The sequence below is a fragment of the Pseudoalteromonas sp. S3785 genome, assembly GCF_005887365.1.
In the GTDB taxonomy this organism is placed as follows: Bacteria; Pseudomonadota; Gammaproteobacteria; order Enterobacterales; family Alteromonadaceae; genus Pseudoalteromonas.
Window position 1 is genome coordinate 1 of the sequence record NZ_PNCT01000024.1, and the last position, 57,671, is coordinate 57,671.

At 38.3% G+C, this 57,671-nt stretch carries 45 protein-coding genes (1 of these 45 running past the window's edge); 14 read left to right on the top strand and 31 right to left on the bottom strand.

What is annotated here, in order from left to right; translation table 11 throughout:
• Window positions 1-126: 126 nt before the first annotated feature.
• The 3 genes from CWC17_RS06745 to CWC17_RS06755 all read right to left on the bottom strand — a co-directional run bounded on the left by CWC17_RS06745 (window position 127) and on the right by CWC17_RS06755 (window position 5,923).
• Entirely contained in the window at window positions 127-3,270 is a 3,144-nt protein-coding gene (locus CWC17_RS06745) for a DEAD/DEAH box helicase (RefSeq protein WP_138612422.1), read from the bottom strand.
• Window positions 3,271-3,706: 436 nt separating this feature from the next.
• Window positions 3,707-4,669, bottom strand: coding sequence for a transcriptional regulator (locus CWC17_RS06750; protein ID WP_138612423.1), 963 nt, complete (start codon window positions 4,667-4,669; stop codon window positions 3,707-3,709).
• 15 nt (window positions 4,670-4,684) lie between these two features.
• Window positions 4,685-5,923, bottom strand: a complete 1,239-nt coding sequence (locus CWC17_RS06755; RefSeq protein WP_138612424.1) for an AAA family ATPase — start codon at window positions 5,921-5,923, stop codon at window positions 4,685-4,687.
• 774 nt (window positions 5,924-6,697) lie between these two features.
• Here CWC17_RS06755 and CWC17_RS06760 point away from each other — a divergent pair.
• Complete coding sequence (locus CWC17_RS06760; protein ID WP_055013583.1) at window positions 6,698-7,912, top strand: hypothetical protein; 1,215 nt, start codon at window positions 6,698-6,700, stop codon at window positions 7,910-7,912.
• A 62-nt stretch (window positions 7,913-7,974) separates the two neighbouring features.
• Here CWC17_RS06760 and CWC17_RS06765 read toward each other — a convergent pair whose 3' ends face one another.
• The gene (locus tag CWC17_RS06765) at window positions 7,975-8,850 is read right to left on the bottom strand and encodes a DNA replication terminus site-binding protein (protein ID WP_138540071.1); all 876 of its coding nucleotides are present in this window, start codon (window positions 8,848-8,850) and stop codon (window positions 7,975-7,977) included.
• A gap of 951 nt (window positions 8,851-9,801) precedes the next feature.
• On the opposite strand from CWC17_RS06765, the gene CWC17_RS06770 reads away from it, so the two are divergent.
• Window positions 9,802-11,151, top strand: a complete 1,350-nt coding sequence (locus CWC17_RS06770; protein WP_138540070.1) for a class II 3-deoxy-7-phosphoheptulonate synthase — start codon at window positions 9,802-9,804, stop codon at window positions 11,149-11,151.
• Window positions 11,152-11,211: 60 nt separating this feature from the next.
• Here the strand turns inward: CWC17_RS06770 and ppsR are convergent, their stop codons facing one another.
• Window positions 11,212-12,021 carry a posphoenolpyruvate synthetase regulatory kinase/phosphorylase PpsR gene (gene ppsR / locus CWC17_RS06775; protein WP_004586305.1) on the bottom strand — a complete coding sequence of 270 codons (810 nt, stop codon included), beginning with the start codon at window positions 12,019-12,021 and terminating at the stop codon, window positions 11,212-11,214.
• 155 nt (window positions 12,022-12,176) lie between these two features.
• On the opposite strand from ppsR, the gene ppsA reads away from it, so the two are divergent.
• Window positions 12,177-14,552, top strand: coding sequence for a phosphoenolpyruvate synthase (gene ppsA, locus CWC17_RS06780; protein ID WP_138612425.1), 2,376 nt, complete (start codon window positions 12,177-12,179; stop codon window positions 14,550-14,552).
• A gap of 65 nt (window positions 14,553-14,617) precedes the next feature.
• Here ppsA and CWC17_RS06785 read toward each other — a convergent pair whose 3' ends face one another.
• Window positions 14,618-14,827: a PGPGW domain-containing protein gene (locus tag CWC17_RS06785; protein WP_089349815.1), complete on the bottom strand. Its 210-nt coding sequence runs from the start codon at window positions 14,825-14,827 to the stop codon at window positions 14,618-14,620.
• Between the two features lie 145 nt (window positions 14,828-14,972).
• Here CWC17_RS06785 and ydiJ point away from each other — a divergent pair, with 145 nt between their 5' ends.
• A complete protein-coding gene (gene ydiJ, locus CWC17_RS06790; RefSeq protein ID WP_138612426.1) occupies window positions 14,973-18,020 on the top strand; it encodes a D-2-hydroxyglutarate dehydrogenase YdiJ in 3,048 nt (1,015 codons plus the stop codon).
• Between the two features lie 146 nt (window positions 18,021-18,166).
• Here ydiJ and CWC17_RS06795 read toward each other — a convergent pair whose 3' ends face one another.
• Window positions 18,167-19,366 (bottom strand): cation:proton antiporter, encoded by a 1,200-nt coding sequence (locus CWC17_RS06795; RefSeq protein WP_138612427.1) that lies wholly within the window; start codon window positions 19,364-19,366, stop codon window positions 18,167-18,169.
• Entirely contained in the window at window positions 19,366-20,577 is a 1,212-nt protein-coding gene (locus CWC17_RS06800; RefSeq protein WP_055017063.1) for a tyrosine-type recombinase/integrase, read from the bottom strand. The genes CWC17_RS06795 and CWC17_RS06800 overlap by 1 nt, the downstream gene beginning before the upstream one ends.
• Before the next feature lie 137 nt (window positions 20,578-20,714).
• On the opposite strand from CWC17_RS06800, the gene CWC17_RS06805 reads away from it, so the two are divergent.
• Window positions 20,715-21,278 carry a lipid-binding SYLF domain-containing protein gene (locus CWC17_RS06805; RefSeq protein WP_055019010.1) on the top strand — a complete coding sequence of 188 codons (564 nt, stop codon included), beginning with the start codon at window positions 20,715-20,717 and terminating at the stop codon, window positions 21,276-21,278.
• Between the two features lie 389 nt (window positions 21,279-21,667).
• On the opposite strand, the gene CWC17_RS06810 is transcribed toward CWC17_RS06805, so the two are convergent.
• From CWC17_RS06810 to ocd, 6 genes are all read right to left on the bottom strand, one after another.
• Complete coding sequence (locus tag CWC17_RS06810) at window positions 21,668-22,360, bottom strand: hypothetical protein (RefSeq protein WP_138540064.1); 693 nt, start codon at window positions 22,358-22,360, stop codon at window positions 21,668-21,670.
• A 563-nt stretch (window positions 22,361-22,923) separates the two neighbouring features.
• Entirely contained in the window at window positions 22,924-23,637 is a 714-nt protein-coding gene (locus CWC17_RS06815) for a hypothetical protein (protein ID WP_138540063.1), read from the bottom strand.
• Between the two features lie 26 nt (window positions 23,638-23,663).
• Entirely contained in the window at window positions 23,664-24,695 is a 1,032-nt protein-coding gene (locus CWC17_RS06820) for a patatin-like phospholipase family protein (protein ID WP_138612428.1), read from the bottom strand.
• Window positions 24,696-24,834: 139 nt separating this feature from the next.
• On the bottom strand, window positions 24,835-26,241 hold the full coding sequence (locus CWC17_RS06825; protein WP_138612429.1) for an alanine/glycine:cation symporter family protein: 1,407 nt from the start codon (window positions 26,239-26,241) through the stop codon (window positions 24,835-24,837).
• A gap of 125 nt (window positions 26,242-26,366) precedes the next feature.
• Entirely contained in the window at window positions 26,367-27,278 is a 912-nt protein-coding gene (ctlX, locus tag CWC17_RS06830) for a citrulline utilization hydrolase CtlX (protein ID WP_138612430.1), read from the bottom strand.
• The gene (gene ocd, locus CWC17_RS06835; protein ID WP_138612431.1) at window positions 27,275-28,357 is read right to left on the bottom strand and encodes an ornithine cyclodeaminase; all 1,083 of its coding nucleotides are present in this window, start codon (window positions 28,355-28,357) and stop codon (window positions 27,275-27,277) included. Before ocd ends, ctlX begins: the two co-directional genes overlap by 4 nt.
• 167 nt (window positions 28,358-28,524) lie before the next feature.
• Between ocd and CWC17_RS06840 the strand changes: the two genes are divergently transcribed.
• The 3 genes from CWC17_RS06840 (at window position 28,525) to CWC17_RS06850 (ending at window position 30,694) form a co-directional block, all read left to right on the top strand.
• On the top strand, window positions 28,525-28,956 hold the full coding sequence (locus CWC17_RS06840) for an Lrp/AsnC family transcriptional regulator (RefSeq protein WP_004586320.1): 432 nt from the start codon (window positions 28,525-28,527) through the stop codon (window positions 28,954-28,956).
• A 74-nt stretch (window positions 28,957-29,030) separates the two neighbouring features.
• A complete protein-coding gene (locus tag CWC17_RS06845; protein ID WP_138612432.1) occupies window positions 29,031-29,741 on the top strand; it encodes an AraC family transcriptional regulator in 711 nt (236 codons plus the stop codon).
• A 95-nt stretch (window positions 29,742-29,836) separates the two neighbouring features.
• Entirely contained in the window at window positions 29,837-30,694 is an 858-nt protein-coding gene (locus CWC17_RS06850; RefSeq protein WP_138612433.1) for a DMT family transporter, read from the top strand.
• A 66-nt stretch (window positions 30,695-30,760) separates the two neighbouring features.
• On the opposite strand, the gene CWC17_RS06855 is transcribed toward CWC17_RS06850, so the two are convergent.
• The 3 genes from CWC17_RS06855 to CWC17_RS06865 all read right to left on the bottom strand — a co-directional run bounded on the left by CWC17_RS06855 (window position 30,761) and on the right by CWC17_RS06865 (window position 33,913).
• A complete protein-coding gene (locus tag CWC17_RS06855) occupies window positions 30,761-31,756 on the bottom strand; it encodes a patatin-like phospholipase family protein (RefSeq protein ID WP_138540057.1) in 996 nt (331 codons plus the stop codon).
• A gap of 282 nt (window positions 31,757-32,038) precedes the next feature.
• A complete protein-coding gene (locus CWC17_RS06860) occupies window positions 32,039-33,028 on the bottom strand; it encodes an LLM class flavin-dependent oxidoreductase (protein ID WP_138540056.1) in 990 nt (329 codons plus the stop codon).
• Between the two features lie 141 nt (window positions 33,029-33,169).
• The gene (locus CWC17_RS06865; RefSeq protein ID WP_138612434.1) at window positions 33,170-33,913 is read right to left on the bottom strand and encodes a siderophore-interacting protein; all 744 of its coding nucleotides are present in this window, start codon (window positions 33,911-33,913) and stop codon (window positions 33,170-33,172) included.
• A gap of 123 nt (window positions 33,914-34,036) precedes the next feature.
• Between CWC17_RS06865 and CWC17_RS06870 the strand changes: the two genes are divergently transcribed.
• From CWC17_RS06870 to CWC17_RS06880, 3 genes are all read left to right on the top strand, one after another.
• Window positions 34,037-34,456 carry a MarR family winged helix-turn-helix transcriptional regulator gene (locus CWC17_RS06870; protein ID WP_055013600.1) on the top strand — a complete coding sequence of 140 codons (420 nt, stop codon included), beginning with the start codon at window positions 34,037-34,039 and terminating at the stop codon, window positions 34,454-34,456.
• Between the two features lie 81 nt (window positions 34,457-34,537).
• Entirely contained in the window at window positions 34,538-34,951 is a 414-nt protein-coding gene (locus CWC17_RS06875; protein ID WP_055017071.1) for a LexA family protein, read from the top strand.
• Window positions 34,939-36,198 carry a Y-family DNA polymerase gene (locus tag CWC17_RS06880; protein WP_138612435.1) on the top strand — a complete coding sequence of 420 codons (1,260 nt, stop codon included), beginning with the start codon at window positions 34,939-34,941 and terminating at the stop codon, window positions 36,196-36,198. Before CWC17_RS06875 ends, CWC17_RS06880 begins: the two co-directional genes overlap by 13 nt.
• 1 nt (window position 36,199) lies before the next feature.
• Here CWC17_RS06880 and CWC17_RS06885 read toward each other — a convergent pair whose 3' ends face one another.
• The 6 genes from CWC17_RS06885 to CWC17_RS06910 all read right to left on the bottom strand — a co-directional run bounded on the left by CWC17_RS06885 (window position 36,200) and on the right by CWC17_RS06910 (window position 44,562).
• Window positions 36,200-36,640, bottom strand: a complete 441-nt coding sequence (locus CWC17_RS06885) for a hypothetical protein (RefSeq protein WP_138612485.1) — start codon at window positions 36,638-36,640, stop codon at window positions 36,200-36,202.
• A gap of 172 nt (window positions 36,641-36,812) precedes the next feature.
• Entirely contained in the window at window positions 36,813-43,109 is a 6,297-nt protein-coding gene (locus CWC17_RS06890) for a M4 family metallopeptidase (protein ID WP_138612436.1), read from the bottom strand.
• A 189-nt stretch (window positions 43,110-43,298) separates the two neighbouring features.
• On the bottom strand, window positions 43,299-43,814 hold the full coding sequence (locus CWC17_RS06895) for a DUF4240 domain-containing protein (protein ID WP_138612437.1): 516 nt from the start codon (window positions 43,812-43,814) through the stop codon (window positions 43,299-43,301).
• Window positions 43,811-44,005, bottom strand: a complete 195-nt coding sequence (locus CWC17_RS06900) for a YwbE family protein (protein ID WP_138612438.1) — start codon at window positions 44,003-44,005, stop codon at window positions 43,811-43,813. Before CWC17_RS06900 ends, CWC17_RS06895 begins: the two co-directional genes overlap by 4 nt.
• 59 nt (window positions 44,006-44,064) lie before the next feature.
• Window positions 44,065-44,346, bottom strand: a complete 282-nt coding sequence (locus CWC17_RS06905) for a hypothetical protein (protein ID WP_055019016.1) — start codon at window positions 44,344-44,346, stop codon at window positions 44,065-44,067.
• 3 nt (window positions 44,347-44,349) lie between these two features.
• Window positions 44,350-44,562: a hypothetical protein gene (locus CWC17_RS06910; RefSeq protein WP_138612439.1), complete on the bottom strand. Its 213-nt coding sequence runs from the start codon at window positions 44,560-44,562 to the stop codon at window positions 44,350-44,352.
• A gap of 100 nt (window positions 44,563-44,662) precedes the next feature.
• Here CWC17_RS06910 and CWC17_RS06915 point away from each other — a divergent pair, with 100 nt between their 5' ends.
• Entirely contained in the window at window positions 44,663-45,490 is an 828-nt protein-coding gene (locus CWC17_RS06915; RefSeq protein ID WP_138540047.1) for an ion transporter, read from the top strand.
• A gap of 206 nt (window positions 45,491-45,696) precedes the next feature.
• Here CWC17_RS06915 and CWC17_RS06920 read toward each other — a convergent pair whose 3' ends face one another.
• Window positions 45,697-46,812 (bottom strand): DUF748 domain-containing protein, encoded by a 1,116-nt coding sequence (locus CWC17_RS06920; RefSeq protein WP_138612440.1) that lies wholly within the window; start codon window positions 46,810-46,812, stop codon window positions 45,697-45,699.
• A gap of 435 nt (window positions 46,813-47,247) precedes the next feature.
• Here CWC17_RS06920 and CWC17_RS06925 point away from each other — a divergent pair, with 435 nt between their 5' ends.
• Entirely contained in the window at window positions 47,248-48,408 is a 1,161-nt protein-coding gene (locus tag CWC17_RS06925) for a GGDEF domain-containing protein (protein ID WP_138612441.1), read from the top strand.
• 56 nt (window positions 48,409-48,464) lie between these two features.
• On the opposite strand, the gene asd is transcribed toward CWC17_RS06925, so the two are convergent.
• On the bottom strand, window positions 48,465-49,604 hold the full coding sequence (asd, locus tag CWC17_RS06930) for an aspartate-semialdehyde dehydrogenase (protein ID WP_138612442.1): 1,140 nt from the start codon (window positions 49,602-49,604) through the stop codon (window positions 48,465-48,467).
• Window positions 49,605-49,868: 264 nt separating this feature from the next.
• On the opposite strand from asd, the gene CWC17_RS06935 reads away from it, so the two are divergent.
• On the top strand, window positions 49,869-50,288 hold the full coding sequence (locus CWC17_RS06935; RefSeq protein ID WP_138612443.1) for a hypothetical protein: 420 nt from the start codon (window positions 49,869-49,871) through the stop codon (window positions 50,286-50,288).
• Between the two features lie 53 nt (window positions 50,289-50,341).
• Here the strand turns inward: CWC17_RS06935 and CWC17_RS06940 are convergent, their stop codons facing one another.
• The 6 genes from CWC17_RS06940 to CWC17_RS06965 all read right to left on the bottom strand — a co-directional run.
• Window positions 50,342-50,689 carry a hypothetical protein gene (locus CWC17_RS06940; RefSeq protein WP_138612444.1) on the bottom strand — a complete coding sequence of 116 codons (348 nt, stop codon included), beginning with the start codon at window positions 50,687-50,689 and terminating at the stop codon, window positions 50,342-50,344.
• A 274-nt stretch (window positions 50,690-50,963) separates the two neighbouring features.
• Window positions 50,964-53,687, bottom strand: a complete 2,724-nt coding sequence (locus CWC17_RS06945; protein WP_138612445.1) for a TonB-dependent receptor domain-containing protein — start codon at window positions 53,685-53,687, stop codon at window positions 50,964-50,966.
• Window positions 53,688-53,759: 72 nt separating this feature from the next.
• The gene (locus tag CWC17_RS06950; RefSeq protein ID WP_138612446.1) at window positions 53,760-55,367 is read right to left on the bottom strand and encodes a beta-helix domain-containing protein; all 1,608 of its coding nucleotides are present in this window, start codon (window positions 55,365-55,367) and stop codon (window positions 53,760-53,762) included.
• 299 nt (window positions 55,368-55,666) lie between these two features.
• Window positions 55,667-56,989, bottom strand: coding sequence for a tetratricopeptide repeat protein (locus CWC17_RS06955; protein WP_138612447.1), 1,323 nt, complete (start codon window positions 56,987-56,989; stop codon window positions 55,667-55,669).
• Between the two features lie 33 nt (window positions 56,990-57,022).
• Window positions 57,023-57,628, bottom strand: a complete 606-nt coding sequence (locus tag CWC17_RS06960; RefSeq protein ID WP_171042071.1) for an energy transducer TonB — start codon at window positions 57,626-57,628, stop codon at window positions 57,023-57,025.
• A gap of 12 nt (window positions 57,629-57,640) precedes the next feature.
• Window positions 57,641-57,671 carry the end of an ExbD/TolR family protein gene (locus tag CWC17_RS06965; protein WP_138612486.1) on the bottom strand. It continues 383 nt past the right edge of the window, so 31 of the gene's 414 nt are visible here — the last part of the coding sequence; its start codon lies beyond the right edge, outside the window — the gene reads right to left on this strand; it ends in the stop codon at window positions 57,641-57,643.

Here is a 57,671-nt window from a genome sequence, read left to right on the forward strand (position 1 = left end):
AAATCATTACTAAAATTAGTAACCAATCAGGGAAATCAACATGAAGCTTGTAATAACTGCAATTATTCAACAAGCATAATAGTAGACGCCCTCGTATTAAATTAGTTCAACTGTTTATTTAAAAATTTAACTTTTTATAAGTGATAACATTTGCTGCTCATCAAACGATGTGAAGCTCATTGATTTATCGGTAAATAATGCATCAACAAGCGCTTGCTTATCTTGCTGCATTTTAAATACCTTTTGTTCAATTGAATTACTCATAATTAATTTATAAACAAACACTGGATTTGTTTGGCCAATGCGATAAGCGCGATCGGTGGCTTGTTTTTCAACAGCAGGGTTCCACCATGGATCAAAATGAATAACAGTATCGGCCTGGGTCAAGTTAAGCCCAGTACCGCCTGCTTTTAAACTGATTAAAAATACCGAGGTTTTGCCACTAGTAAACTCGTCAATAACTTTGTCACGATGACGCGTTTGCCCAGTTAGCATACTAAAATTAATATGTATGTCGTTTAAACGCTCTGCAATTAAATCGAGCGCAGAGGTAAATTGGCTAAAAATAATTACTTTACGACCAAGTCTGAGCATTAACGGTAAATGCGTAGTTAGCCATTCTAATTTTGCTGAACCTGCTTGTGTTTCTGGCTCTATTAATTTTGGATGACAACAAATTTGCCTAAGCTTTAATAGCGCTTCTAAAAATGCGAGCTTACTTTTTTGTGCGCCTTGCTCAGCAAATAAGTCTATAAGCTTTTCTTCTAATGCGCGCGTAATACCTTGGTACATATCTTTTTGTTTGGGCTCAAACTCAAACTCTTTTAGCAGCTCTGTTTTTTGTGGGAGCTCTTGCGCTACCTGCGCTTTTGTCCGGCGTAATATAAACGGCATAATAAGCGACTTTAGTTGCTCAGCGCGTTCTGAATCGGCTTCGCGCTCAATAGGAGTTTGAAAATGCTGTTTAAAGTGAGCTTGCGAGCCAAGTAATGAAGGCATTGCAAAGTCGAGTAACGACTTAAGCTCAAACAAATTATTTTCGATAGGCGTACCGCTTAAACACAACTTAAAATCGGCATTTAAACGCTTAACTAAGCGCGAGACTTGTGCAGTATCGTTTTTAATATATTGCGCTTCATCTAAAATAATATTTTCAAAATAAAGTGGCGAGTAATAAGCAATATCACGTTTTAGTAATGGGTAAGTCGTTAAAATACATTGCGCTTGCGCTAAATGTTGTAAAGGCTCATTACGTTGCGAGCCAAAAATAGTGGTTACTTTAAGACTTTTGGCAAATTTGGTTATTTCGTTTTGCCAATTACTTACCAAGCTAGTAGGGCACACTATAAGAGTCGGCCCCGCTTGCGGGCGATTAAAACTGCTGGCTAAAAAGGCAATAACTTGTAGCGTTTTACCAAGTCCCATGTCATCAGCAAGTATGCCGCCCAATTGGTGGCGTTTTAAAAAGCTAAGCCAATCAACACCTTGTTGCTGGTATTCACGTAGTGTTACCGAGTCATTTAAACCGTGTAAGGGCACCACTGGCATTGCTTGCTCGGTGTTATTTAACTCATCAAGATAACGCTCAAGAGAGTCATCATGAAGGTCTATAGTGACTGCGGTATGCTTTACCAGCTCGGGCAAATAAGAAAGTGGGATATTAAATTCTTCGCGTGTTTTTACAAACTCAAAGCGTTGTTTAAATTCTGTTAGTAAATTAATCGCATCTTTACTAATAACACCAAATTGACGCCCAACAGGGTAGTAATAAAACAGCTCACTTTGACGATTTAACGATTGATATGTGGCATCATCAGTATTAAAAAGTACACCGGCTTTGGCATCGCTTAATTGCACTTTGCAGTGCATTTGGTGCCCTGCAGCACGGCTTACATCAAGTGTAACGTGTCCTTGAGGGTCGGCTACATTTACTTTGGTTTGAGTTACTTGCCAACCACGCTTTTTGAAGCCAGGGAATACTTCGTAAACAAGCCAATGTAAATGTATAGGTGATTGTTTATTAAATATAAACTCACTTTGTAAACCCCCTTTACAAAACTCAAAGCCTAAATTTACTAACTCATTTGTTACTGTGTTTTCAAATGCACTATTTATTAAACTCGATGGCGCTGTTCCCGCTGGATAATTTTTGTTTTTATATTTAAACAGTAGCGAGACTTTAAGGGCCTGCTCATCCATAGTGGCTTTTAAAACAGCATTACCAAGTTGCTTAACGTTGACTTGTTCGTTATTCGGATGCGGTATAACACCGGCTCCAAAATTGTCTGCAAGTTGTTTATAAATACGATCAAAATTTGCATCATGTAGTGCAGGAATTGATTGTAAATGTGCTATTTCATCAGCACTAAGCTGCGTTCTGATCCGGCCAACTTTAAAGTGATCAAGATCTAAATAAGCAGGCGGCGTGGTTTTGAGCAGTGCCCAATTTTTACTGTGTTCAAGCTCAGTAATTAATTGCGATAACTCGTTTTTTTGCTGCCATTTAAAATTCAGCGACTGGCCTGTTTGGGCTTTAATAGCCACACGCGAACGCTGTAAAAACAATCGCTCAGTTGCAATTAATTGTTGTAAAGCGCTAAAGCCCCATTGTCCTTTTAGCTCTAAATTACCCACTGCATTTTGTGAGCGAATCCAACTAAATAGTCTAAAGTCACTTTCGAGCAAATCGTTAGGCGTTACAAAACTATTTAATTGTTGCTCCGTAAGATTACGGCCCAGCGTGTAGTTATTATTTTTGTCGTAATTAGCAATTTTTGGCGTTAAAAATACTTTATTACTTTCAATGTCTAATACAAATAGAAGAACTTGCGAAGGAGTTTTAGTATTTAAACTTTTAAGTGCTGACAGCTCACTAAACCAATCATTAATAAAGTAGTCTTCTCCGTATTCACCTGAGTGCTCTATTTTGAGTTTAAATAATACAGCAGCTAAGTGCCTACATTTAGTTTTAGCATTACAAGAGCAATGCGTATCTACAGAGTAACCAGTCGGTACTTTACTGATTTCAATACGTTGGTTAAATGCTGATCCGGTAGCGCTTTGTACAGTTGAGTCAATAACAGCAAAATCACTACTGAATTCTAGCCAACTAATTTGGCCGTTTTTATAATACTCTTTGCCTTTATCGAGCACGTTAGGCCTAAATAGCTTTTTTATAAAGCGCTCAGAAAGAGGAAACAAGGTTGCCTGCTCATTTTTTATTTCTTCAAAAATAGCCAGTAAATCATTTTTTGATAAGTTAGCAGACATGTCACTCTAAGTATTAAATTTTTAAAATAATTCTGCCAGTATATTCTTTAACTGCGCACAGCAAAAGCAATATTAACGTTATATAAACTGGTTGGAGCTGCTAGGTTAGTAAAAAATCGGTTTATACGTAGTTTGAGGTAATTTATCTGCCAAAATAAGAATAGGTAAACAGCAATATCACATGTTACAAACAACTTATTAACAATGCAGGAGCTTTACAGATCAGCTTTTTACTAACAAACTAAAATCCAGCATCAAATAGTCGTAAAAACTAAATCCAGTTAGTAAAAATGTGATCTTAAGAGCAAAAATGAGGGATTTATGGATTATAAATAGCAAAAAAGATCAGGATTTTACTAAGTAAAAGGCCCATTAGATCAGAATTTAACTAACCTAACAGGCTTTGAAGATCACTATTTTACTAAGTAGTAAGGTACTAATTAAACGCGCTTAAAAGCTTAGTAAGCTGTTCTAAGCGTTTGTCAGTCAATACTTTATTATCTATTTTAATAGATACGTCACCACTTTTTAAATTGCGCTGTATGTTTATAAAGTTGTTTTCAAACACAGCCTCACGTTTAGCAACCGCGCTAGGCTCGGTCGTTAAACGTTTAGTAATAGCCATTGCGCGTTTGTCGTCGCTTGTAATGGCGTTAATCTCATCATCGTTGTGCAATTCACTAACTAACGCGTTAAAAGCCTGCTCATCTCGCTCCTTTGCACTAACAAGCTTTTTAGCTACTTCTCTGCCTACATGGTTAGCCGTTGGGTAAAGTGAAATTACATCAGCCGGTATTTGCTCGTACGCTTTAATGGCATCTGCAATTGCGGTGTGCGATACACCTTCAATGGCAGCAATTTCACGATAAGAGCCTTTTTTACCTTGCTCAATAAGATCGGTTTTAGTTTGTTGGTAAGCTTGTCCGAGCTCCCAAAGGCTCGGAGCTATGTACTGATCTGAAGATACTGCTAAAATTTTAGCGTCTTGCTCAGTAAAATCTGGAGAGCTTAATACTAAGTAGTCGGCATTACCCAAAATACAGGCTTTACGACGACGAGAACCTGCAAGTACTAAGTTAGTATTTCCCTGATCCCAAAGTAAAGCAGGATGCTGGTTTCGCCCATCTTCAGTAATTGCAGGTAAAATGTCAGAAACCGATTTTTCGTTTAAAAGTGCTTGAACACGGCGGTTTTTACCGTAAACCGTGGTGCTAGATTCTATATCTGCATGGGCTATAACTTTACACACTAAAGTAATTTCGCGTGTAGGGTCACTAGGCGCAGGCATTCTAATTACATCGCCAGCGTTTGCTTGCTCAAGTAATGCATCGAGACTGCTATTGCCTACAGCAGTTGCAAATGGATCTAAGCGGGTGTCGTTTTTACGTTTTTTAGCCATTTTTATTTAACATCCTTACTTAGTGTTGTTAAGTGATGATTGGGTTGACTCCCAATTAGAACGAATAAGCATTTCTAATTCGTCTACAACATCTTTAATATTTTCTTGCGCGCGTAATAAAGACTCGCGACTTGCTAAACTATCCGATGCTTTTTGATCAAATATGGTATTAAAAGATGATGAACTAGCCGTAATTGCTGAGCTGTGGTTAATAGGGTAGCTCATTACTTGGCGGCCAAACGCACTGCGTACATCTTTAACAATATCGCGCTGTGAATGATTACCCTTAACGTAGTTGGTTACTAAAAACTGCATAAAATCCCAACCTTCATGACCTAGAGCTGCAACAGTGTGGTAAATCTCGCCTAAACGCTTTAAATATTTGTTGTTAGCATCAAAATCTACAGCTTCTGGATGAACTGGAATAAGCATTGCAGTAGAGGCCATTAAGGCGTTATAAAACATAAAGTTAAGAGTAGGAGCAGTATCAATTAAAATAATATCGAATTCATCTTTAACCGGCTCAATAACTTTCTCTAACAGTTTATGATAATGACGTGTTTGTTCATAATTAGAGGTATCTTTTAAAAGCGTAGCGGTTTCATGCTCAAAGTAAAAGTCATCCATACCTGAGGGTAAAACACGGATATTTGGGATATGCGTAGTCACAAAAGCACTCGAGACAAACTCTGGCCATGTTTCGCCTTCATCTAAATCAATGCAATCACGCATTAAGTCGCCTACCGTAACGGGGTCATGATCGTTTGATGGGAAAAAGCTTGAAGACGACCCTTGAGGATCTAAATCAATAATACCAATTCGGTAACGTTTAATATTAGTGGTAGCTAACGCAGCAGCAATATTAACCATACTCGTTGTTTTACCGCAGCCACCTTTGAGTGAATTAATAACAATAACTTGAAGCTTATCGGTAGCAGTACGGTGATCTGGCTGAATATCCATGATATCAGCCATAGCAAAAATATTAACCAAGGTGTACGCATAGTGCCCATTTGCACCACGCTTGATATTTAAATCATCAAAGTCACCATTGTCATGACGACGCTTTAAGGTACGGTTATTACACCCAAGTAAATCAGCTGCTGCTTTTTGGGTATATGTTCTTAATTCTTTTTCTTCTGATTTAAGGTGAGCGCGATAATGTTGTATGCGTCCTTTTAGAGATTTTTCAGCAACTTCGGCTGTTGCTTTTAAAAGCCGGTAAGTACTTAGCGCATTATTATTGATAGACATACTTTCTTCCTCAAAGTTAGGCAGTTAGTATAATGTCCATTCAAATAGCTGTAAATAACTATTTATGACGACATGCATTTTAATAAGAAGACATCTAAAAATATTTTTACACCTTTAATATTGCTTAGTATAAATAAAGAAGTCTAAAGGTGGTTAAATATATAAGGTAATAAAGGTTAAGGGTGTATAATAGTGGTGTAACTATATGATATTAGTAAATAATGTTAAAAAAAGCAGATCACCTTTATACTTGGTTAAGATCAGATCTATATCTACATGCAGATCAGCTTTTTACTAAGCCTGCTTTAAATATTAAAGTTATACACAACTTACTCAAAAAGTTATGTACAAAATGACTGTGTGAGATCAAGTTTTTACTAAGTAAATTATAAAGTTATACACTTAATCTTGCGAAGAACGGCTCATCTAATTGGTATAGATCTGATCTGTAGTAAGTACAGATCAGATCTATGCTAACTCGAGTTGCTGTTATCCACAGCAGATATATGTTTTACGAATATTTGTCGTGTGAAAAGTTTAAAATTAGCGCTTTCAGTGGACAAAAATATAATTGAGTTAGTAAAACTTTAACTTGTGAAGCAAAGCTTAGTAAAATTGTGATCCTAATTTAAGGTTATCACTCGTAACTTAGTATAATAATGATCCAATACGTTTATTTAGTGATGGATCACTTTTATACTAACTTAAACATTTAACTTTTGTTGCTTAATGTGTTGTTATTAGCTGTCGCAATAAAAAATGGAAATCAGAACAATGAGCCGAAAGGTCAACATCTCGGTAGATAACTTGCCCGATACACTTAGGGGCCAAATACACGGGGTGGAAAGTGCTATAGATAATGAAAGCTTAGCACTATTTACAGATAACAAAGATGTGCGAATTTCTATCGAAAATGCCGCTCATGGGTTACGTGCTTATTCAAACACGTTTAACCACTATGATTTATGGGGGCGTTTTGTACGTTCTGGGCATAAAAAATTGCCATTAGAAGAAGCACCTAAAAAAACAATTGTTACGCGTAAAATATCCGAAAAAGTGGATGGTATTTTATATGACGGCGAAATAAAAATTACACCGGCTGTTGTAAGTACCCGTAAAGATGGTGAAGACGTAGAATATTTAGTATGGCCGTCAGATAGAGAAGAAAAAGTTGAACGCGCGTTAATTCGTTTGGCATCGAAAGGTAAAATTGTAAAAATCAATTTTAAGTCCGGTATTCAATATGCTGTGGTTTTTTCGATGAACGAATTAGCCCAAGAACTTAAAGCGGTTGGGCAATCAATGCCATATCCACAAATCAAAGAATCACTTGAGGCTCTTCAAGGTTCTAAGCTTTCATTTAAATACTCGGCTACTGATACTAAAAATACAGACATTGATGATTCTTTTTACGAGTCGAATATGAACTTTTTATCATCTCTTCATTTTAGTGGTAAAAAAGGCCAAGGCGGCAATGTTAAATGTGTTGCATGTTTAAATGCATTTGTTCATAACATGATTGATAACCTTGAATACAAAGGATATTACTTTAACAGTGCACAAGAACTAAAACGTGGTTTATCACGTTGGATGATGTTGCGTTTATACCACCTTTGGCGTTATGCCGCGCCTGGTAAAACGTATCACTTCAGATTGTTATCTATTATGGAAAAATACGGCTCAATTTATTCAACCGACGATATAACAGAAAACAAACTAAAAGCTTTACGCCGCGATATGACCACAACAATGAAAGATCTAATTGAAAAAGGGGCTATTTCGGAATACAGCATTACTAATGTAAAAGATGATAAAACCGGAAATATTATTGATTACACCTACGAAATGCATCCGTCTGATCAGTTTTGTGATGAGATACTCACCCTTAACAAGCAAAATAAGCGTATCGAGATTCAAGGCGGCAAACGAATTGTCGAAAACGCAGTTTTAATTGACGAAGATAAAATAGAAGAAATAGTCGAGAAATAACTTCAGTTAAAATAATAAGCTACTTACCAAAAAGGCCACACTATGTGGCCTTTTTAACATAATTATTTATCTACTTGTTCTAAGTAAAGTCTATCAACTAAAAAGTCATACTCTTTTTTTCTCGGATGAGACTCAGGTTTTTGATAATCTGGCAAAGTACCTAACTTAACGTCAGGCTGTGGATTAATTAAAATGAACGGCAATGCTGCACTTACGTGATACCTATTTTCTGCGGTATACCTAACATTAACTTGGGGGCTTACTCGGGTAGGGCGGCGAATTCTTAACTTTTCTTTATCACCTAAACTCGCTACTCGCAATTGCTCTTGTGCAACAAGGGCTTGCCATTTTTGTTGGTCGATCATTCTTGGGTTTCTATAGCCAGCAGATTTATCGAGCATTTCAAGCGCCATTTTTTTAGTTAGAGTTTTAGTTGCATGCTTATGCATCCACGTAAATCTTACTGAAAAAGGGGATTCACTTTGAAAATGAATTTTTCGATAGGCTGCAAGAGTGATTAAATTTGGCACCGCGTTATGAACGGCTTCAAATCGCGCATCATTATTATCGATGGCCAAAACACATTCTTTAAAAGCAGCCTTAGCTTTATTAACTTGTTTTATGCGGTTTGTTAATGCCATGACATCTGCATTTTTTAGAACCAAAAGACCAGGGTGGCGCTTTAATACTCTACTACTTAAACTTTCTTTTTTATAAATATCAGTAAACGAATTTAAAATTGCCCTATGAGCAATTTCACCGGTTAATTTTTTTACAGGAATTGACTCGGGAATAATATTTTCATCAACACTTGTTATATCTGGGAGCTGATAATATTCAGCCTTTGAATATTCACAGACACGTAATTCATCAATCAACAACGACGTTAACTCATTCATTAAATCAAACTGACTTCTTATTTGTACTTTAGAAACCATAATCACCTTAAGAACACATCTTACTTATCTATTTACTAATTTTAACCTTTTCCTTTGGTTATTAATAGTTTATTTATAACTCCATAGCTAAGTTTAAACTTAAATAATCTGAAGTATGATGTGTTCTTGTTACTGTTTCATTACCCTAATGAGATCCAAAATGTAAGGAATTAGTGAACCCATGTGTGATCAATGTACTTGTGAATATTTAGCTAGATGAGGAAATTTGATTTAACGCAGCTAATTGTCTGTGGAGATATATGCTTATATATTATCAATCTTTGTGAAATTCTTTTAGTTTAAGGCCTGAAGTCAATATTGAGTGGGCACGCAGTTACTGTATAGTAATTATAAGTGGTACTTTTAATAAAATACCAAGCTCCTGTTATGGGGAAGGCAGCTTTGTGAAAATAAACTCTACTACAATTTAATATTAAAAATAGTCGATGTCTGTACAGATTATCTTTAGTAGCCTTAATTACAGTACTTACATTGTCTAGCAATCTGCTCCCAGCTGTTTAGCCGCATATAAAAAGTGGATTCATAGCTATTTACTTTTAACAACCCATCTCGCAATACCATATCTTTGAGTGAATATCTATACGCCTGTTTGATTTAATCAAAAGCATGCTGTAAAGCCAAGATTACAATCAACCCGATTTAAGTATGATGTGTTCCCGCTAAAACTGTTAACTTTAAAGCTTTTAATTTAATTTGGTTTGAGATGGTTAAAAAAACATCTCAACATGTTTAACTTGTTGTATTTAAATAAAAATAACCACGTTAAACAACGCTTAGGTCTAAGCCTTTAGAGCCATAAAATCACAAAAAACCTTATAAATACTTAACTCATAACAAATTAGTTGGTAAATAGTGAATATAGTCCTTGAACTTAGGGCTATGCATACGTTAATTTCTTTATATCAGGTAAAGTAGGAATGAGGAAACAACATGCAATCGTGGAACCCAAATAGCTGGAGAGAACTGCCAATACTGCAGCAGCCACAGTACCCAGATCAAGAAGAACTGAAAACAGTAGAAAGCCAGTTAAAGAGTGCTCCGCCACTTGTTTTTGCAGAAGAAACAAGAAGCCTCTTTAAACAATTAGAAGATGTATGTGAAGGTCGTGCATTTTTACTTCAAGGCGGTGACTGTGCCGAATCATTTAGCGATTTCAATGCGGCTAATATTCGCGATACATTTAAAACCCTTTTACAAATGGCTGTTGTTTTAACATACGGCGGTAAATGCCCAGTTGTTAAAATAGCACGTATGGCAGGCCAATACGCTAAACCACGCTCTGCTGATTTAGAAACTATTGACGGTGTATCTTTGCCATCTTACCGTGGTGATATTGTAAATAGCTTTGAATTTACAGAAGAAGCACGTATTCCCGATCCACAACGTTTAATGAAGGCATACCACAACAGTGCCGCTACATTAAACTTACTTCGTGCATTTGCACAGGGTGGCTTAGCGGACCTACACCAAGTGAATCGCTGGAACATGGGTTTTGTAGCCGCTAATCCGCAAAAAGAACGATTCCAACAGCTTGCTGACAAAATTCAAGACGCGCTTGAATTTATGGAAGTATGTGGCATCAATTCTACTATTGCGCCAAGCCTTAAAGAAACCGATTTGTACACGTCTCATGAAGCGTTATTACTAGGCTATGAAGAAGCGCTTACTCGTCGCGATCACCTATCAGGTGACTGGTATGACTGTTCTGCGCACTTTGTGTGGATTGGTGAGCGTACACGCCAGTTAGACCATGCACACATTGAATTTTTCAAAGGTATTAAAAACCCAATAGGTGTTAAAGTTGGCCCAGGAATGGACCCAGACGATCTAATTCGTTTAATTGATGCAGTTAACCCAGATAACATTCCGGGTCGCTTAACACTAATCACGCGTATGGGCGCAGACGTACTGCCAGAGAAACTACCAGCTCTTGTTCGCCGTGTTCAACAAGAAGGCCGTAAGGTAATTTGGAGCTCAGATCCAATGCATGGCAATACTGAAAAAGCGACATCTGGCTACAAAACACGTAGCTTTGATAACATCATGCGTGAAATTAGCCAATTCTTTGCAGTACACAAAGCTGAAGGTTCATACGCAGGTGGTGTTCACTTAGAAATGACAGGGCAGCACGTAACAGAATGTACAGGTGGTGCTTACGGTTTATCAGATGATGACCTAGCTCAGCGTTACAAAACTCAGTGTGACCCACGACTTAATGCAGACCAAGTATTAGAAGTTGGTTTCTTAGTAGCTGATTTATTAAAAGACGCTCGTAAGTAATAAGTAAAAAATTAAAGCCGCATATTGCGGCTTTTTTTAGCAAAGTAGTAAATTGGTTTGTTAGTACTTACGTCGCTCAAGGTTGCTGTCTATTAAGATTTTTGCAGATATTTCTTCTACAGAATGGTGAGTAGAATTAAAGTATGCAATTTTATGTCGCTTATAAAGCATTTCAACTTCACGCACTTCAATTCGGCATTGTCTTATTGATGCGTATTTAGAATTTGCCATACGACGATGCCTAATTGCAGCTAAACGCTCAGGGTCAATCGTTAATCCAAATAACTTATGTTTGTAAGGGAGCAAACATTTAGGTAATCCCTCGCTCTCTAAGTCGTCTTCAGTTATTGGGTAATTTGCAGCTTTAATTCCGTACTGTAGCGCTAAATACAAGCTAGTAGGTGTTTTACCGCTTCTGCTTACGCCAACTAAAATAATATCAGCCTCAGAAAAGTTTTTAATATTGCCGCCATCATCATTCATAAGGGCATAGTTAACCGCATCTATTCTAAAGTCATAACTTTTTTCATGTATAGAGTGGGTACGATGCATTTTTGGCACTGGCGCAACATTAAGCTCTTTTTCTATTTTTTCACTGTAAGTAGACAAGAAATCATACGCGATTGCATCGGCCGATTTAATAATTTCACTTAAGTTATGATTTACGAAGGTAAAGAATACAAATGGCTTCTCACCTTCTTTTGCGGCAGTTGCATTTATTAACGCTTTAATTTCATTTGCTTTTTCTTCTGTTTCTACAAAAGGAATAGTTTTGTGGTTAAATTCAACCGGAAACAACGACAGAGTCGCGTGACCAAACACCTCTGAGGTGATTGCAGTGCCGTCTGATATATAAAAAGCAGTTCTCATAGTTTACCTTTTTATTACGTTTAATCCCTAAAATGGCTTACTCACGGTTTACGTGAGGTCTAATGCCAGTGTAGAATGAAGGTGACCTTTATAAAAGGTTTTCTTTCTTAACTCTCACAGTTACAACTACAATTTGTTTTTTTGGAGAAAGACCCGTGCAAGAATACGTTCTCTGGTATCAAGAGCTTGGTATGCAAGATGTTCCACGTGTTGGCGGCAAAAATGCCTCACTCGGTGAAATGATTTCAAACCTCGCTAACGCAGGTGTACAGGTTCCGGGTGGTTTTGCCACTACAGCCGACGCTTTCAATGAGTTTTTAGAGCAATCTGGACTCAATGCAAAAATTCACGACATTTTAGATACACTCGATGTTGATGATGTAAATACACTCGCTAAAGTCGGTGCCGATATCCGCCAATGGATTATCGATACCCCATTCCAACCTAACCTAGACCAAGCCATCCGCGACGCATATAGCCAACTACATGGCGATACATCAGCCGATGTTTCATTTGCAGTACGCTCATCAGCTACCGCTGAAGATATGCCAGATGCATCATTCGCAGGCCAACAAGAAACATTCCTAAACGTACGTGGTATCGACTCAGTCATGGTCGCCATTAAACACGTATTTGCTTCTTTATTTAACGACCGCGCCATATCGTACCGTGTTCACCAAGGTTACGATCATCGTGGTGTAGCGCTGTCTGCTGGTATTCAACGCATGGTTCGTTCAGATAAATCAGCGTCAGGCGTTATGTTTAGTATTGATACAGAGTCTGGTTTTGAAGACGTTGTATTTGTAACTTCAAGCTACGGTTTAGGTGAAATGGTTGTACAGGGAGCAGTAAACCCTGATGAATTTTATGTTCATAAACCAACATTACAAAAAGGGTTGCCATCGGTAGTACGTCGTAACATTGGCTCTAAAGCCATTCAAATGATTTACTCTGCAGATGAGGCACACGGTAAACAAGTAGAAATTGTTGACGTAGAGCCAAGCCTTTCAAACAAATTCTCAATTACAGATGAAGAAGTGCAAGAACTTGCAAAACAAGCTGTAATTATCGAAAAGCACTACGGTCGTCCTATGGATATCGAATGGGCAAAAGACGGAAACGATGGCAAATTGTACATAGTACAAGCGCGCCCAGAAACAGTTCGCTCAAACGAAGATGCCAATGTTATGGAGCGTTTTCAGTTAAATGGCACAAGCAATGCCATTGCTGAAGGCCGTGCAATTGGTCATAAAATTGGTAGTGGTGTTGTTCGTGTTCTTGATTCAATTCAAGAAATGGATCAAGTACAAGAAGGCGATATTTTAGTTACCGACATGACCGACCCAGATTGGGAACCTATCATGAAGCGCGCCGCAGCCATTGTTACAAATCGTGGTGGGCGTACGTGTCACGCAGCAATTATTGCCCGTGAACTTGGTATTCCTGCGGTAGTTGGCTGTGGTAACGCAACCGATTTAATTAAAGCGGGGCAAGAAGTAACCGTATCATGTGCTGAAGGCGATACAGGTTATATATACGAAGGTATTTTAGATTTTGAAATACTTACGTCGCGCGTTGATAAAATGCCAGAACTACCAATGAAAGTAATGATGAACGTGGGTAATCCAGACCGCGCGTTTGACTTTGCACGTTTACCTCATGCAGGTGTTGGCCTTGCACGTGTTGAATTTGTAATTAACCGCATGATTGGTGTTCACCCTAAAGCGCTATTAAATTTTGACGACCAGTCACCTGCACTGCAAGCTGAAATTACCGACATTATTGCCGGTTACGAATCGCCAGTTGAATTTTATATCTCTAAATTAGTAGAAGGTATCTCAACGCTAGGCTGTGCATTTGCTCCAGAGCGTGTCATTGTGCGTATGTCTGATTTTAAATCAAACGAATATGCAAACTTAGTAGGTGGTGAGCAATACGAGCCTGAAGAAGAAAACCCAATGATTGGTTTTCGTGGTGCTGCACGTTATATCTCAGAAGACTTCCGTGATTGTTTTGCCCTTGAGTGTGAAGCAATTAAACGCGTAAGAAACACCATGGGTATGACAAACATTGAAATCATGATCCCATTCGTGCGTACCCTAGAAGAGGGTAAACGCGTTATCGAATTACTAGAAGAGCATGGCCTTAAACGTGGTGAGAATGGTCTAAAAGTAATCATGATGTGTGAGCTTCCTTCAAATGCATTACTTGCCGATGAATTTTTAGAGATGTTCGATGGTTTTTCTATCGGCTCTAACGATTTAACTCAGCTAACACTTGGTCTTGACCGTGACTCAGGCCTAATCGCACATTTATTTGATGAGCGTAATCCTGCGATTAAAAAGCTACTTTCTATGGCAATTAAAACAGCTAAAGAAAAAGGTAAATACGTAGGAATTTGTGGTCAAGGTCCTTCAGATCATGAAGACTTTGCAGCATGGTTAGTAGAGCAGGGCATTGATTCTGTTTCACTAAATCCAGATACAGTACTAGAAACATGGTTATACCTAGCAGACAAACTTGCTAAATAATCATCAGTACCCGTAACAAATAAAAATGCCAGCAATTATGCTGGCATTTTTGTGTGTGGGCTAAATTACCGTGCTAATTTTTTATCTAAATAATTACACGATTTAGTTAAGGCTTTTTGGCAAAGCTTTAAATAATGCCTGGCTTTTGGGTAGTAAAAAGAAAAGCACAGTAACCCCGCCATAAAAAATATTAGCGACGGGCCTGGCACGATTGCAAAAAACAGCCCAAGCAAAATAAACAATACACCTATGATCTGTAATAGTAATTTTTTCATATAAAGCTCTACACTATGGTTTAACTTGATTATAAATACAGCAGCTCAAAATACGATAAAAAGAGTGTTACAAACTGTAAAATCTTCAATTTCTATTAGCCATCACCATGATATAATTACACAAATGCCTTAAATTATCGCCGTCATGATAGCAACAATTACACAGCAAGATGCAGCGACCGACCTTGTCGCAAACTACTTAAGTACACTTAATAATCAGGGGTTTAGTGGAGACACCGATGCAAGCTATGCAACACGTTTAACCGCCTCTACCGATAACAGTATTTATCAGCAAATTCCACAAGGTGTTATTTTTCCTAAAACCGAAAAAGACATTCAACTGGCATTGCAAACCGCATCTCGCGACCCATTTTTGTCGCTTACTTTTGGCCCTCGTGGTGGTGGTACAGGTACTAATGGGCAATCACTCACACCAGGAATAGTGGTTGATTTGTCTCGCTACATGCGCGAAATACTCGAAATTAACGTTGAAGAAGGTTGGGTTAGAGTACAAACAGGTGTAATTAAAGATCAATTAAACGACTTTTTAAGACCTTACGGCTTTTTCTTCTCACCCGACTTATCAACCAGTAATAGAGCAACCATTGGCGGAATGATCAGTACCGATGCATCGGGTCAAGGTTCATTAGTGTACGGTAAAACCAGCGACCATGTTTTAGGACTTACTACCTATTTAGTCGATGGTAGCCCAATGGTGACATCACCCATAGACATTGAAAAAGCTAAAGTAATAGCCGAACAAGAATCATTAATCGGTAGCCTTTACAAAACAGTATTGGAAATTTCTTTAAATGAGCGCCAAGCTATTTTAGAAAAATTTCCACGCTTAAATCGCTTTTTAACCGGCTACGACCTTGAGCATGTACTAAGTGATGACTTACAAACTTTTGATATGAGTAGGCTAATTACTGGATCAGAAGGCTCACTAGGTATAGTGACTGAAGCTAAATTAAACCTAACGCCCATAGCCGAATTTAAAACACTGATAAATATTAAATACGACAGTTTTGATTCGGCACTTCGCCACTCTCCCTTTTTAGTTGATGCACGTGCAACATCGGTAGAAACAGTCGATAGCAAAGTATTAAACCTGGCTCGCGAGGATATTATTTGGCATTCAGTATCGGACTTAATAACCGATGTACCAAATAAAGATATGCAAGGACTCAACATGGTTGAGTTTAATGCAGTATCACCTGAAGATATAAAAGACAAAGTAAACACACTTTGTGCATTATTAGACGAGTGCGTAGCAAATCAAACCAATGGTGTTATTGGCTATCAATTAACCAGCAGTAAAAGTGACATTTTAAAGATTTATGCAATGCGTAAAAAATCTGTTGGCTTACTCGGTAATGTTAAAGGCAGCCAAAAGCCATTGGCCTTTGCTGAGGATACCGCTGTACCGCCAGAAAACTTAGCCGACTACATTGTAGAATTTAGAGCATTACTCGATAGTCATAATTTACAATACGGTATGTTCGGCCATGTTGATGCGGGTGTTTTACATGTACGCCCGGCGCTAGATATGTGCGACCCAGAACAAGAAAAACTACTGCGTACAATTTCGGACGAAGTTGTAAAACTCACCGCTAAATACGGCGGCTTAATGTGGGGCGAACATGGTAAAGGTTACCGAAGTGAATACGGCCCTGAGTTTTTTGGTGAGCATTTATTTAAACAACTTCGTAAAATAAAAACCGCGTTCGACCCAAATAATAGAATAAACCCTGGCAAAATATGTACGCCCATAGAAAGTGAAGACTCACTAGTTAGTGTAGATGGGCAAAAGCGTTCGTACTTCGATAAGCAAATTTCTATCGATGTAAAAACAAGTTTTAACAATGCAATGACCTGTAATGGTAACGGGATTTGTTTTAACTACGACGAAAATTCACCCATGTGTCCTTCATATAAAGTAACCGGCGATCGCAGGCATTCGCCAAAAGGCCGCGCAACATTAATGCGAGAATGGTTACGACTTCAAGAGTCTAAAAATGTAGATTTGCTCGAAGTAGAAAAAGAGCTTAACAAAGGCGAAGTTATTACCTGGTGGGAGCGTTTTGTTCATAGCCGTGAAAAAAACAAAGGTGTCTACGATTTTTCTCACGAAGTAAAAGAGTCAATGGATGAGTGTTTAGCGTGTAAAGCGTGTACAACATCTTGCCCAATTAAAGTCGATGTACCTACTTTTAGAGCACGCTTTTTAAATTATTATCACAGTTATTACGCGCGCCCACTTAAAGATTATTTAGTCGCTAACATTGAAAGTTCGGCGCCTGTAATGTCTAAATTTGCACGCGTGATCAACCCAATTGTTAAAACAAACTTAGTAAGTAGTTTAATTAAAAAAACAGTAGGGTATGTCGATACCCCTCAATTAAGTGTGCCTTCACTTGAAAAACGCGTAGCAAAAGCACATAAATTTGATTTTGAGTTATTAAACTCACTTTCAAGTGAAGAACAAAATGACTATGTGCTAATAGTGCAAGACCCGTTTACCAGCTTTTATGAAGCCGAGTTAGTGCAAAGTTTTATAACACTTATCATCGCGCTGGGTAAAAAGCCGATGCTATTACCGTTTAAACCTAATGGTAAAGCCCAACATGTAAAAGGGTTTTTGCATGAGTTTAAAGTAACCGCAAAAAATGCCGCAGAGTTTTTAAATAAACTTGCTGATATTAATTCGCCTTTGGTTGGTTTAGATGCATCGTTAGTTATGTGTTATCGCGATGAATACAATACCATTTTAGAAAATAATCGCGGCGAGTTTCATGTACAACTTGCCCATGAATGGTTACAAACTCAATCGTTTAAATCTCTATCGGCTAAACAAAAAACCGATACTGAATTTACATTACTGAGCCACTGTACAGAAACAACCGCTTTACCAAAAGCGGCAAGCGTATGGAAAACAATTTTTACTGATATTGGTTTAACCCTAAATACAACCAATACCGGGTGTTGTGGTATGGCCGGTACTTATGGCCATGAAGCACAAAACCAAGAAAATTCCCGTGCACTGTACGAAATGAGTTGGAAACCAATAGTAGATAAAAATAAACCAGAGCAACTTTTATCTACCGGTTTTTCGTGTCGCAGCCAAGTAAAACGTTTTGAGCAATTTAAACCAAAGCACCCAATAGAGTTGCTCGCTCAGGTACTTAGCTAGTAAAAGTTAAAAATAAAAAAGGCGTAACTTAAAAATAATAAGTTACGCCTTTTTTATTAATACCAATTCGCTTAGTTAAGTGATTTATTTTAAAGCTAAAAAACGTGTTTATACCAAAGCAATAAATTCGCTAATTTTTATAAACGCTATTTAGATTTTTTAACGAAGCTATCTGCAATTGGCTTTGTACTTATACCATGTATAAACACGCTAAATAAAATAGTCGTCATTGCAATAGTGGCAATATCGTATTTATTTTCTATTTGCGTGTCTATTACCATCAAAGTAAAAACGATAGATGCTAAACCTCGCGGACCAAACCACGCAAAAGTAAAACGTTCTTTCCAATTAAGTGCTGTAAATTGTAACGATAACATAACTGGTATTATTCTAATTAATGTAGTGCTTAGTAGGGCATACACAATTATGTTTGTATTTAATTTTGGTATTACTAAATACGCACAAACAAATCCAAATAAACACCAAATCATTAACGAAGTAAAATCAGCAATGTGCTCAGAATCTTCTATTAGCTCAGCGCGTATATCGGTTTTAGAAAATTTATCAAATAACAAACCCGCTACAAATACAGCTATAAATCCGCTGCCATGAAAATATTGTGTAATAGAAAACACAGCCATCGCATACCCAAGCAATAAAAATGGGCTAGTGTTTTTAGCAAAGTAATGGCGCTGCATTGCAAAATTTAGTGCCGGTATAAATACCGCAATAGAAAAACTAGCAATCAACAATGCTAAGCCAAGCTCTCTTGAAAACACACCTAAGGTATGTGAAGCAGTAATAGCAGAGTCAGGATTTTTTGCGAGTAAAATAAAAATTAAAAATACTGGTACACATAAGCCATCGTTTAATCCGCTTTCGGTATTTATACCTTCCCTAATTTTTTCGGGAACTTGTGTACTTTGCAATAACCCTTTACTCAAAGCTGCATCGGTTGGCGTAAGAATAATTGCCAGTAGTGCTGATTGAATTAACGACAACTCTGCAAATAAAAATAAGCTAACACCAATTCCACATAATAAAGTTAAGGGTAGGGCAACGAATAATAATAGGCTAGGGTATTGAAAACTATGCCTCAATACACCTAACTTAGATTTAGCCGCATCAGAAAATAAAAATATACTTAGCGTTAGCTCTATCAGTGGTAATAAATAATCTATTCCTGTTTTTAATTTTTCGCCTTCATTAGGAAGTAAAAACGCCAAAAACATGCCGCCAATAACAAAAAACATAGGCCCTGTTATTTCTGTGCGCTCTAGTTGTCTAATTGAAATTGAATAAACTAAAAATAAAAAACCAATAAATGCTATTACTAAGTATTCCATTAAATTTTCCTTTTAACGCCAGATTTTGCTCGCTCTTTAATATTTGTTTGAATGTAAATTTGATCGGTTGTGGCAATTTTTGAATGGCCTAAATCTTCCGATAAATGTTTTAGCGGTCGTGTTTGCGCATCATGTGTTGCGCCCGTGTGACGAAGCCAATGGGCAGTGGCTGCTTCAAGTTGTTCTGCATCATCTTTAAACCCATCATCAAGTAAAGATTGCTGTGCTAAATCAAAACTTTGTTGTACTAAACGCCTAATTTGCCTAACGGTCATCCCTCCTTGACCACGAATTTTATGCACCAATGGTTCAGATTCATCAACGCGTGGAAGGGCGGGTAACCCTCTGTATAATCTATAACGCTTTAAATACTCAACAAAATCATCACTTAACGTAACATCTCGTAGCTTATTACCTTTGCCCATAATTCGTAAAAACCAAAAACCGTCATTATCTTGCCAGAAATGTGACATAACCGGCGACCACTGCGGGCGCTCTGATAATTCTGATATACGTAAATATAGCCCTTTTAAGCACGCAAGCGTAAATAGGTTACGTTCAAGCTCTGGTTTTTTTTCACATAAATCACGTGTTACGCCAAATACATACTCCCATTGTATGTCACTTAAAGTGTCTGGGATCTGAATTTGAGATTGAACAACCAAATAGGGACTATTTTTTTTTACTACAGGAATAAAGTTCGCAAACGTTTTTTCTTCTAAAATAGAAAACTTATAAAATACATTTAGCGCAGTAAACATAGCCGCTAATGTTTGCTGACTCGCAATTGACTCTTTTAATATAAAAGGGCGCCAATTTTGGTTTAATCGACGAATACCTTGCTCATCTTTGTAACGCCATTGCACCGAAGTTGATGCCCATTTTTTATCTGGCTCAGCCATAAAATCAACATACGCTTCAATGTCTTCGCGTTTTAAATCGAACACTGATTTTTGGGCAATTAACCAAGACCACAAATAAAATCGTTCAAGCTCATTACGAAAACGATTAAATGTCGCTTCAGATTTTCGGCCGTATACATATAAGAATTGGTATAAAAATTTTAGATCGTCCTTTGATTCAGTTACAGTCAAGCCAACTTGCTGTATAAAGGATGCAAGTTCTGGGTATTCTGAATTTAGAGTACCATCGTCAAGATGAGCAATTTGATATCTTAATTGTTTTAACGTATCAACTAAAGCAACAAGCATAATGTATAAATATTCAATAAAATAATAGACTTACAGCTTAACGTTAAAGTCCGATACTGTCTAGTATTGGACATAGTGAAAGTGGATTTATTTAAACATTGTTGTGGATTGGTATGAATCGTATTAAGGAAAGTTTTATGAAAAAATTTATCGTGTTAGGCCTACTTACAATAAGTGTATTACTAACAGGTTGTGCTACGACCGGCAGTGCTTCACCTAGCGAAAAACGCGCTTTAGTACAAAGCATGAAAAACAATACCCTCGACAAATTATACGCACAAAAGCCCGATGTTAAAAAACAAATCGCCAATTCTGCTGGTTACGCCGTATTTGATAACGCAAACGTCAATGTAGTTTTAGCCAGTTTTGGTGGCGGGTACGGTGTAGTAAAAAATAACTTAACGGGTAAATCTACCTACATGAATATGGGTGAAGCCGGTTTAGGGCTTGGTTTAGGTGTTAAAGACTTTAATGTGGTTATGGTTTTTCATAACCAAGCGGCAGTAAATAGATTTATTGAACACGGTTGGGCCTTTGGCGGAAACGCAGATGCAGCAGCAAAATACGAAGATAAAGGTGGTGCACTGGTTGCAGAAGCGATTGCCGACCAAGTTACCGTATATTCTTTAACCGAAAATGGCCTTGCACTACAAGCTGTACTAAAAGGCACTAAATTTTGGGTAGATTCTGAGCTAAATTAACACCTAATTACTCTCCTAAAAGCGGGCTGGTTTGTATAATCACGCTCGCTTTCTTATTAATTAATTAATTTAACATAACATAACTTATGAGCTATTATTTATTTGCTAACTTTAATAAGTCACTTAGCCTATCTCCTCCAACTGGCCCGTTGGCAGATTGTAGAATTTCCTATCACGACCACACAATGACTACACCATGGGGCAAAGTTAAACCATCCGATGTACAACTAGTTCACCGATATAAATGGTCGGCAAGGAAATCTGAAAATATGTACAAAATACTTAAGGAGCAAAATAAAACACAAGATGAATATTTATCTGACCTACAAAGCCCACTTTTAGACATAATTGCTGATATATCAGTTAAGTAAGGAAATGGGCAATATGATTTATTCAATTTCGATTTTCATAGTACTGTTTACTTCATTAGGGGCAATTTTAAGTGCTATATCCCTAATAGAGCCAATGTTTAAATTCATTGCGTCATTTGTAATTTCTCTAGGATAAAAAGCGAAGCGATATTCTTTTTGATGTGAATATTCTATTCTTTTTTTGAATATCGCTTCATCTTCATCAAACTTTCCTGAGAACATATCAGGATCGTAGTATTCAATTAGCTCAGCTTTCAAGTCTATTTTTTGACCTTTAGAAGCATTGCAGACTCGATTAACAAATTCTTCTACATTAGTAATAATGACAGCTTCATTACCTAGACCAAAGCAGCTATTAGAAATTTTTAGCTCTTCCAGTAATTTAGGAATAGTTTCTTCTGTAATAACAATTTCTTCATTACTGTATGACGCGTAAATACAAAATATATTTATATTGTCGTGACTATTCAGTTTTATACCCACATTTCCAATAACATCTTTGATAATCATTCCATTTATTTCAATAATTACATCTTCAGTTTTATGCCAGTTGATAATACCTTCATGTTTATCACCTCTATTTCCTTCTGTTTCATCATCAAAATTTCTAAAAAAAGAGAGCTTTTTGCAGTGTAAATTACCATCTAGAAATGATTCTGCGTATTCACTTTTATCAAAGATTTTAACCATGTAATAAATATATTTTTGCATAAACTTCCTTATTTGATTTTTATTGATTTCTTAATTTTTAGAACATATCTTTAAGTTCAATATATTCTTTTTGATTTTAATGCATTCTTATATCATAAAGCTTTTACGACTAGTTATGTGATTAGGCTATTTAAAATTATATGTTTTCTTAGCATTATCAGGCCTTACTAACTGGCTTGTAAACCAAGCATGTACAATATATCAACTTAAACTGGTTTCAGATATTACATCTAAAACCTTTAGCCAAGTTTCACAGAATAAGAATGTTCAGATTTCTACTTATAAGCCTTCATTCAAACCGCCGACTAAGCAATAATTAAATGTGACGACAAAGTTTGTAAGTTTTTTCTAAACGAATATCGTAAAAATCCAACAGAAATTAATAGATTAAAAATAAGAGATTATTGCCTATATCTTCAAATTAAATGGTTGGCAATGCCAAGCTGTCAATAGTGACAGTGATGATAACTTGATAATAAAAAAGGGCTTTTTGCCCTTTTCGTTAATATTACGTACCGTAATTTATGGGTTGTTAAATTAAGTATCTCTTAAATCTACCAATACTACTTTAAAAGATGTCTTACGTTTAGATCAATAGAATTTTTAAAATCTGATAATGAAAAATCTTCTTTACTATTTATGTTAAAAATTTTTATTTTTAAAATTTCATCTATAAAGACTTTATTTTTATCTGTTTCTTTAAATTCCTTCATTGTTTTTTCAGGCTTTGAGATGTCTTTTTGTATTTTAAGCATGATATTAGCAGCATATACTCTTAGCCGAATAAGTTCTTCTTCCTGTTCTATAGAATGAATCGCACCTAAAACATCTATGATTTCTGATAATTTACAGTATGACTTTTGAATTTCATTAAACTCTCTAACCATAAACCCTTTTAGTTCATCTCTACTGCATTTTTCATACTCATGTATAATTTTATCACTATTACCTTGGTATATATTTAATGAATTATAAATTTGCCTTGCTGTATGGTAAATACAGAATGTAAGAGATATAAGCTGCTTATATTCATTGATTGTTTTATCAACTTTCCATTTTTTATATGTTTTCACAGCATAACAAACTAACAAGATGCTACAAATACTTACGATAAAATTGCTAAAAGATGATATTAATGAAGCAACTGTTTCCATATTAGCAGTCCCAGTAAATATTAATTGTACTAATCCAATCATTACAATAAATGTAATAGCAAATACAATAGTTAATAATACATAGCAATAGATGGTGCTTAAATTTCCCTTGAAATCTTTCATTTTATTAATCCTTAATATGCTGTTATTTATATTTTATTTTTAATCATATATAAATTATCAAACGCCTCAGCCAACTTTTCAGTTTCTCTAAACACGGTATTCCAATATTTTATGCGTGTGTCTGCATCGAGATTAGTAAAGTCGTTTCTATCTGGAATTTTTCCGTAAGGTAAACCGGCTATAAATTCTTTTGATGGAGTAACCATCACCACGTTATCGTAATTTTGTGGTGCTACTTTACGTTTTAAATTTTTATCGAACCACCCTGCTTTTGGCTCGCTATTAAAATGCGGATATAAAATTAAGCCTGGGTTATTAATTTTTAAATCAAAGTGGTAGTCAATTATTCCGCCATCGCGATACATACCTTGTGGCGAGCCTGCAATATTTTTTATGCCTTGCATAACAAGGGGTATAGAGCCGGATGCAAGTAAGGCATCTTTTAAATTTGTTTGGCTAAGTGCTATGTTTTGGGTTTTAAAATTGTAACTATCGGTTATTGATAAATTACTGTTTGGTGTGCCAAAAATAAATCGCTCGTACTGCGAACCTAATAATTTTCGGTTTACACGATTGAGCATATAACTTTTTGATAAACCTAAAAGCTGAATTAATTTGTTTTCGCTGGCAATAAACCCATTTGACTTAGCCACTATAAAATGCGCTTTAAAAATAGGGTTATTTAAAATTTCGGTTACGCCGTGCTCCCCAAATACATCATCTAATAATGCGCGGGCTTTTAGTGTAATTTCAGCGGATGTTGGTTTATTACTAGAATAGCGTGTTTGCGAATACGATTTTGCTAAACGCTCAATGGCAGCAACGGGGTCGTTTTGTGCAAAACAAGCAGATCGAAATGCCCCAGCAGATGAACCAATTAAGTTAAGTGGTTGGGTGCGGTTTTTAAAAAATTCACCAAAAATATATTTGTCTAACCCGAATAAGGTAAACCATTTTGGCCCGCCACTTGCCCCTAAAAAAGAGGTAAATAATTCCGGTTTAAAGCCCTGCTCGTTAATAATTTTTGCTGCTGTTTTCCCTGCATGAATGTCGATCATTAAATCAGTTTACCTTATTGTTTTTATATTTTTGTGCTATTTACAAAACCTAATTTTGAATAATTATGCAAAATTAAAAAGCGATTTTATGTTGCCATAAAACCGCTTTTTATCGTTAAAATTGCTTAAAATACGGGAATCAATCCCAAATGCCACTTTCGCATTTACCCTGTACTTTTACGTCTTTTACTTTAAATTCAGGCTCTATGCCTTTTTCTCTTTGTGTGTTGTAGTCGCGATTAACAGACAAAATAGTTGGCGTGAGCAATATAATAGCGATTACGTTAACCACTGTCATTAACCCTAATGCTATATCGGCTAAATCCCAGACTTCTTTTAATGACGCTGATGCGCCCCACAGCATCATTGATAAATAAAGTAATGTATAAATTGTGCGCCCTACTTTGTTATCGAGCTTAAATAAATGCAGGTTACTTTCGGCGTAAGCGTAGTTGGCCACTACCGAAGTAAAGGCAAATAAGGTTATGGCTGCAGCAACAAAATATACGCCGCCTTGTGCTAAATGCGCAGTCATAGCGCTTTGCGTTAAACGTATACCTTCCATTTCGCCGCTTATATCTACATCGGCTAACAAAATAACAACAGCAGTACAGCTACAAAGTACAATGGTGTCGAAAAACACGCCAAGCATTTGTATGTAGCCTTGTGTTACTGGGTGATTAGGGATAGGGCTTGCACTTGCTGCGGCATGGGGCACACTACCCGCACCAGCTTCGTTAGAATATAATCCGCGTTGTATACCATTTTTAATGGCAGCGCCCATTGCGCCTGCGCCAGCCTCTTGTAAACCAAAGGCCGATAAAAACACATCTTTAAGCATGGCTGGTACTTGCGGTAAATTTATAAGCGTTATAATTACGGCAGCTGCTACAAATAATATGCCCATAAATGGTACTACTCGCTCTGCAAAGCGGGCTATTGCTTTAAAGCCGCCAAGTATAATCGAGCCTGCTAATACCGTAATTACTAAGCCTGAATAAAAGGTGGGTACTTCAAATGCATAGTTTAGTGCATCTGTTATGGTATTAGTTTGCATTGCACTAAATGTAAAGCCATAACCTAAAAATAAACATGCGGCAAACACAATAGCAAAGGCACGGCTGCCTAAACCTTGTTGAATATAATAAGCGGGGCCGCCTCTAAATTCGCCACTACTATCGCGTACTTTATACACCTGCCCTAATACACTTTCGGCAAAGCCGGTTGCCATGCCAAGTATGGCTATAACCCACATCCAAAATATAGCGCCGCTTCCGCCTAGTGAAATAGCAACAGCTACCCCAGCTAAATTACCTGTACCTACCCGGGCACACAGGCCAGTACACAATGCCTGAAATGATGAAATATCGTCTTTTTTACACTTGCTACTGCCTTTTAACAGGCTAAACATGTGTTTAAATTTTACTATTTGAATTGCTTTTAAACGTACCGAAAACCAAATACCTGCAAACAGTAGTATGTAGATCAGTATTTGGCCTTCTCCCCATAATAGGCCATTTACACTTTTTACTAGGGTATCAAACATGGGCTAATCCTTTTGTATTTATTATGTTTTACTCAGCAAGTGGTTGAGTAAATGGCATTTAATTATGCATATTAGCCATAGAGTAAGGCAGCTATGCTGCCTTAGTATGTTGACTTAGTGGTAGGTTATTTACTTTGCAGATGAATGCCTGCAATCATGCATCTAACCGAACCTCCCGCCGACTCTATGGTTGGTATAGGTAACGGAACAAGTTTAGCTGTTTTTTGTATTGCTGCTTTTTGCTCGGTTGTAAGTGCATTAAACGCCGTTTGTGAGAGTGCTAAAATACGACCATTTGTACCTTGTAACTCTATTGCGTTGCCACAAAAGCTACTTATTTGCGCATTAGTTAAGTTTATTACTTCTAAATGGCTTTGTATAAAATGGTTAGTTAATTGTTTGTGCTGACTATTTGGTACCATATCTAGGCTGATCATGGCAAACTCTGTGGCTACACACATTAATACATTAGTATGATAAACCGCAGTACCTTGCTTATCGTAGGCATTAAATACAACAGGTTTTAGCCTTAATTGCTCGCATACTGTATTAACCACAGTTTTAGTAGTGCGCTTAGATTCTACTGCATAAGCAAACTTATGTGGGTGGTCAATAACAAGCGAACCGGTGCCTTCTAAAAATGCATTTTCTTTCGCTAAAAATGAATAATCAGTCACAGGCAACACTCTATAGTGATCAGTCAAAAAATCAATTATATCTTTTCGATATTCTAATCTTCTGTTTTCTGCGTACATTGGGTACATAACTAGCTCGCCACTTTGATGGGTAGAAAACCAATTATTTGGAAACACAGAATCGGGCGTGTGTGTATGTTCGTCTTCAAAAAGATGAACCGTTACGCCCTCGTTTTGCAATAATTTAACCGCATTGGTTACTTCGTCAAAGGCATGCTGACTCTGATTTTGTGAGTTGCAGGTACTTTGAAACGTGTTGTCTAACATAGTTTGTGGGTTAGATGTAAAGTGATGCGGTCGTACCATCACCACAGCGCTGGGTGCTTGCTTTATATAACTCATGCCACTTGCTCTTGCTTAGGCGTTTTTGCTGTTTGTGTACTATTAAGTACCGAAAATAAATTACGCGGATCGGCTTGTTGTGTAATTAAATCAAGCAGTTCAAACTCACCTGCAGCCACCAGCGCGTCTTTAATATAAACCAGTGCGGTAAAGTCTTCGCTTGCAAAACCTACCCCATCAAAAATAGTAAGCTCGTTGTTACTTATACGCCCAGGTGTTTGTTTATTAATTACTTTATGAAACTCTGTTACGGCAAAGGTTTCGCTCATTTGCTGAATTTCGCCTTCTATTCTGGTTTGCGGCTCGTACTCTACAAACACAGTGGCACGCTCTAGTAACTGTGAATCAAGCTCTGTTTTACCAGGGCAATCGCCACCAATGGCATTTAAATGCACACCCTGTGGGACCATATCGCTGGTTAAAATAGTGGCATTTTTTTTATCGGCTGTGCAGGTTGTAATAATGTGCGCGCCTTGAACGGCTTCTTCTGTGCTATTGCATAGAGTGACATTTAAGCCGTAGCCACTTAAGTTGTTGTAGGCTTTTTGTGAGGCGTTTTTATTAATGTCGTATAAGCGAATGTGAGTAATGCCTAACACAGCTTTAAAAGCCAGTGCCTGAAACTCAGACTGTGCACCATTACCAATTAATGTCAGCGTTGTTGAGTTTTCAGGCGCTAAATACTTTGCCACAAGCGCCGATGTAGCCGCTGTTCGCAGGGCCGTTAGTAGACACATTTCACTGATCATAACTGGGTAGCCGCTATCAACATCTGACAAAATACCAAATGCGGCCACTGTTTGAAGCGCTTTAAATGTGTTTTTTGGATGACCATTTACATATTTACAGCTAAACATTTTGCCATCGCTTACGGGCATAAGCTCTATTACACCATCTGGAGAGTGCGCTGCATAACGTGGCGATTTATCAAATTCGTGCCAGCGAGCAAAATCTTGCTCTAACCTTTGAGTAAGTTCTAGCAACACGTTTTCTATTCCCATTTTATTTATAAGTTTGGCCATTGCCTGTACGCTCACAAATGGAACACCTTGTTTAGGCTGTGCGATAAAATGACTCATAAATACCTCTTTAATGACTAAATAAATTATTTGAAATAAGTTTATAGGCCAGAGATGCTACTTAAAATGCCAAAATTTTATACAAATAATAGTATTTTTTAGCAAATTGCTATGCATTAAAGTACAAATTTTGTAGTTTGTAATAAACACATAATCCAAGGCGTTTTATGACCCCTTACATTTACGACTCATTAGATAACGCATTAATAGCCGAATTAAGAAAAGATGGCCGCGCTTCTATTTCAGCATTGGCCGATGTTTTAAAGGTGTCGCGCGGGACAGTGCAAAACCGTTTAGACCGGCTGGTTTCATCGGGTGCTATATTGGGCTTTACGGTTCGTGTACACGAACACATAGAAACCGAAGCTGTAAGAGCCATTATGATGGTGGAAGTGGTGGGTAAATCGACCTCGCAGGTTATTAAAACCATGCGAGGCATTCCAGAGCTTACTAAGTTACATACCACCAATGGCGCTTGGGACTTAGTGGCTGAAATACAAGCTGCAAATTTAGGTGAGTTTGATGGTGTACTCAGACAAGTACGCGAAATAGAAGGCATTTTAAATAGCGAAACCAGTATATTATTGTCATCCACTTAGGTTTATTAACGCTATGTTTTACTATATGTATTTTATGCAATACTCGGTTTATGTATTAGCTAATGGACTATAGATTGAACAAGCTTTCTATTCGGTATTATTCGCAAGGTATAAAACGCCACCAGCACAATTACCATCAACTCGTGTTACCTCTACACGGGGAAATTTTTATAACGTTAAATAATGACTATAAAACAACGGTGAGTACGGGCAGTTGTATCGTTATAGAGAAAAACGTAGTGCATGCCTTTACGGCCGATGAAGCCGCGCGCTTTATTGTGGCAGATTTAGATGCCCTTCCTGATAACCTTATAAACCTTTTATGCCCTAAAATCTCAATAGATAGCCGTTTATTAAGTTACTTACAGTTTATAGAGCAGCAACTACTTGTTGTTAATGATGAAAAGCTGACTAGCTCAACCTTTGATTTATTTTATTTACTACTTTGTGAGCAAAGTAGCCACAGTAATATTGATAAGCGAATAGATAATGTCATAACCACGGTAAAGCAAAATTTAGCGTATCCCTACACGTTAAAAGAGCTGGCCAATATTGCCTGTTTAAGCGTTACACAATTTAAAACTGTGTTTAAAAGAAACACCAACATGAGTGCGCTGCAATATATCACTATGTTACGAATGCAGCATGCGCGCGCCTTATTAACCCATTCAGACCTACCAATCGCTTTAGTAGGTGAGCGCATTGGCTATAACGATGCCTCAGCGTTTAGCCGTCGGTTTAATTTATACTTTGGGCAACCACCTAAGGCGTTTACAAAGCAGTAAATTGCGTCAGAGCAAACAACAATACCATCTTTTTAGCACATTTAAACTTCAGCCTATTGGTACACTCAGTAAATAGTATTTACGGAGGGTAATTAATGGCAACACACATAGGGTTTTTAGCAATATTTTCGTGGGGGCTTTTAGCATTACTGGGTAATTTAACTAAAGCACTGCCTGCTTTTGAGTTACTTTTTATATGCTTTTCAATCTCTTTTATTATTTTATTAGTTAAACGCGTCGCTACAAAACAGCCATTATTCAGCCCGCCTAAGCTTTCTAAAAAGCAAATTATAATAGGTGTTACTGGTTTGTTTGGTTTTCACTTTTGTTATTTTATGGCTTTAAAGTACGGTCCTTTAATCGAGGTAAGCTTAATTGTGTACCTTTGGCCATTATTGCTAGGTGTATTTGTAGCTACTCCAGGGGCTAAATTTAAAGCCATATTAGGCGGATTACTGGGATTTTTAGGCACGCTTAGTTTAATTACCGATGGCAGTGGGTTATCTATTAATAGTGAATATTACTTAGGGTATTTTTTTGCAGGATGCTGCGCAGTATTGTGGTCGAGTTATTCTTATTTAATGTCGCGATTTAATAGCCATGTAGATGACATAGGCTGGCTTTCACTTATTGTGGCTGTGCTTGCCCTTTTTGCACATTTTTATTTTGAAACAACCGTAATAAATTTATCTGTTTCACAATGGCTAGGCGCTATTTTATTGGGATTAGGCCCTGTGGGCGGTGCATTTTATTTATGGGATCACGGTTTAAAATTTGGTAACCGCTCGCTATTAGCTTCGTTGAGTTTTTTAACGCCGGTGCTCTCTACCTTTATTTTAATACTTGCCTCGCAGGCTCCCTTTAGTTGGTCAGTATTTATTGCTTTGGCGCTTATTTTATTAGGTGCAGCTATTAGCAATAAAAAACCTTCAATAAGTTTAAAAAAAGCATAGCTTTAATTTTGCTTAGGCACTTTACCCACGCTTAAACTTAAGTAGAGTTTAAGCGTGGGTACTCAACTACATGGCGTAGCTATGTGCGTAGTCAACTATACGGGCGTTTTGGCTTTTTAAATAAGCGCGGCCTGCTTTTACACCTAGCTTATGATCAAAGCGTAAATCATCGTTTGAGCTGCCTAATAATTTACTGTGCAGCTTTTCATCTGCAAAAATTTGTATAATTTCTACATCACTAGGCGGATTAGCAATAAACGTCAGCTCGTCTAGGTATGCTTGTTCGTGTTGAACCAAGTAATCGAGTGTTTTTGGGCAGTAACCTGATGCACATGCAAATGTTCTAAGCTTTTGAACCCATGCAGTTTGCGCTTGAAAATGCTCATCAACGGTTCTTATTACTACAATTTTTCGTGCACCACGGTTATAAGCTTCGCGTACAGGCAGTGGTGCCGCTAAGCCACCATCTACATAAAAATCTTCACTCGATTGCTCTTGAGTTAAATGTGCTTCGTTTGCGGCTTTTGTATCTAACCAAGGCGTTAGTTTAACCCCCTGTTTATACAAAAAAGGGAGTGCGCTCGATGCCTTTAGTAAATCTCGCCATTGCCTACCTTCACCTGTTGGCGATAGGTAATAAGCTTTTCTGTCACGAGTGTTTGTAGCGGTTATGAGCAACTCTCGCTCACCTAAACTGTTTTTAGCTGTTTTAAAGTCAAGAGCTCTGTTTACTTCGGTGGTTTTTTCAAAGTACCAATCTAAATCAACAATGTGTTTACCCATTAAACCACGGCCTAATTGAAAAAAACGCTTGTTACGCGAAAGTCCTCTAATTAAACGTTTTGCATAGCCTTTTTGGCGTGCTAAATAGCTAGTTAAATTTTGCGAGCCGGCAGAAGTGCCAATAAATAAATCAAAAGGGTCGTAGTTTTGCTCTAACCACGCATCAAGTACACCGGCTGTGAATATCCCTCGTTGTCCGCCGCCTTCAGCTATCAGTGCAACTTTTGGCTGCGCTGTATGAGTAACTGAATTAGCCGATGCGGTTGTTAGAGCGTTCACGGTGTACCTTCCTTTAATTTAATGATGTTTGGTTAATAACTACATTATAAAAAACTAAAGCAATGTCTTAAAATTGATTGTTTAAATCAGTTTGATTGATAAAACAGAACGACACATAATTTTAAACGGGCCTTGTCCTTGGCACCCTAAGTATATTTAATTATCGAAAGTGTTTGTTCAGACATCACTTAAAGCTAATAAGTTTGTATTCACTTTTAATGATGTCTATATACTAGCAAGGCCTGTGTGTACGCTTGCTTAACTAAACACCTCCTTTTTAAATTAGTGCTTTATTTCCATTAAAATTTCGAGGGCGCGGTGGCGTTTTTCGCTGTCGTATACGTCGTTTGTAAATATAAACTCATCCACTTCTAGCTCTTTGGCTATCATTTGTAATTTATGTTTTATACTCACATGCCCGCCAACAACGCTTAAGCTTAAAAAGTTTTCGACATGAGCGCGCTCTTGCTCACTCCATAAACCTTCCATACTCTCTACCGGTGGTTTTAACCACAGCTCTTTACCACGTATTAGTTCAAGCACCCGTTGCTTTGAGGTGGTAGATAGGTATTGCGCTTCTTCGTCAGTTTCTGCTGCCACCAGCGGTAAAGCAAGCATTACATAGGGTTTATCTAATACATTTGAGGCTTTAAATTCTCGTTTATATAGCGCGATGGCATCATGTACAAAACGCGGCGCAAAGTGCCCTGCAAATACATAAGGTAGCCCTTTTTTAGCGGCCAGTTGCGCGCTAAATAAACTCGAGCCTAATAACCAAAGTGGTACGTTTGTGTCCTCCCCCGGTATAGCACGTATAGGGTGAGTACCGTTATATGGGCCTAGTAATGTTTGCAGCTCTGTTACCTCCTCTGGGAAGTTTTCAGCGCGGCTCATATCATTATTCAGTGCACGGCTGGTTACAGGATCACTACCTGGAGCGCGGCCAAGGCCTAAATCTATTCGTCCAGGGTATAAACTCTCTAATGTGCCAAACTGCTCAGCCACAACTAATGGCGAATGATTCGGCAGCATTATTCCGCCGGAGCCAACACGTATACGCTGAGTTTTACCTGCAATATGGCCTACTAATATTGAAGTAGCAGCACAAATTATACCGGGCATATTGTGATGCTCAGCTAGCCAAAAGCGATTAAACCCTAGCTGGTCGGCGCGCTGAGCGTATTTAGTGGTTTTATTGAGCGTATGAGAAACACTGTCCCCTTTGATCATGGGGGCAAGCTCTAATAACGAAAAGGGAATGGAAGATAACAAAATAGCAGCTCCTTAAAATGCATGCTAACAATGGGCTTCATCATCAGCATAAAACACTTAAATGGGTCTGCTATTTATTCAATTCAAGTTAGCTAACAGATAAAAGAAAAAATAGCGTTTACCTGCTTTGCTTTAAGGTATTTATGCAAGCTCAGGGCTTTGCTGGCGCTCTTTTTTATAACTCTCTGAGTTCAGGCCTTTTTTCCAGTAACCAGAAGAAACTATATTACAGCGCGGTATATCACACTCCTGCGTAAGAAAGGCTTTGGCCTTACGTACCAATCCTGCCTCTAATGCCATAAATACAATAGGTGGCTCATTTGTGCTGGTTAAATTGTTAAGCGCGCTGAGCATATCGGCCTCGGGGGTATTTGTAATTAACCAAGTAACATCGCGCTGCGTGTGTAAATTAATTATGTCTTGCGCTGTAAGGGCATGCACAAAGGCGTCAATTTTTGCGCTGGCGGGTAACTGCTGCATGTAGCCCTTTATTGCATTAACTGAGGTTAAATCGCCTAACAATACATAATGCGGATGCTGGTAATTATCAAGCTTTTTAGGACCAGGGCCCGCTATGCCTACGTTGTCACCAACTTTTGCAGTTGCGGCCCATTGCGTAGCCGGGCCTTGGTGCATGTTTATTACAAAGTCGAGCGTTATTGCACCGCTTGCCTCATCAATGTCTCTTATTGTGTAAGAGCGCATACACGCGGTTTTTAAATTAAAATCAACTTTGCCATTTTGGGGGATAAGCACTTTTACATAACAACCAATATGCGCTTGTGTTAAATCCGAAAACTCATCAGAGCCTACAACAATGCGCTGTAAATGCGGTGTTATTTGTTCAGTACTTAGTACCGTAGCTTTGCGAACTTGTTTACCCATTTAAAATCACCTCGTTTAACAAAATAGTTAACTGCTTTTTAAAGCAAGCATTGCACAACGCCCCATTGGTTGATAAAATCAACTATAACAAACTAATTGATATTATCAACCATTAGAGAGCTTATGAACACGCTTTTATCAAATACCCTATTTGAGCTGATGCAAAATTACCGCGTAACAATACGCGAGGCTATTAACGCAGGCGACCTTGGTATTAATGCTATGCACGTGCGTTGTATACACATTATTGCCAGTACATCTAACTGTACCGCTAACGACATTGTGACTAAAACACAGCGCGACAAAGCACAAATTGCCCGGTTAATTAAAGATCTCATTGCCTTAAACCTTATTAATAAGCAAGCCAGTGAGCACGACAAACGATGCTTTATTTTATCGCTCACTGAACAAGGCAACACACTGTTTGATAAGTTATTAGCCTCTGAGCAGCAAATAAATGAGCAAATGTGTAAAAACTTAAACCCGCAGCAAATCAAAGACTTTTTAGATACCGCGCAACAAATGATCAAAAACATGGCGTGATCTGTCTTTCATTTCTTGGCATAACTTACACAAAACGCATATACTGTACACTTATACAGTGTATGCGTTTTAGGTTGTGTTATGTTTGTTATTCCCGTTTATATAGAAGCCGGTGTGTGTGGGTTTGAATCGCCCGCGGCGCAATACGCCGAGCTTGGTGTTTCGCTTGATGAGCTATTAATAAAGCACCCCGACGCCACCTTTATTGGTATTGCATCGGGTAACTCCATGCAAGAAGTGGGGATTTTTGAGGGCGACTTGCTTGTAGTAGACCGTGCTGAGCAAGCCGATAACGGCGATGTTATTGTTGCCAACTTAAATGGTTTATTTGTGTGTAAGTTACTTGATAAAACCAATGCGCGGTTACTTTCAGCATCGCCTTTACATAAGCCGGTACAACTAACCCCAGCTGATGAGTTTCAGTTAGAGGGCGTGGTTACACTATCAATTAGAATGCACCGCCCAAGCCCTGAGTTATTAAAATGTACGCCTTAGTCGATGCTGTTGCCTTTTATGCCAGTGCCGAAAAAGTGTTCGACCCTGCTATTCGCTCTAAACCTGTGGTGGTTTTAACTAATAACGATGGCTGCGTATGTGCGGTATGCCCTATTGCTCGGCACTTAAACATTCCTAAATTTGGCCCTTATTTTAAAGTTAAGCACCTGCTTGAGCAACACAAGGTGGTTGTACGTTCGAGTAACTATGAGCTGTACGCCGATTTAAGCGCCAAAATGATGAACATAATTGGCCGCTTTTGCGACACACAGTATATATACAGTATTGATGAGTCGTTTTTACACTTTAATGGCTACACACCCCTTATACAAAACTGGCATGAGTACGGGCATACAATAAGGCGTACCGTGTGGCGTGAAACTAAACTCCCTGTGGGTGTTGGTTTTGGCCCAACACCTACGCTTGCTAAAGCCGCTAACCATGCAGCTAAAAAGCTAAGCGGGTTTGATGGAGTGGCCGTTATAAATAACGAGCAAAGCCGCCAAGCAATTTTACAAAGAATGAGCTGCGCCGATGTATGGGGGATAGGAAAGCGCCTAGCTAAAAAGCTTAACATAATGAACATACATACAGCATGGGATCTGGCACAGCAAAACCCTAAAACCATGCGCCGCGCGTTTAGTGTGGTGGTAGAGCGTACCGTAAGTGAGCTAAATGGTATATCGTGCTTAACATGGGACGATGTACGCCAAGATAAGCGAGAAATATATTCTACTCGCAGCTTTGGTGAGCGGATCAGTGAGCCAACAGCTCTTAAAACTGCCCTTATTAACCACGTAACTACAGTTGCCAGTAAACTACGAGGGCAGCGCTCACTAGCAAAACAACTGTATATATTTGCCGCCACGGGCAAACACGAAGACCGCTATTGTAAAAAGTCGTTTATATATAAATTTGCCACCCCCACTAACGATACCTGCGTAATGGCCAATGCTGTATCAGAAGTATTTACTCATATTTACCAGCCAGGTGTACGGTTTTATAAATGTGGTGTAGGTGCTTTAGAGCTTACCTCGGTGCAGTACCAGCAAAACGATTTATTTAGCCAAAGTGCCGATAACCCTAAATTAATGCAGTGTCTTGATACGATAAACAACCGCTACGGAAAAGGCATACTCACTCTAGCCAGCAGCAAATTAAACCAAGGCTGGCATATGAACAGAGATTATTTATCGCCCCAATACACAACGCGCTGGCACGATATACCGCAAATTCATTGCAAGTAAATTAATCAACTTGTCTTGTAAATGTGCACTCTACTGCCGGGGAATTCTGCGTATATTTGAGCGTTGTAACACTGGTAAACTTAATGCTTTGTCTGATGGTTTTTTCGTTATTAGGGTCAATACAGCGGCTCATTTTTAAGCTGTTATCAACACCATCACTTTTGTACTTATAAGAGCTAGTTACAAAACAAAAATTTGGCTTTTTAGTTGTACGGGTGCCGTTGTGTAGGCTTTCAAACGCAATATGCTCGCCTAATTTAAAACCCGCATCAGGGTAAACGGGGTTAATTAAACTCAACTGACTATCCACACATAAGGGGGAGTTAGCAGTTACCACCTGGTAATCGCCAAGCATTGTTTTTAATAACGGTATAAAACGGCTTTTATTACTCGGCGTAACAGTTTTAGCAAAAAGTACATTACTTAGAAGTAAACAGCTCATACATAATAAAATTTTACGATAACTCATTAAAATTCCAACTCATTACTAATAAAAATAGCATAACACACTCAACTCTATACTTACTTAAAATACATTTGGTTCATAAAAGAAAAAGCCCCTTGAATACATCAAGGGGCTTTTATCACTATAAAAATATATTTATTAGTAAGTGTTACTTAAAGCTCTGCGCTCTTGTGTACACAACAGAAAATGCCAAAAGCAGCAACATGAAAGCTAATGAACCACCACCACTGCCCTTTTCACTACTTGTGCTAGCATTAGTGACGGTCACTGCTAAACTTTGCTCAGTTTCACCTTCACCATCAGATACAATAAGCTTGAAGCCCAGCTCTGTAGTTTGAGACACACTTGGCGCTGTAAACTTAAGTGTGCTGGAGTCAACATCGTTAAGCGCCACTTCTACGCCCATTGTTTGAACCCACTTAAGAGAAAGCTCTGAGGATTCTTTATCGGTTGCAGACGCTGTCACTGAAACTTCCTGACCTTCTTTAACCGACACCGCAGATGTACTTAATTCTACACTTGGAAGCTGATTAACATGTAAAAAGCTAACGGTGTATACTTGCGTAAATTGCTCATAGCCATCTGATATCACTAACGTAATATCCGCATCAACTGTTTGCTCAAGCTCACCCACGGTAAGTACCGCTTTACCTTGAGTATCCTCAGTTGTAATAGATAACTGAGAGTGTTCAACACGCCATTCGTAAGATAACGTATCGCCATCAGGGTCAGTAGAGCCAGAAGCATCAAGCTCAATAGTAGCAAGTTCTTCTATTGTGGCTGGTATATCTACATTTAATACAGGCGCCTGATTTAGACTCTCTTGAGCTAGTTTTGCCACAACTTCAATAGCGCCGTTTACCTCTCCATCAAGGTCGAATGCGCTACCATCTGCGATTGCAAAGCTAAAGCAACGTGAACACACTTGCTCATATACATTACCTGATAATACAGTGGCCGACTGCCAACCAGCCGCGGTTAGTACTCTTACTTGCATGTCTGAGCTTAAAATTGCATTTACATACTCAGGTAGAGCAATTTCTGCGGTGCTTGATGAATTAGATAACGTAACACGAAGGTTAATTACATCACTTTTAGCTTGGAAGTGAGGTTCTATTAGATCTAAATCTGAGAAATAAGTGCTGAGCGCTTGTTCAGAAATAGACATATCAGCAATATAACCCGCTGCTAAAGCCTCTTTGATGCTACCTACAGCTAAGTGATTAAACTCATCAATACTGTGAGCACTATCACCTGAAGCTAAGATAGCTGTATTAGTGACCGATGAGCTATCTAGGTAATCAGCAATACCATCTTTATCGCTATCACCTACTCCTTCCTCAATATCAGGTATACCGTCGCCATCAGTATCTAGTTCAGGGTCATCAAATATAACGCTATCAACAAGACGTAAACTAGTTTGCTTAGTTGCTAGTAGTTCATCACCTTGTTTTACACGTAAAGTTAAATCTATATTATTGGTTTGCTCAGAGAGATTTGCACTAAATGAAACATCCCACTGTGAATCAGCTGTTTTATAAATGTAAGAATCAACACCTGCGGGGCCAATAAGCTCAAGGGATATATCACTACCTGTACTAGGTAAATTTACTAACTTAATGGTGGCATTAAAGTCAGGTATAGAACGCTGAATAGTTTTATTAACTGCTTTACCATTTTGATAAAAATCAGTAATAAACTGCGCCTGTGCCGCTTCACTTAAGTACACTAGCTGGCTGTTATCATTTTTGTCTATAAACACATTACCATTAGATAGGACACTAATACTTGCTGCGCTGCCTACAAATTCTCGCTCTAACTCAAGCTTAATAGGTCCATACTGATTAGTAGTAAAATACTGGGTGCTATTATTAGCTTGTAAATGAAAGCTAGAGTAACCATATGGGTTAGCGCCGCTAATAAAAACATCTACAAGCACATTACCATTTTGATACACATACGTAGTAGGCTGAATACTAATTTCAGGGAAAATCATAGCCCTTACGTCGCCTGATACATGATTTCCAGCTTCATCTACAGCAGATACAGGAATAGATACATCGCCCGTTCTAAATACAAAGCTATCATCAATTTCCAGAAGCGTTATAGCTGAAACACTATCGTAAATAACACGATTATCTAAAAGTGCATTTTTTATAGCCGTGATCGTGCTGCCATAAACACTAAAAGTATACGGTTGGATAATCGGGGCAGTTGTATCAACAAGTGTGACTGTTTGTATAGCCGATGTTTCGTTACCAACATTATCTCGTGCAATCCATGTAATCTGGTGCTCGCCTAGGGGCAAGTAAGACCCTGAGCTTGTGTATACTTGAGGCTCTAAATGACCGTTATCTCTAGCCTCTGGAGTATATAGACGAGTAATATTTGTATTTTGAGAGGTCGCCTCTACCGTAATAGGCTCAAGACTCGATATAAACTCAGGCGGACTATTTTCACCGCGGCTTGCATCATCTGGGTGGCTATCCTCACTGTCTTGAACACCATCACCATCTGAATCTGAGCTAAGCGGATTACCCGAAAGTTGATACTCTTGTAAATTAGTCAAACCATCATAGTCGTAGTCATAATTAGCGTCGTAGGGTTCTAAAGCATTTAGCCCATATTCAAATTCCCAAAAATCAGGAATACCGTCCAAATCATAGTCGCTGGTAATGTCAATTTCAGCACTCCAAGTTATATTATCAACGGATAACGGCTGCTGCTGAAGGTATGCGTCCTCATATTTAACTTTAATAATGTTATAACCATCATCTACCGGTAACAATAAACGAGACTGGCTACCACGATTTACATCTATAGGGCTACCATTTAAGCTTATTTGCAACGCTGAAGAGTTATAAACCAAATAGTCTAAATTAATAAAACCGGCTTCAAATAACCCCGCAATGGCAAAACCACCCACCTTGCTAGTAGGCGTTAATGCTAAGCTAAGGCTTGCATCGCCCATAGTTGACCAACTTGTATTAGCTTGCCAACCCCAAGAGTTAACAGCAAGTGCGGTAAACATTGAAGGAAGAAGTCCATCTTCAAAGCTTTCATTTAATTGCGTGAAAGATTGCACTAATGATGAAGCATCATTAGCTAGACTCTGAGAGTAAAACTCCTGAATATTGGTGTAGCCATCTTCATCGTAATCTAAATTAGCATCTGCAGCGTCTAAAGGTAAAAGGTCATTACTTACCTCATACCCATCACTTAGCTCATCATTATCTGTATCACCTGAGGTTGGATTAGTTCCAAGGTTAAATTCTTCTAAGGCTGAAAGACCGTCAGTATCGTCATCAGATGCAGCATCACTTGCATCGAGACGATTTAACCCATGAACTAACTCCCAGTAATCTGGCAATTGATCATTATCAGTATCTGTTAAATCAGTTTCTGAAAATAAAGCAAAATTATCAAGCCATACAGCATCTGCTCCATTTGAAACGGAGCTATCTTTAAAGTATTTAAATTCAATGTTATGCAGCCCTTCACTTAAATTAAGCAAAACAGACGTTGCCTCTAAGGAACTGGAATTATTTAGGTCACTACGCCCAAAAACTTCTTGCCCATCAACAATAATACTTAAGAAGTCACAGCAAAATTCAGACTCAATTTTGTAATCGAATGCCAGTACACTCTCTTCAAATAAACCTGTTATGGTAAAGCTACTATATTGTGAATCACTAATAACGCCTGAGCGAATGCTTTGTAGACCGTCGGTTGCAAAATCATTTGTTATAAACCAAGGTGCACTAGAGCCTTCAGCTTCAACCATCCAAGTAGGTAGCGAAGAACCTTCAAATGACGTAGTAATATTTAAAGCAACAGGGAAAGAAGTATCTGACTGTGGGTCAGTATTTGCTAAATACTCAGTTAAATTTGAAAACCCATCATTATCTGCATCTTCTGCTGCATCTGACGAACTGGTTAGATCTAAACTATTATTGTACTCCCAACCATCAGGAATAGTATCGCCATCTGTATCAGGGTTATTTGGTAAACCCGCATTTAGAAATTCTAATAGATTAGATAAGCCGTCCGCATCAGCATCTAATGATGCATCTTCACTGTTATTTGTATCAAGACCATGCAGTAATTCCCAAGAATCAGACATACCGTCATTATCTGCATCAGGAAAGTTAGGCCCTATGTATAAATTATCTATATATACAGCATCTGCAGGAGTAGAAACGGATACATCTTTAGAATAGGTGAATTTAACAGTATTTAGTCCAGCAGGAACTTGGAAAGACGCGTCCTTCCACTCGCTTATTCCTGACTCATCTAAAACAATTGAACCATTTATCTGAACACTAAAGTAGTCATAACCACCTTCTGTGTCTAATGCATAGCTAAAGTTTACATAGCGTTGCTCGCCACTTAAAAAGCTGAACTCAACACTGGTAGATTGGTTGTCTGTAATGTCGTTATTAGTCAGCACAAAGCCAGAGCGGCCATCAAACTCAGTTGTTAACCAAGGTGTCTGCACGTTCGACGAAATAAACAAACTGGGTACTTGAGCATCATCAAAATTGAAGGTTGTTCCTGGAAAAAAGGTTGGCTCAGAGCTCGCATCTGAAGGGTCGCTGTTGCCAAAAAACTCAATTACATTACTCCATGTGTCTGAGTCTAAATCAAGCTGGGCATCATCTGCATTTAGCGGGTTTAGTGAAAACGAAACTTCCCACCCATCAGGCATGCGGTCAAAGTCAGAGTCTGCATTGTTAGGTTTAGTAAGGTATACATTAACTTCATCATAATCTGATAGATTATCTGAGTCGGTATCCATTGCATTTGGGAAAGTATTGGCTAAGTATTCTTCTAGGTTTTTTAAACCATCTTGGTCTAAATCAAGTCCAGCGTCATCAGCAGTACTTGGATCTAACCCGTAAAATAACTCCCAGTTATCATCCATTAAGTCTGCATCGGCATCTATAAACTGAATATTATCGCAAGTAACACCTACTTCATTAAATGCTGCAATAACATCGTTAGCTTCATATCTTAAATCAATGGCAGAGTTTATAGCGCCACAGGCACCATCAATAAAATCACTAGAATTAACCCAATAATTTTGATTTGCAAAAAGCATTATTTCGAACGCTTTTTTAGGGTCCCACCCCTGAGTATTCGAAAGAAGGAAAAAAGCACGATTAAACACACCACTGCTAAAGTGAACATCCATACCTGAGTAGTAATCACTTGCGTGATCAATCGAAACGCCATCTAGAGATGGCGTTTCAAAATAACGTAGTGCCGGGCTTGTTTTTGAAATATCAGCACCAGATAACCAATCAGTCTCTGAGCGCAAAAAATACTCTGCCGTTTCACCTGCCATATCAGAGAAAGATTCGTTTATCCCCCCCGATTGTTCTGCATAAATTAAATTAGAGTTTTGACTAGTAAAACCATGGCTTACCTCATGAGAGACGATATCAAGTGAAACTAACGGGTAAAACCTATCAGCGCCATCGCCAAAGGTCATAGCCTGACCATTCCAAGTTGCATTTTCCCAGTTGTTACCACTGTGAACACGCATTAACAATTGAAAAGTAAGCGGGGCTGTGTTGTACCATTGTTGATACATATCAAATACCGCAGTACCGAAGGCGTGAGCATCATTTAATGGGGAGTAAGCGCCATTAACTTCTTTGTGAGTATTCCTATCACAGGCAAACGAGTATGCTTCACTTGGCTCAAAGCCAGACTCCATAGTGACAGTTTTAACTTTATCATTTTCTAAGAAACACAGCTCACCACGTTGCGTAATATCCAGTGCTTCAACATCAGTACCGTATTCATATTGCCCTGTTTTTTCATTTCCTCCAGGGCCTGTACCGTGGGCATTTTTAATATTATCCCACTGTTTAAATACACTGTAATCAGATTCGCTTACTAAAGCTGTAGGCTTTTTTTCAATGCCATTTTCAAACACGTTTAATTCAATTAAGCGAACAAAATGTGCCACTCCGCTATCAATATAAACATACCGTTGGTTGTTAGCTATTTGATAAGCCGTCGATTCATCAAGCTTGGCTTTTGTTAAAATAGATTTAACCGCAGTAGTTTCATCAAATTGACTATTAGCCGTTTTATTTAAAGATACAGCATCAATATTTTTCGCAAAAAAACCACTTATGTGGTGATTGCTAGGTTGCACTCGTATTTGCTGCCCCCAAATTGGCACGCCTGCAAAAAACTGCTGCATCTTTTTAGCTGATGACCGAGTTTGTTTTAAATTGAAGGCTTGAGGAGTATCTAACTCAATAAAGTAAGCGTGGTTAGAAGAGCTATTAGTTAAACCTACGCTTTGATTTAAAAGTAAGTTAACTTCTGATAAAGATGATTTGTTTACTCGTTGCGAAACCGCCGCGTGTGCACTTAGCGAATTTAAAAAGCAAAACGCTATCAATCCTGATGAGAGTGTTTTATACATAACATTCCTATGTCGTATATTGTTATTATTCAGTGTTTGTTCATTTTAAAACACACTAATGTAACATAACAATTAACATAGAGTCATTTAAAAAATGTATAAATAGGTACGATTGTGAACAACTGTGAAAGGAAAATTCAAGATGATGACACTAAATGTAACCATCTTGAATGTTAGTAGCGTTGAGTATTACTGCCAGTATTTTGCAAATAATTGCGGATAGCTTTGTTTTAAAAACTTGGGTTTGTCTTTAAAGCGCTTACCTGTAGGTTGCTCCCCTGAGGGTACAAAAGGTAATTCGTCATCGTTACGCTCTTCATAGAGTAAACCCGCAATTAAATCATACTCATCAATATAAGGGTAAGGTTGCTCATTTAAATAATACACTGGGGTGCACTGTGCAAGTGAGTCGGCGTTATCTAAAGCATTGTTAAATACTGTTTGTCCGCGAGAGATAAGCCAACACCTAAATTCGCTAAAGCCGTATTCATCGTTACAACCGGCCATAACAAATGCAGCGCCAAATAAATCCCAGGTAAAACATTTGCGCATGTGAATACCAAAAAACTTATCAAAAGCAATAAGCTGCTCATCAGTTAGCTCGCTCAATTTAGCTTTTAAGTTTTCACTTACACTTTGTGGGTCGAGCCCAAGGTCGGGGGTAGTTACTAAGTCCCAAAATTCCTGCTCAGTTAACGCTGTCATTCTAAAATCTCTTTCACTCGACCAACTTGACCGTCTTCTAGGCGTACTTTAATACCATGCGGGTGATTAGGTGACTTAGTCAATAAACGCTCAACTACACCTTGTGTTAATGTGCCGCTGCGTTGATCTTCTTTTAATACAATATTTACGCTTGTACCTGGTGTGATTTGCGAACGCGATGGAACAGCCATGCTTTACATCCTAAAAATAATTTTGGTAATTATACCGTCCATAGCTTGGCAAACCAATGTTAATCAACTAAAAACGCTATTTGCTTAGCCGCTACTGGTAAGCTAATTTTGCTAAGTTCAGCGTTAATAATATCGACTAGCTGAGAAAAATGCGCCTCGGCATCGTGATAGGCTATATCATCTTCAAAATAGCAGCTTATTTTTAGTGACTTTGCTTCATTTTTTAAATCAATGGTGTGAGTTAAATAGGCAAAACCATAATGAGTCGCTTTTATTTGCTCACAGGCGTGAGTGAGAGCTTGACGTATTTGTTTGTCGCGCAATTTTTGTGTTTTAGTCATAGATTATTGTGTTTGTTCGCTTTGCTGTTTTTTATATTCTTCGAAATTTTTATCTTGTTGTTCAAGGCACTCATAATACTCTTTATCGGCTTTATAATTACATTCATCAAGGCGTGCCGATTGTATTTCGTGAAAGCGGGCATCAGAGCTACACCCTGCAAGTACCGATAATCCCACAAGCAGCAATGCACTTTTAGTTATTTGACTGATTATCATTAAATTTCCTTACATTTTTAGTGATAAAAATGGGTTAAATCACAACAATATTATTGTATATTAGCGCCATAAAACCTTACTTTGCATAGGATTCATAATTATGATGTCGCAGTTACAAAAGTTGTTTCAGCGTATAGACAAAAGCAAGATATTTCAATCATTTGTTATTGCTGTTATTGTTGTTTCTGCTCTTACTGTAGGTGCTCACACTTACTCACTTCACCCGACTGTAGAATTTGCCCTTAATTGGATGGATGTTGGGATTACTACCTTCTTTTTAATTGAGTTAATTATTCGCTTTATTGCAAGTAAAGGTATAAAAGACTTCTTTTCAAAGGGCTGGAATATATTCGATACCATTATTGTACTTGGTAGCCTCTACCCTGCTGCAGGTTCAACCATGTTACTTGCCCGATTGCTACGTATATTTAGGGTACTGCGTTTAGTGTCTATGATCCCAGAGCTGCGTTTATTAGTTAATTCCTTGCTAAAAGCCATTCCGCAAATGGGCTATATAGCGCTGCTAATGTTTGTTATTTTTTATATTTACGCAGCCATGGGCAGTATGATGTTTGCTGATATTAACCCAGTGCTTTGGCAAGATGTATCCATTTCAATGCTTACGCTATTTAGAATAGCCACCTTTGAAGATTGGACCGACATTATGTACGAAACTATGGCGGTGTACGAGCTGAGCTGGATTTACTACCTCACGTTTATCTTTTTAACTGCGTTTGTATTTTTAAACATGATGGTAGGTGCTATTTTAGAAGTAATGAGCGAAGAACATCGCAGTGCCCGTGAGCTAAAAGCAGATAACAACTCACTGCCTGCAACGCAGGGACAAGTGCTAGAGCTACAAGCGCAAATAGCTGAGCTAAAAACCTTATTAAGTAAAACATCAGAAAATAAAAATACACCTAGCTAAAAGCTCAAAAAGCCCTTTGTATTGAATTAATACAAAGGGCTGTATGGAATACCAATTTGCAATAATACTTGCTCATTTTGCGGGGTTAAACGTGTCGCAACCTGAGTTAAAACTCACTCAATTAGAACAACTAATAACGAATTTTTTTACCTGCTACCTAAACGTTTTCCCTCTTAAAATAAAGAGCTTAATTAAGTGAATTTGTGTTACTCGTCTTGTTGCTCTTGTGTGCTTTCAAATGAAATCACATTATCAACCTTCATTTTAAATGCTTCAAAAAACGCGTTTTTTAATACCGAGATCACGGCTTCAAAAGTAGATACATCAGCGTTGTCTAGCTGTCCATCTATGGGCACCCGAGCAGCCACCAGCTCTGACTCGTCGTTTTCTAAAAGCGCACCGAGTAAATCAATACTGCCTTCAAAAATAACGGTAAATAGGCCGTCATCATCTTTTTCTATATCTTCACGCCACGAAAAAACACTTAAGTCATGAACACCGGCTTTTACATATCCATTTAAGTTATTATTGTTAGCGGCCAATTCCATGGCGCCATCTATGCCGCCGGCTTCAATATCAAATGGGGTATACACTTTAAAAACAGTCTCAAGGTTTTTAACCGAAAAACGCTGCACTTCAACATTAAAATCAAAGTTAGCTTTATCGCTAAAGGGGTCTAATTTACCATTTAAAGACAACTTAGCTTCACCCATTAGTTGCCCCTCTACTTTTAAACTCGTAACTAAGGTTTTAGAGAGGTTTTGTGCATTGGTAATGTTGTTAATATTAGCGTTTATATTTGATATATAGGTTGGCTGCTCTCCTTCGCTGGTGGCATTAACTAGAGTTACTTTACCTTTCTCTATACGAAGCATATCGATTGAAAACGGTACCAGATCATTGGCAAGGCCTACCCACGTTGTCTCGTCTTTAACTTGTTGGTTTTGTTCTGCAGTAGCGGGGTCCTTATCGTAAATAACAATCTCTGGGCGGATAAAAGCCATGTTGGTGACAAAATTACCGTTCAATAAAGCAGACCACGCGAGCGAAAAATCGAGCGTATCTATAGAGAGTAGCGGCTTAGGAACCTGCGTGGCATCTACCGCGTAAATTTCTACATCGTCAACAGCGTAAGCGCCTCTGTATAAATATAAATCTACATCACCAACATGCCCTGTTATGCCTTGAGTTTGTTCAAGCTGCTGATTTACATAATATTGCACGGCATAAGGGGCTATTGCTCTGAGTAAAATTAACAGCAAGGCTGTAACCACTAAGGCATAAAACCATTTTGCGCGTGAATTTTTAAAAGTAGAAGCCATTATCTTTCCTTATGTGAAGGCTCATACCAATCGCTATAAAGACTTAATCATTTTGCTGAGCGATAGATGTTGCAACAAGCGTTAAAATTTTAATTAGAAAAAATTAAATAACGCGTTTTTGCATCGCCGACAACATGTGCTCACTCTCAAAGAGATAAGTTGATTAAAGCAATTGGTATAAATAACTCGGTTTAAGTAAAAAATACCTACAAAAGTGAATTAAATACTCACAAAAAAGCTGAAACCGAACGAATAAAGGTATATCACAATATTGTGAGCAAAAGGCATACCACGAGGCACAATACATAAGTATTAGCTAAATTCACCCAATACATAAACATTTAAAAAAGCAACGGCTAAAAACACCTAACCCACTCGAATAAACTTATAAGCTCAACTACAGTAAAAGATAACTTACACAAGAACATAGACTCTATGAGCCCAATATTTTTTATTTTAATTACTCTTTTGCTAACCAGCATTATTTGGTCTGTTATATTTTTAATGGCGTGGTTTACACTAGGCAAAAAGTCGTATGCTTTATTTTGGGCAGGCGCGTTTATACTTTCTGCGTGCCAATGGGGGACTATTTTATTGCGGCCTCACTTCGACTCAGACACCCTCTATTGGATGACAGGGGTCAGTTTATCTATGGGGTCTGTAATTTTGGGAACTTGGGGACACGCTATTCGAGCTGGAAGTCCTATTAATTTAAGGTATTTATTAGCAATAGCTGTAATTACCTTAGCCTCAGTTTATTATTATAAAGCCGTAAATGTTCATATTGGTTTATCCATGTCGTTGTATATTTATTACGATATTTTACTGCTACTGATCAATGCCGTCATCATCATAAAACATAAAGCTAAATCGCTACCTGCCGAAATTGGAGCTGCCATTACTTACACAGTGTGTGGAGTGTGTTTATTTATTGCTGCGACGATTGCACTTATGCAAGGCAGCCAAGTAAACCAAGCTTATTTAGATTTATACACACTCATTAATTTTATCACAGTCCCGACTGCGCATGTTGGTATGGCGGTGTTTATTATTTTTATAATGGCTTCTGATTTAGCCCAAGAAATGCAAAAACTGGCCATGACTGATGTACTCACACAGTGTATTAACAGACGTGGCTTTTACGACATTGGCCAACAAAAAATTGAATCTCAGCTTGGCTGTAAACAGCATGTATCCCTTATATATTGGGATATAGACTCATTTAAAAATATAAATGATGACTATGGACACGCCGCAGGAGACGAAGTGCTAGTCCAAGCAACTCAGCGTATAAAAATGTGTTTACAAAAAGACGATATTTTTGCTCGACTAGGCGGAGAAGAATTTGTCGTTCTCATAGCTAGAGACTCAGAACTAAAAGCACAGCAGTTTGCTGATAAACTGCGAGAAACTCTTGCGAGTAAGCCTATTGAATACGAAAAGCAATGCATAAATGTTACGGCAAGCTTTGGGGTGATCAACATTAAGTCTGTTAACACGCCAATTGATAAAGCAATAGATTTAGCAGACAAAGCGTTGTATATAGCAAAACACGAGGGGAAAAATAAAGTAGCGTATGCAGTGCCGCTTAACTAAAAAAGGGGTTAGCAATAGGCTAACCCCTTTTTAATATACACTTTTAAATGCAGAAATTATTCACCATCTACAATAATGCGCAGCATACGACGAAGTGGCTCTGCAGCACCCCATAACAGCTGATCGCCCACAGTAAATGCGCTGATGTATTTAGGGCCCATAGCAAGTTTACGAATACGGCCAACAGGAATACTTAAAGTACCTGTTACTTTAACAGGTGTTAAGTCGGTAGCACTAATTTCGCGCTCATTAGGAATCACTTTAACCCACTCGTTATGCGACGCTAAAATTTCTTCAATTTTTTCTACGCTAATATCTTCACGTAATTTAATGGTCATCGCTTGGCTATGACAACGCATTGCACCAATACGTACACATAAACCATCAATGGGCACTGGCTGTTTAGAAGAGCCTAAAATTTTGTTCGCTTCAACCTGAGCTTTCCACTCTTCTTTAGACTGGCCACTTGGCATTGGCACGTCAATCCAAGGAATTAAGCTACCGGCTAGCGGTACGCCAAATTGGTCTTGTGGTAAATCGCTTGAAGCCATTTTTTCGCTCACTATTTTATCAATTTCTAAAATAGCTGAACTTGGGTTATCTAGTTGCTCGGCAACGCTTGAATGAATAGCGCCCATTTGTGCAATAAGTTCTTTCATATTACGAGCGCCGGCACCAGAGGCCGCTTGGTAAGTCATTGGGCTTACCCACTCAATTAAGTCTTGCTCAAACAAACCACCTAAAGCAAGTAGCATTAACGATACGGTACAGTTACCACCTACAAAAGTTTTTACGCCTTGCGCTAAACCTTGTTCAATGACATCTTTATTTACAGGGTCAAGTACAATAATGCTGTCATCAACCATACGCAGTGCAGATGCCGCATCAATCCAGTAACCATCCCAACCCGATTCGCGTAATTTAGGGTAAACCGCTTTGGTATAATCACCACCTTGACAGGTAACAATAATATCCATTTTAGCAAGTTCATTTACATCACTTGCATCTAATAACGGTTTTGCGTCGCCCGCAATATCAGGGCCGAGTTGCCCAGCTTGTGAGGTGGTGAAAAAGGTGGTGTCGATATGTGCAAAATCACTTTGCTGTTGCATACGTTCTAATAACACAGAGCCTACCATGCCACGCCAACCGACTAATCCTACTTTTTTCATTGTTTGTTCCACTGTTTGGTTCATAAAAGATGCCTTAATACATTAAAAATTAAAATTCATTGCGTGAGAATTAATTTTTATTAACGCCAAAATAACACCCTAAGCACCCTAAAACTAGTGAATAAATCGAAACTTAAATATTTTTCATACTGTAAGGGCATGTGACAAAAGGTAGATAAATTAAACATTAATAAAAGCGTCACCCTGTTGAAACCTAAACCGACCAAGCTTAGTAGGAACATTAAATACAGACATTTATTAAATTTTATATTAACCAAAGGAAAAATGATGAAAACACTAACTTTCGCTCTACTTGCTTTGAGTTCAACATCGATTAATGTATTTGCAAACTCAACGATTTCAGCAAACGAAATGACGCTAAATAAAGATGGACAAGTAACCTTTACACGTGCTGAAGTTGGTATAGAAGAACGACAAGGCGTCTTAGTTAATACTGCCACAACCTATTACAGCCCAAAAGTGTGGATAAATGGTAACTTAAAGCCATTTTTCGTAGGATCTACAAATGGAAATCAATTTTGTGAAGAACGTGGCCATAACCAAGAAATCTCTGGAAGTACAATTACTTGTGGGGAAGATGAAAGCGCTTATGGTAACTTTGATTGGTATAACCAATTATGGACAGTGAAAAGCACCGGTAGTAAAAATCAATGCTATCAACTTTATGCAACTATAAAGTGTCAGTAGTATATTAAATTGTAGCCCTTTACTAATTATGGGGCTACAAACAATTTAGACCATTAGATGCGATGAACTGATCCTATATAGTCAGTAATGCTATCACTACAACTGCGCGCATCATCACCATTAAACTCCTCAAGTATATAAATTTTTAAAGGCGTTTCTAAACTTTTTGCTTCAGCAAGCTTTTCTAAGATCTGGCTAAATTGAGTGTCTTGGTAAGCTAAAGTTAACTTGTCATTAGCCATGTGAGTAATACTATTAGTTGTTTTTACAATTACCTGAGAATGATTTAGCTGGATATCATCGACAATAACAGAACATGATCTTGCAGCTAGAGCATCATTCGCAAAACCAAAAGAACCAACTATAACAACTGAGCTAATAACCTTTCTTAGTAAATTCATGGATATTATTCCTTTTAAAATAAAATTATAAAAACTTAATTACAGCCCGTTAAATATAAATAGTAATTGTGATTTATTTGTTAAAGAGTAATTAAAGTTAAATGATTTAGAGAGAGTATGTGTATGAAGTGAATGATGTTTAAGTTAAAAGAGATATAAAAACACCATTTATATAAAAAATAATAAACTACAACTGCGTCTAAAACTGAGCTAGTAAAAAGCCCTACATATGGCAGGGCTAGGTTGTATCGGCTTATTTTAGTCGTTCGGGGCTTTAAAACTCATAGCTAAAGCTTAAACTCAACTCTCTAGGCGTTTCTTGAGAACGAATTAACACATCATTTTGTTCTACTTCAAAGTTTTGTCCTAACATATTTTTCACTTTGAGTGTTAATGTAGTATTGAACGTTGGGTAGTAACTATAAACCATGTCTAACGAGTTTAAAGGTTGTTCGTAAGCGTCATCAAAATTGTTAACACCCGCAGCTAAAATACGGTCACCAAATACGTTATAAATAACTGAAGCTTGGTGCATGCCATCATGCGAATCGTAATTCAATTGTAAGTTGGCAACATACTTTGAGTGCCCAGTCATACGTCGTTTTAGATTAGTAAGGTCGGCGCGCTGCTCTTGTGCAATTTCAACTTCTGAATCACTTACTGTTAAATTACCAGAAGTAAAAAAAGCACCTCCTAATAAATCACTATGCAACTCAGTTAACCATTCTGCTTCTATACCGTAAACATAGGCTGTATCTGCATTGTCAAACTGCAAAGTAAAACGGCCATCACTTTCAGTTAATAATGCTTCGATTGGGTTATCTATATCTTTATAGAATGCGCCAACTGAGTAGTTATCACCATTGTCCATATAAAATTCGATACGTGCATCAAAGTTATCTAGGTAACTAGATTCTAAGAATGGATTACCAAGCGTTCGATAACCGGTCAACGGATCTTGGAATTGAACAGGGCTTAACTCACGCAAGTCAGGACGAACAACCGTGCTGCCATAGCCAAAACGAACCTGGTACGACTGCTGACTGTATGTCATAGATAATGAAGTAAAATACTCATCTTCCATCACACTTGCTTGTTTTATCGCATCTGCACTTAATTTATCTGCCAATAAAGCAGGATCAAATGCTGAGCGTGAAAAAGCAAGCGCAACTTGGCGGAAGTCCTCGTAACGCACACCACCACTTAAACGCCAATCTTGAGCAAAAGTGATATCAAAAGAGCCGTAATAAGCATCAATCATTTGCGCTGCTAAGTAATCATCGGCTGTAGGTTCTTGAAACAATAACTCTACATCCGTTGAATCGATCACTGCATCATTTGCAAAGAAACTACCAATTGACAGCGCTTCTTCTTCACTTTGTGCTAAATCTAAAGACTGTGTTTGGCTAAAACGATAGTTAAAAAAGTCGGTGCGGTAATCACGCGTTTTTTCAACAAAATAGCCGCCACCCGCGATTTCAACTTCGGCGTTCTCAAAGTAAAAAACTTTGTTAATATTAACGCCCCAGTTTTCTACATCGTCTTCTAGCTCAACAAATCGATACAAATAAGGATTGCCACCTAAGCTGCCATTATAAAAGGTACGCTGATATTCGCCATCAGCGTACTCATCACGCACCGTTACTTCAAGTTCGCCAGGTATACTCGTTGTCGCTGTTGAATCAGTGTATTGCCAATCTACACCAACACCGTCAAGAAAACTCCACTCTAAATTGTGCATTCCACGAAGTTGAAGTATTTCAAGTTCCCGTTCCTCAAAAGAGGTTAAGTGGCTTCGCTGTAATTGCCCAGCATCAATGCTTAATGACTTTGAAGGCTCTTGGTAAAGTGCGACAGAAGCTTCATCTTCAGTATCTCGTAGCATCATATAGGTGGCTGTTAAATCATGGCCGCCAATTTTATAACCTAAATTTAGAGAGCTATTTAATTTTATATTATGCTTTGTTGATACTTCTTTCTCTGTGGCAGAGTAACAACTAAAGTCATCTTTTGAACATTCAGATTCGGATGCGTCAACAGATGAAAGTACTGCGCTAAACTTCTCAGCATTAGACCATTCATTTTCATAAGCAACTGATGCTAAAAAGCCAAAAGAGCCATCCAAACCAAATAAGTTATCAAATCGGTCGCCATAAACAGCTTTAATGCCTGCATCAGGGTTTAAGCTTTCTTTCTCTAAGCCAAAATCTCTTGGTAGTGCTTTTGATAAACTTTTATTTAAGTCTATTGCAGCTGCTTGACCAATATCAGCCCCCTGAAGCCTTGACTCCACATCCCTTATATTTCTATATGAGATATCAGACAAGCCATTGATATAGGTATTTAGCGCCGTTTTAACGGCTCCTGGTAATGCGCGTGTACCATCGTCTTTACCTAACCAGTCATCACTGCCGCCACTGTATGTATAACCTTCATCGTTTGTATCTTTATAGCTAGCACCAATCTCAACTTTAAATAAAGTATCACTTGGAATGCTTTTCGTCCTGATATTAACGTCACCACCACCAAAAGCCGCAGGCATATTAGGTGAATAGGCTTTTTGAACAGCTAAAGATTCAATAATACTTGATGGGAAAATATCAAGTGGAATTACATTTCTGGTCAGATCTGGGCTTGGAACAACCGCGCCATTTAAACGCACGCTTGAGTAACGCTCACCTAAACCGCGTACATAAATAAACTTATCGTTAACTAACGATAAACCTGTAACACGACGAAGTGCTGAAGCGGCATCGCTATCACCCGTTCTAGATATTTGCTCTGAACCCATTATATCAGCAACAAATGCCTGATTTTTACGTTCATCAATTACTGCACTCGCACTGCCTTTAAGGCGTGTACCTGTTACAACAACTTCTTCTATCGCTTCTTCATTGATTATTTCTTGTGCCTGTTCAGCGAAAGAATTAAATGAAGAAAAAAGGGAGAGCAGAGATAACGTTATTAGATTAGTTTTAAACTGCTTTTGATGTTTCATATTTATATCCTCTAAACCTAAAATTCCCTTAAAAAAGGCGCCAAAGCGCCTTATAATTAGAGCCGGTCTAGATTAATTACTAGCGCGTTGTAAAGATGCAGCTACAAAATCAGCCCATTCACTTGATTCACCCTCTTTAAGTGCACCAATGTAGCCTGCGTTAGTAAAGAAAGAGTCAACTTCACTCATGTCTTTCGCTGTTGTCGCTACCGTATTACCTTGTGAATCTGTAATAGTTGCTGCAGTTGAAACACCATCAGCACCAAGCACATTTGCAAAATCAGCAAAACCAATCAGCTGGTTATTTTCGCCACCAGTAAACCAGGTATTGATATCAAAGCTTGCTAACGCGCCGGTTAAAGGAGTATTTACGTTTTCAAAATTCTTACCACACGCAAATATTGAACTCATAAATGCGATATCACCGTTGTTTGCATTGGCATGCACACCAGCATCTCCTGACTTATCTTTTTCATTATATAAATCAAAACAGCCAGCACCATCTACAGATGATGAATTTACAAACAACATGTTAGCTAATTGCGCTTTACCCCATTCTTTCATTTCCATACCGGCACCAGTACGACGCCCTTCAGCACCTTGTTCACCAGTAGTAACAACGGTTGCATTAGCAATAGTTGGGTTAGAAACAGTCGTTACTAAGTCTTGTGCGTCTGCAGATAATGGATCAACTTTTGCGCCATCTGTTTCAAAACCATGATTTCCATATTCATTTGAACGTACAAGAATGTACTGTCCGTAGCCTTTCCAACCTTCATCCCAGTCAATACCGTCATCACCTGTATCAGTAACAACAATGTGTTTAAGGTTAACGCTACCACCAAAGAGCTCTATTCCATCATCAAAACCATTATGTACATGAACATAATCAATTGTTGTGCCTGAGCCAACAGCATTTAGTGTTAAACCGTTTAGCTCATCACCTTCAACACCAAAACCTGCATACTTAATAACAATATGCTTTAGAATACCGCTACTATCTTGCGGATCATTACCACCGTAATAAGATACAATGCCTTCAGCTGAATGGTTACACATGTCTTGTGCCGCTGCTGTCGCTGTACAACGAATAGAATGGCCATGTCCATTTACCTGAACACCACCCCAATCCCCAATTTGAGCGGTTGTTGAATCGTCACCATCAACTTCTTTAATACTTGTGAAAATAATTGGCTTATTTACTTCACCAATTGCTTCAATATTTGCACCACGAGCAATACGAATAAAACTCTCTGGCTTAGTAAACGCAATAGTAGCACCTGCTTCTATAGACAATGTTGGGCCATTAACATCAATAGTTGCGCCTGTAGATGTGTCTACATCGTCACCTATAAATAAAGCACCTTCAAATACATGGGCACCGCCATCATCTAGCGCAGGGATAACAAAAGAGCTAGTAATTTCTTTTGCATTACTTGCAAATGCTTGGCTGTATAAACAGTTAACGCCTTCTGCTTCACCTGTAAATGTAGCGCCATCTAATGTGTATGTGGCGCAACTTATTGTATCGCCACCATTATTACCACCTGGGTTAGTCACTGAATTGTCTACACTGTTATCAACTGTAGTCGGTGTAACGTTAATATCTCCACCGCCACAACCAGCCAATGTTATTGCTGTAGTCACTAAGCTGATTTTGAATAAGCCAGATAATTTCATTGTTCACTCCGTAAAAGTATTTAATTATTGTGTTAGCGCTTTAAGTAAAAACTTAAGTCACTTTAAGGCACGATACTCATGCATTAAGGTGACCTGAGTTATCGGATGCAAATAAGATACTGTAGGGACATGACAAAGCAGTTACACTTTAGTAACCATAAAATGACAATAGTAATTAATTAAAATTCAGCAACTTAAATATTTTAGCAACGAAAAAAACCGCCCTAAGGCGGTTTTGGTGTTGCGATTATGAAATAGTTTACAAGCGTTACTTTTTAATGAGTAAAGCGCTTTAAAATTTACAATAAAGCTGTTTTGAGAGTTTCTGCATGCACTTTTTCACGCTTTACATATTTGATCCACTGTTGTGCCAAACGCTGAGATTTTTTATGTTTTTCAGCCTGTTCAAACGCTAAAATTGACGCATCAAAATTTTGCATGTTGTACTGCGCCATACCTAACGCAACGTAAGCATTTGATTCAAAATCAAGACCGCCTTTATCAAGCGCTTTACGCGCAGCATCAGCGGCTTCTTCGTATTGCTCGGTGTTAACGTAAACTTCAGCTAGGCGTTGATCGTACTTACCATGCTCTGATAGGTCAGCCGCTTTTGCAAAGTAGCTAATCGATTTTTCATCTTCTTTAGCTTGAATCATGGCCTCTGCAATAAAGGCATAGTTTTTCGCTGATTTTTCTACAAGGCCTTTTTCTATCGCATCACTCATTGTTTTAGCTGCTTTATATGCCAGGCCGTTATAAAGGTAAGTTTGCGATAACTGTCTTAAGTCAGACTTGGTTTTTAAAAAGCCTTGTTGATACGCCGCTTCTATTACGGCGAGTTGCTCTTTTTCTTTGCCGGTTTCTCCGTACATACCAGCTAGCTGAACCCAATACTCTGGTTTATTGTATAGCTTTACCATACGTTCAAGCACAGCGACTACTTTGTCAGTTTGATTAAGTGAGTAATACATAGCACGTTGTAATACAAGCCAGTTTTCTTTAGGGGTTTTACCTTCGCTGTCACTAGGCGAAATCACTTGATTGATGTACTCAAGCCCCTTTGAGTATTCTTTTAACTGGTAGTAAGTTTGCGCTCTAAGTAGATAATACCCTTCAGTAATCGGTTTGGTATTTATTTCATCCCACTTATCTAAAAACGCAATTACCTTTTTATACTCACCATTCGCCATTGCAAGCTGTGCTAAGCTAAACGTGGTACTTAAACGTAATGATTCAGGAATAGCCTCCTCGGCTACCACTTTTTCAAACGAGGCAATCGCTTTTGGCAAATCATTTTCGTTGTAATAAATAAAGCCGTAAAAGTTATGCATCATCGCAATTTCGTACGAGTTCATACTAGACGCTCGCTCTTGAATGCTATCAAGTGCTTCAAGGCCGCCTTTTACATCGCCCTCGTCGGCAAGCTTTTGCGCACGAGCGAGCTGGGTATATACCTTTTCGCGCAGTGCGGGGACACGTTTTGTTTTTTGCTCAGCATGGACAATGGCTACGTTTATCCCAGGCATAAGGCTGAGTGTACTTGGCACCACAATACTTGCACTAATCGCGGCAGTGCAAAATAATGCCAGTTTTAAATTTTTAGCTGTAGGTAGTAATTTCATAATCGCCTCGCTATTTCATCCAATTAAGATAAGTTAACCATTAATTTGGAAAGATATTTTGTTTTGAACACCGGCTACTTCAACGGCTTCACCATTTACTACACGCGGTTTATATTTAAATTTAAGTGCAGCATCCATGGCAGCTCTATCAAACAGTGACTCAGGGACCGCTTTTACTACTTGGGGGTCGCGCACTGTGCCTTGCTTAGTTACTGTAAATTCCACAATGACATAGCCTTCAATACCACGCGACAAAGCACGACGCGGATAAACAGGGGCTACTTTTACAATGGGTAGGTATTCACCATCACTTGTTTCAAGCGCTAATCCACCTGCTAAATCAACATCGCTGCTTACATCGGCACCAAAATCAAAATTATTGCTGGCCGCGTTTGCATCATTATTTTGCATTTGCGGCGACTCCATTGGCGGTGGTGGCTCTTTTGGAGTAGGTGGCTTTTGTGGTTTACGTTCTTTCTTTTGTACGGTTTCTTCTTTTTTCAAACGTACAAAGTCTAAAACGTTTCCTTTTACTGGCTCCGACATGGCACCTTCACCACCGGTGATCAGTGCCTGCATGCCCAAAAACAGCATAAAGGTCACTACACCCGCCACTATTAATGCTACTAAATATCGCAACATGACTAACCCTTAAGACGCATCTTGTGCAGCAATTGACACA

Excerpts from the sequence above, each read along its gene's own strand:
- CWC17_RS06795 (WP_138612427.1), bottom strand. The coding sequence starts at position 19,366 with ATGGAATACTTAGTAATAGCATTTATTGGTTTTTTATTTTTAGTTTAT.
- CWC17_RS06800 (WP_055017063.1), bottom strand. The coding sequence starts at position 20,577 with ATGCTTGTTGCTTTAGTTGATACGTTAAAACAATTAAGATATCAAATT.
- CWC17_RS06915 (WP_138540047.1), top strand. The coding sequence starts at position 44,663 with ATGATGTCGCAGTTACAAAAGTTGTTTCAGCGTATAGACAAAAGCAAG.
- CWC17_RS06785 (WP_089349815.1), bottom strand. The coding sequence starts at position 14,827 with ATGAAAAAATTACTATTACAGATCATAGGTGTATTGTTTATTTTGCTT.
- CWC17_RS06895 (WP_138612437.1), bottom strand. The coding sequence starts at position 43,814 with ATGACAGCGTTAACTGAGCAGGAATTTTGGGACTTAGTAACTACCCCC.
- asd (WP_138612442.1), bottom strand. The coding sequence starts at position 49,604 with ATGAACCAAACAGTGGAACAAACAATGAAAAAAGTAGGATTAGTCGGT.
- CWC17_RS06750 (WP_138612423.1), bottom strand. The coding sequence starts at position 4,669 with ATGGCTAAAAAACGTAAAAACGACACCCGCTTAGATCCATTTGCAACT.
- CWC17_RS06755 (WP_138612424.1), bottom strand. The coding sequence starts at position 5,923 with ATGTCTATCAATAATAATGCGCTAAGTACTTACCGGCTTTTAAAAGCA.
- CWC17_RS06880 (WP_138612435.1), top strand. The coding sequence starts at position 34,939 with ATGTACGCCTTAGTCGATGCTGTTGCCTTTTATGCCAGTGCCGAAAAA.
- CWC17_RS06955 (WP_138612447.1), bottom strand. The coding sequence starts at position 56,989 with ATGAAATTACTACCTACAGCTAAAAATTTAAAACTGGCATTATTTTGC.
- CWC17_RS06810 (WP_138540064.1), bottom strand. The coding sequence starts at position 22,360 with ATGCAAAAATATATTTATTACATGGTTAAAATCTTTGATAAAAGTGAA.
- CWC17_RS06820 (WP_138612428.1), bottom strand. The coding sequence starts at position 24,695 with ATGATCGACATTCATGCAGGGAAAACAGCAGCAAAAATTATTAACGAG.
- CWC17_RS06920 (WP_138612440.1), bottom strand. The coding sequence starts at position 46,812 with ATGGCTTCTACTTTTAAAAATTCACGCGCAAAATGGTTTTATGCCTTA.
- CWC17_RS06770 (WP_138540070.1), top strand. The coding sequence starts at position 9,802 with ATGCAATCGTGGAACCCAAATAGCTGGAGAGAACTGCCAATACTGCAG.
- CWC17_RS06865 (WP_138612434.1), bottom strand. The coding sequence starts at position 33,913 with ATGGGTAAACAAGTTCGCAAAGCTACGGTACTAAGTACTGAACAAATA.
- CWC17_RS06945 (WP_138612445.1), bottom strand. The coding sequence starts at position 53,687 with ATGAAACATCAAAAGCAGTTTAAAACTAATCTAATAACGTTATCTCTG.
- CWC17_RS06940 (WP_138612444.1), bottom strand. The coding sequence starts at position 50,689 with ATGAATTTACTAAGAAAGGTTATTAGCTCAGTTGTTATAGTTGGTTCT.
- CWC17_RS06935 (WP_138612443.1), top strand. The coding sequence starts at position 49,869 with ATGAAAACACTAACTTTCGCTCTACTTGCTTTGAGTTCAACATCGATT.
- CWC17_RS06885 (WP_138612485.1), bottom strand. The coding sequence starts at position 36,640 with ATGAGCTGTTTACTTCTAAGTAATGTACTTTTTGCTAAAACTGTTACG.
- CWC17_RS06950 (WP_138612446.1), bottom strand. The coding sequence starts at position 55,367 with ATGAAATTATCTGGCTTATTCAAAATCAGCTTAGTGACTACAGCAATA.
- CWC17_RS06890 (WP_138612436.1), bottom strand. The coding sequence starts at position 43,109 with ATGTATAAAACACTCTCATCAGGATTGATAGCGTTTTGCTTTTTAAAT.
- CWC17_RS06905 (WP_055019016.1), bottom strand. The coding sequence starts at position 44,346 with ATGACTAAAACACAAAAATTGCGCGACAAACAAATACGTCAAGCTCTC.
- CWC17_RS06870 (WP_055013600.1), top strand. The coding sequence starts at position 34,037 with ATGAACACGCTTTTATCAAATACCCTATTTGAGCTGATGCAAAATTAC.
- ctlX (WP_138612430.1), bottom strand. The coding sequence starts at position 27,278 with ATGAGTTATATAAAGCAAGCACCCAGCGCTGTGGTGATGGTACGACCG.
- CWC17_RS06745 (WP_138612422.1), bottom strand. The coding sequence starts at position 3,270 with ATGTCTGCTAACTTATCAAAAAATGATTTACTGGCTATTTTTGAAGAA.
- CWC17_RS06925 (WP_138612441.1), top strand. The coding sequence starts at position 47,248 with ATGAGCCCAATATTTTTTATTTTAATTACTCTTTTGCTAACCAGCATT.
- CWC17_RS06815 (WP_138540063.1), bottom strand. The coding sequence starts at position 23,637 with ATGAAAGATTTCAAGGGAAATTTAAGCACCATCTATTGCTATGTATTA.
- ocd (WP_138612431.1), bottom strand. The coding sequence starts at position 28,357 with ATGAGTCATTTTATCGCACAGCCTAAACAAGGTGTTCCATTTGTGAGC.
- CWC17_RS06900 (WP_138612438.1), bottom strand. The coding sequence starts at position 44,005 with ATGGCTGTTCCATCGCGTTCGCAAATCACACCAGGTACAAGCGTAAAT.
- CWC17_RS06765 (WP_138540071.1), bottom strand. The coding sequence starts at position 8,850 with ATGGTTTCTAAAGTACAAATAAGAAGTCAGTTTGATTTAATGAATGAG.
- CWC17_RS06825 (WP_138612429.1), bottom strand. The coding sequence starts at position 26,241 with ATGTTTGATACCCTAGTAAAAAGTGTAAATGGCCTATTATGGGGAGAA.
- CWC17_RS06850 (WP_138612433.1), top strand. The coding sequence starts at position 29,837 with ATGGCAACACACATAGGGTTTTTAGCAATATTTTCGTGGGGGCTTTTA.
- ydiJ (WP_138612426.1), top strand. The coding sequence starts at position 14,973 with ATGATAGCAACAATTACACAGCAAGATGCAGCGACCGACCTTGTCGCA.
- CWC17_RS06875 (WP_055017071.1), top strand. The coding sequence starts at position 34,538 with ATGTTTGTTATTCCCGTTTATATAGAAGCCGGTGTGTGTGGGTTTGAA.
- CWC17_RS06805 (WP_055019010.1), top strand. The coding sequence starts at position 20,715 with ATGAAAAAATTTATCGTGTTAGGCCTACTTACAATAAGTGTATTACTA.
- CWC17_RS06760 (WP_055013583.1), top strand. The coding sequence starts at position 6,698 with ATGAGCCGAAAGGTCAACATCTCGGTAGATAACTTGCCCGATACACTT.
- ppsR (WP_004586305.1), bottom strand. The coding sequence starts at position 12,021 with ATGAGAACTGCTTTTTATATATCAGACGGCACTGCAATCACCTCAGAG.
- CWC17_RS06840 (WP_004586320.1), top strand. The coding sequence starts at position 28,525 with ATGACCCCTTACATTTACGACTCATTAGATAACGCATTAATAGCCGAA.
- CWC17_RS06910 (WP_138612439.1), bottom strand. The coding sequence starts at position 44,562 with ATGATAATCAGTCAAATAACTAAAAGTGCATTGCTGCTTGTGGGATTA.